Genomic DNA, 57,671 nt, shown 5'->3' with positions numbered 1-57,671 from the left:
CCTCTACAAAGCTGCGCATTGCCGTCAATTTATCCATCACACACTCCCAGTTTTTTCTGATTATCCGGTTTGATTCGAGTTTAGCTGCTTAACTAAGTTGATTAGATAACTATATAGATACAATCTACATCATTTGGCGATATTTATCGCAACCTAGTGAGCTATTAGACTGCAATGGCTGTCGAGAAAACGACTCAATAAATTAGATAATTGGAGAAATATTATGAAAATTGCAGTATTAGGCGCTTCAGGTTGGATTGGTAGTCACATCGCGCAAGAAGCTCAATCTCGTGGGCATGAAGTGGTTGCAGTCGTCAGAGATCCTAGCCGAGTAGAATTGGACAATGTAGAAGTGCGTCAATTTGATCTGCTGAGTGACGACACAAATCTATCCGATGCTTTGTCTGGTGTAGACGCAGTAATCGCATCGATTGGGGGGCGTGCAATGGGTAATCACGACATTGTAAACAACACAGCTAAAAAGCTACTTACTTCATTGCCAAACCTGAACATCCATCGCTTACTTTGGGTAGGAGGAGCAGGTTCGCTTGAGGTCGCCCCTAATGTCGCTCTGGTTACCGTTCCTGATTTTCCTGCTGATTACAAAAACGAAGCTCTTGCACAAGGCGAAGCACTAAAGACTTTCAAACAATCTAGTAGCGAGCTTAACTGGACTTTCATTAGCCCTGCGGCTGAAATATTCCCTGGAGATAAGCTATCGACTTACCGTACTGGTAGTGACCAACTGCTTACAGACGACGCTGGCAATAGCAGGATTTCAGTCATCGATTACGCAATCGCAATGATTGATGAGTTAGAAACCGGTCAGTACCCACGCCAACGCATTGGTGTCGCTTACTAGTCAGCCAATAGATAGAAATAGGCTATAAAAAATAAGTACATAAAAATAGTTACGCAAGAAATAAAAAGTTAAAAGCCGCTTACTGAACAAAGCGGCTTTTTCTATTTGTTTGTCGAGCTCATCGCTATACCAATGGCAGGTGACCGGTTTTAACGAAGATAACCGTTTCTTCTTCTACATATGGGAAGTGCTCGCTCATGTGAGGGCTGCGCATCCAAGTATGTTTGGGGTATTCGCCATGTTCATCTTTAAAAGTGCCAGACAACACAAAGATCTCTTCACCTCCAAAATGACGATGCGGCTGAAAACGCTCGCCCACGGGCCACTTCACTAATGCAACATGTTCGTGCTCAAATTCATGCAATGGCATCACTTGTAAGCCACCAATGCCCGGAAGCCATTCCTTTTCAAGCGTATTAATACGAACTTCAGTTAAGTCCCTTGCATCAAACTGATTGAGCTTAACCAAGATAGTACAGCCACTTTTGCTCGATGGAGAATGCGCACTACCTGGTGGATTACGAATGTAAGTACCCGCTGGGAAATCCCCAGTTTCATCAGAGAAAACGCCGTCTAACACGAAGATCTCTTCTCCTTCCGGATGCGGGTGCTCAGAAAATGAAGATTCAGGATCGTACTTAACTACGCTAGTCGTGTGACCCGATTCTTTATCTTCTCTTTCTAGCGGCTTGCGCCATACCCCTTTGGCTGGGCTCGCGACCCAATCTAACGGTTCGGTTTCTATAACCAATCTCTTTGAAAAATCCATGTTGAACATAGTGGCGACCTTCCTGTTATTATTTTTCTATACGTTCTGTCTACATTTTATTCTAGGAATAACGAAAGAGAGAACCCCGAAGCCTTAGCTCACTGGCATTTGCTCAAAGCGACTTTTCACAAATTCAATGAAGGTTCGAATTCGACTCGGTTGATAACGGTCTCGATGGTAGATCGCTGAAAAGTCCACTTTAGGCACCACCCACTCATCAAACACCTGCTCTAGTTGCCCGTCATTAAGTTCTTGTAAGCAATAGATGGTTGGCACGCGAATAATCCCGTTGCCCGACTTCGCGCCCTGTACTAGTACTCGACCATTTTTACATTGCAGTCTGCCCGTCACATGCACATCGACTGTTTTCTTGGTGTCATCTAGCGCTTGAAAGCTCCACTTGCGCACCGAACCCGTTAAACAATCATGATGGATCAAATCTTTGGGGTGATTAGGCTTTCCTTTACGAGCGAAATACTCAGGGCTCGCGAGTGTTCCCATTTCAATATCTAAGAGCTTTCTTGCGATAAAGCCCGCGTCTTCTAGGCTTCCCATGCGAAAAGCAATATCAAACGCATCTTCAATCAAGTCGACTCGGTTACTACTGAAATCAAGGCTAATGCTGATGTCTGGGTAGAGCTGCATGAACTCATTGACCAGATCCGCGATGATCACTTCACCAAGATAACCACCGACACAATTTACTTTTATGTCGCCACGTACTTCTTCGACATCATCCACAGCAGCAATCAGAGCTTGGTCTATATTATCTAAGGCTTGTTCACATCTCGCGTACAGATCTTGCCCTGCGTGCGTCAGTCTTAAGGTTCGAGTGGTACGGATAAACAACGTCACGCCCATCTGCTTTTCTAGGCTACTCACTTGGCGTGATACGTGGGAGCGCGACACATCAAGCTCCTCCGCTGCTTTGGTAAAGTTACCTAAACGCGCGATAAGCACGAAAGAACGAATATCAGACAGGTTAATTTGATTGAGCATGGTCGCCAGCTTAGTTGTGAGATTTTAAGATGATGAAGTAATAGAGAGTACATGTTTATTGTTGCATCACAGCAACAGTGTTTCAAGTAAAGCGCTATATATCAACAATGCTATTTTCCTTAATATACCTCCATCGCAACGAAGCAAGGCAACAAGCACTTGATTCGAATGCACTTAAACAATACGTCGTAGCCAACCGACGCAATAAAAGTACAGAGGAAATAAAATGAAAAAACTAATCGTAATTACAGGTGCAAGCTCTGGTATTGGTGAAGCAATCGCTCGTCGTCTAAGCGATGAAGGCCACCCTCTGCTACTTTTAGCTCGTCGTGTTGACCGCCTTGAAGCGCTTAACCTACCAAACTCTCTATCTGTGAAAGTAGACGTAACAGACAAAGCATCTTTTGATGCAGCAATCGCACAAGGTGAAGAGAAATTTGGCCCTGTAGATGCGCTTATCAACAACGCTGGTGCAATGCTTCTTGGTCAAATCGATACTCAAGACGCTCAAGAGTGGAAGACAATGTTCGATGTGAACGTAATTGGTCTTCTAAACGGCATGCAATCTGTTCTTGCTCCAATGATGGAACGCAACACAGGTACTATCATCAACATCAGCTCAATCGCGGGTAAGAAAACTTTCCCAAGCCACGCTGCTTACTGTGGTACTAAGTTCGCTGTTCACGCTATTTCTGAAAACGTTCGTGAAGAAGTTGCGGCATCAAATGTTCGCGTTACCACTATCGCACCGGGTGCAGTAGAGACTGAACTTCTGTCTCACACAACATCTCAAGAAATCAAAGATGGTTACGATTCTTGGAAAGAAGACATGGGTGGCGTATTGGCAGCAGACGATATCGCACGCGCGGTATCATTCGCTTACCAACAACCACAGAACGTATGTATCCGTGAGATTGCTTTAGCACCAACTAAGCAACAACCATAGAAACCAATTATCACGCATACATTTGCGAAGTATAAATAGAAAGCGCCACGACTTATTCAGTAGTGGCGCTTTTGTTTGGGTTAAATCGAGTAACAGTAAGCGTGATTAAAATTCAACGCGGTAAACTGACGTGCTGCCACTCACTTCATTGCCAACCGCGATAAAATGGTCACCTGAACGAGTGAAGTACTTGATTGATTCAGGACCTAAATCACCCGCTTGAGGGTTATAAATACCGTTACTGCATTCCCCTTCTTCGTCTACCTGAGTACAGACTGGTTCATCAAAGTTTCGATTATTTACATAAGTGATAAAACGAGATTTAGCAGGCTGGGTCACATCATAAACCATGATGCCACCTTGGCGCTCTAACCCAATAAATGCGTATTGGCGACCATTAATCTTCGCTACTTCAATGGCTTCAGGTTCAGCCCCTTTATCATCACTGCGGTCATCTGCACTCGTGTTGTTATCATTCGTGCTATTAAAGTTCTTTGGATTCGCTTCTAGTGTAATACGAGCAAAATCATCTCCGCTATCAAACACTCGTTTACCAGATTCATCCCATATAGAAAAAGATCGGCTACCGAACGCTTGAACTTTTTCATCAGCGCTGAGTGTGTCTTGCGGTTTAATAACTTTTAATCGACCCAATTGCTTTTTATCTTTCAGAGCTTCAGCTAAAGGGTGGTTCGCATCCACTTTGAGTTTACTCCCTCGCACTTCATCGACATAAGCAATACAAAAGTCTGTTTTAGTCGAGTATTCAGCTGTGTCTTGGTAGTCATCACCATCCCATTCATACTCTTTTTCATCACACTGTTTTTGCGTGACTTCAATGCCATATTCACGACCATCACCTTCATTTGCAGTCATGATATATGTAGCACCATTTACGCTGTAGCTAGTGATACTATCTGGCATATAAAGCCCTTCTAGCATTGGGTAGCTTTGAAAATTGCCAAGCTTTTTATCTTTATTAGAAGCGTCTAATTTCGAGTCTTCCCAAGACTTACCACCAAGACCAAAAATACTATCAATGCTAGCAGTCGCTACATCAATCGCTGCCAAGGCATTATTTTCTTGCAATGCAACATACAACTTTCCATTGTCACCAAACGTCAGATATTCCGGTTCTAAGTCTTGAGCGACTGTGGCAGTTGGCGCTGATACTCTAACCTTATTGGTTAACTCTGAATGACGATATTCGCCAGAGTTAAAGGCTCTAAAATCAATCTGTGACACTTTTGCATCTAAAGGGCTATTTGCGTTTAAAGGACCATTCGACATATCAACCAGAGTCACGCTTCCTTCAGGGTCAATCGAATAATCAGCATTGGGTTCACCTTCATTTGCTGCTGCTAAATAGCGCCCATCTTTAGAAAAGCTCACCATGTCTGGCAGTGCGCCGGCAGCGTAAGTGGTGATTAGATCTAGAGTGTCGGAACGATAAAGCGCAATGATGCCATTTTGTTGTTTATTTAAATTTTCAATGGCTACAGCCACGAGTCCGTTGTTAGCGGAAACACTGTTTGCTGCACCAATCTCAATACCTGAATGTCGCGCTGCTGACTGCAGATCTATTTGCCCTGAGGGCGTTGGTTTAGTCGAGGAATCTAGCTCAAGAACATCAATAATCTTAGCTTGAGCATCTACAACATAAAGTTTGTCGGTGCATGAATCGTAACTCACAATTTCAGCGGCTGAAGTCGCAAATGGTGCTTGAGCGATAGCACGTCCAACAAGGGCGATGCCCGTTAATTCCGCATCACTGACGGTTGGGGCTTGCTTCTCGGCACATTGAATACCAAAAGAATCACTAGCAGAAAAAGAGCTGACCGTTTGGCTGATCTCTGAAGTGGTATTTTGACTACAGCCAAATAATACTGACGTCGCCATTGCTGGGGCCAGCAAAGCAAACTTGTTTAACTTATTATTTCTCTGCTTAAAAGCGTTACGATTCATAAACCCTCCATAATTTGAGGGAGGGATACTAAAGACGAGATATGACAGTAATACTTCTATTATATTAACAAAGCATGACCAATTTGGATCTCGTATGGTTTCCAGACACAAAAAAGCCTGAGCACGAAAGCGATCTCAGGCTATTGTTTTATTCTTTAGAATACTTAAACATTCTTGAAGATAAGTTAGCTAGCGAATGGAATCATTCCACTTAGAATTGATAACCGCCGCCAATCATAAACACCCATGGGTCGATAGTGACATCTGTTGAGTAAGTGGTTCCCCCAGCTTTGTATTTTGCTGTTGTATCTATATCTGCATACCAAACCGATGCATTTAGGAACCAATCATCATTCAACATGTAGTCAGCACCAATGTTCGCCGCCAAACCCCAAGAATCATCCAAAGAAAGGTCACTCAACCCTGCATTCTTACCCGTGCTGTTTAGCTCTTCGTCGAAAAATACCGTGTAGTTAATACCAGCACCGACATAAGGGCGGAAATCGCTGTCTGCATCACCAAAATAGTACTGAAGCATAAATGTTGGCGGCAAGTGTTTAGTATCTGCGATGTCCCCTAAACCACCATGATTTGTTGAAATTGTGTGTGAGAAAGGTGTGGCTGCTAGCACTTCAAAGCTGATGTTATCAGTGATCATATAACCGATAGTTAAACCAAGCTGAGTATCAGAATCTACGCCAAATTTTGAGCCTGATGTATTAAGCACATCACCACTGCTGTCATTCGGAGAAACCATTGCCGCTCCTGCGCGAATAATGATGTCACCTTCTTTATGAGCAAGGACATTCGTTGACATTAGGGCTGTTAAAATAGCTAAACCACATACTGTTTTTTTCATTATTATTTCCTTTTGTAGGGCTTTCTTTTTATTAGTGAATGAAGAATCATTTCTTAATTTTCGTGCAAGGTAACACCACAATAACCCTACTTTTTTGATGGAAATCAATTTGTGAAATCTATTAATCAAACATTTACATTTATATCGATACGATCACTTTATAGGCGATTTTTATTGACAGTTTTGTAATGCGACTTTTATGTGCATCAGTTCCGTATATGGTTATTTTCCACTGTACTTTGACCGGTAAAATCACCAAAAGTAAGCAAGTGCCCGATTGCGTGCCACTATTTGGTGCGATCCTCAAATCTACTACGATCTTATCTTTACTATTCAATAGGTTAGTTTTGGCTTAATGCTTGCTAATTACATAGGTAACCAAATAAAAACATAACGTATAGAGGCTCTGATTATGCAAGATACATTAACTATTGTATTAGCAGGCGGTGTTGGCTCTCGCCTTTCACCACTGACGGACAACCGAGCGAAACCTGCGGTTCCTTTTGGTGGAAAGTATCGAATTATTGACTTCACCTTAGCGAATTGCTTGCACTCTGGGCTTCGTCAAATATTAGTGTTAACTCAATATAAATCGCATTCTCTACAAAAACACTTACGTGACGGGTGGTCGGTGTTAAACCCAGAGTTGGGCGAATTTATTACCAATGTACCGCCACAGATGAGAACGGGAGACAGTTGGTACAGCGGAACTGCCGATGCGATTTATCAAAATTTATACCTGCTCTCTCGTAGCGATGCTAAGCATGTGGTTGTTCTTTCTGGTGACCATATCTACCGTATGGATTACGCCCCAATGCTTGCACAACATAAGCATTCCAAAGCCGACTTAACGGTTGCATGTATGGAAGTGTCTATTGATGAAGCCAAGGAATTTGGCGTAATGGAAATAGACGACGCACAACAAATTCAGAATTTTTCAGAAAAACCCAACTATCCAGCTTGCGTACCAAACAAGCCAACACGCAGCCTTGCGTCTATGGGGATTTATATATTCGATAAAGAGGTATTAATTAGAGCGTTACTTGATGATGTAGAAGACCCAAATTCAAGCCATGATTTTGGTAAAGATGTGATACCAAAACTGGTCGATAACCAAAGAGTCTACGCTTATAAATTTGGTGATGAAGCCGGGCGCGTCACTCAAGATACTTATTGGCGAGATGTCGGTACCATTGATTCTTACTACCAAGCCAATATGGACTTGTTGAAGCCAATTTCTCCCATTGATTTATACCAACCAGATTGGGCAATACGAACCTATGAACCTCAACAGCCACCAGCTCGAACGGTTGCCTCAGTAGAAGGCAACCAAGGAATCTTCATCAATTCAATGATTGCCAATGGTGTGGTAATAGAGGGAGGTTCGGCTCAGAACTCCATCTTTTTCCCAAAAGTTAAAGTCAATAATGCCGCCATTGTGATTGATAGTATTCTATTTGAAGAGGTCGAAATCGGTAAGAATTGTCATATCCAAAACTGCATCATTGATAAGCACGTAAAAGTGCCAGATGGCACCACCATAGGTCTTAATGACAAGGTCGATGCAGAACGATTTCACATTTCAAAAAATGGCGTGATTGTCGTGCCATCCTCTTACGAATTCACATCTTAGTATTTTAATACTATCTAGCAGAGGCAGCGAAAGGCTGCCTGTATTCGTAGGGTTCTTTTCACGCAGATAAATAATCTAGTTGGAGTAATGTTCTATCTTTTGGATCACTACAATAGCAGTGAGTAGCTAGGTTAACGAGATACAAAACTTCATTTAGGAGGAAAACTTAACTGCAGACTGCGGCAACACTGCTAACCTTATTAGAGAGAAAAATAGGATGTGAACAAGCAACCCAATGGATATTGACGCTCTGAACCTTTAAAAAAGTCGATCAGAAATAGTGCCAACAAGCTGCAAAAAACCAACATAGAACGTATTAGGAATAAGAATAGATACAATAAAATTTAGAATGGAGTTTTTTTGCACAGCCTTCGTTTTGTCGAAACATAATATGCGTGCTAGTTACCCTATATTCAAGGGGCTCAATAGAGATTATTTGATAACATGGAAGTCAATCACACATGTGTGAATACCTTCTTGGTCAAATTACCGCATCTTTGCTACGTTTAGGTTACACAGTCATTGGAAAGGTATGATTTATGAAAGTAAACGTTCAAACACATCACGTATCAATTAACGACGACTCACGAAAAGAAATCGAAAGTAAGTTCGATAAAATCGCTAACCACTTTCCACAATTGATCAGTTGCGACATTATTATTACGAAAGAACACAACCAACATCAGGTAGAGGTGTTCACAAACTACGAAGGTGTTCGAGTTTCAGCAAAATCAACTGACGATGTAATGTATCCTGCAATCGCTGCTTCACTAAAAAAACTAGAAGCGGGGCTAAGCAACCGAAAAGGACAATTAAAGTCTGATTTACACGAGAAGCCAACAAGCACAAAACCAGAAATCGCTTCAGATATCATCCAAGAGATGAAACTCGTTTAAACAGTATTGTTACAGATTCTAAGGGCCAGCATTTTGCTGGCCTTTTTCGTTGTTAATCCTTAAATCCTTAAATCCTTAAATCCTTAAATCCTTAAATCCTTAAATCCTTAAATCCTTAAATCCAGAGTAATAATTATCATCAAAAACACACAATGTTAAAAATGCGATTTTATTAAAAAACACCGTCAAAACACACTTGGGTCTTTCTAAATAAGCTTGTAATATCAATGGCTCTTATCAGTTAAATATGGATGTTATGATGAAAAAATTCGCTTTAGTGATCTTTCTTGCGACTCAGCTTATGGCCTGTACAGAAGTGGGCAGTGAAGCTTGGTGTCAGGATATGAAAGATAAACCGAAAGGTGACTGGACCACCAATGAAGCCACTGATTTCGCCAAACACTGTATCTTCTAAACGCAATCTCTTATTTAAGCCACTTGAACTTTGACAAAAAGATCAGGTGGCGGACTTAAAAATAAACATCTCAAAACTCTAATAACTTAACTAACCACCCTCTCAATGACATTAGCGAGCTTAAGTATGAAAGTAAGCATGGAAGAACAGCTTAATGCGCAATGGAAAGACATAAACTGGGTATTCACCGATGTCGATGACACTCTAACCTGGGAAGGATCTTTACCACCAGAGACATTAATTGCGCTTCAGAAACTCCGAGACAACGGAATTAAGGTCGTTGCGGTAACAGGGGCATGTGCAGGCTGGTGTGATCACATCGCACAGCTTTGGCCTGTTGATGCGGTACTTGGGGAAAATGGGGCTTTTTTACTTAAAAAGGAATCAGGTTCACTGAAAATAAGCACTAACCTTCCGCTAACCGATATCAGAGCAAACCAAGCTAAGCTGAAACAACAAATAGAAGCCATCCTTACCCGCTACCCAGAGCTATCACTCACGTTAGATCAAGAATACCGTCTATGTGAAGTGGCGATTGATATTGGGCAGAACTGTGAGCTCGTTGATCAAAAAATAGTGCAAGCAGTACTGAAAGAAATCCATGAATTAGGCGCTCACGCAACCGCCAGTTCTATTCACATTAACGCTTGGTATGGTGACCATTCTAAGAGAAATGCAGTTCATCAGTTTTTGGAAGAGCAAGGCTTTTCAGAAGAAGATATTCACCAGCATACCTGCTATGTGGGTGACTCTATGAATGATCAGCAGATGTTTGAATCTTTACCTCTCACCATTGGTGTAGCAAACATCCAACATTATTGGGACAAGTTAGAGCACCACCCTAGCCTCGTTATGTCTAAACCGGGCGGATATGGTTTTGCTGAGTTCACCGAGAAACTTCTTGTGATTAAAAAGGCTCTTTCTTAATAGACCCGGCACATAAAAAGACCTCGCACTTAAAAGATAAAGTTAGAAGCATAAAAAAACGACCACTAGGTTGACCGAAAGAACCTAGGGTCGTTTAAGCTATAAAGTGTTACTTTAAGCTCTAAACTGTTATGAATTGTATTTATCTCAATGACTAAATGAGCTTGTTACGAATATGGATTACTACGGCTTCGGCAATAATCACTACGGCAAAAATACTCACTAACACCATGGATACTTTCTGCCATTCAAATAGGTTTTGAGCATCATTTAGAATAACGCCAATACCACCCGCACCCACTAGCCCTAACACTGCTGACTCTCGTACATTGATATCCCAACGGAATAAAACAATAGAGTAAAAAGCTGGCATCACTTGAGGCCAATAACCTTTAAGTAAAATACTCATCCAAGAAGCACCAGTCGCTTTCAGCGCTTCAATTGGCCCCATGTTCACTTCAGCAATGGCTTCCGCTAACAGCTTCCCTACAAAGCCGATACTGCGAATGGCAATCGCCATAATGCCTGCAAGAACACCAGGGCCAAACAGTGCAATAAACAAGAGTGCCCACACTAATGAATTCACAGAACGAGAAGACACAAGAAAGAATTGAGCAACCCAATTTAGTGCTTTATTAGGCGTAATATTTGGCGCATTCAGTAACGCTAAAGGAATAGCAAAAACCAAGGTAAACAAAGTACCTAAAGTTGCGATATGCAACGTTTCAATCATCGCTGCATGAATGGACTCTGGATAGAATGCATAATCAAGCGGCACCATGCGTTCAAACATGTCAGCAAACTGAGCTGGGGCGTCATACAAGAACTCTGGAATCACTTCAACAGTCTGCCATGACCACACAATCGCACACACTAAGCTAAGGTAAATCGCAAACCGAGCGATGCGCTCATTAAACGTAAAACGTTGCCATTCTTTATCTATAGAAGCCGTTGTCATTAGAAGACTCTCCTAACAATATTTGAAAGAAATTCACCTACAAGAATCAATGCGATTATGGTCATCAATATAGCCGCAACAAAATCGTAATCAAAACGCTGGAATGCCGAGAAAAGTGTGCCGCCTAAACCGCCAGCACCTACAATGCCGACCATAGTAGAATTACGTAAATTCGAGTCAAGCTGGTAACTTGCAAAACCAATGAAGCGGGTAAATACTTGTGGCATAACAGCATATAGGATCACGCTAGTGAAACTTGCCCCAGTCGCTTTTATCGCTTCCACAGGTTTAAACGATATTTCCTCAATAGCTTCTGCGAACAACTTGGCAATGAAACCAATGGAAGCAAAAACCAAAGTTAAGATCCCAGCCAAAGCGCCAAAGCCTACTGCTTTCACAAACAGGATCGCAATAATCACCGGGTGAAAAGAACGACATAAAGCAATGAAGCCACGTATCGGCGTTGAAACAATTGAAGGCATCATATTTCTAGCAGCAAGCAAGCCTAAAAATAGTGAAATAACAATGCCAAAGAAGCTCGAAATAATCGCAATCTGCAAACTCTCAGCTAACCCGCTCAGCAGTAAACTGGTGCGAGAAAAATCTGGCGGAAACATTCTTGCAAGTAATCGCTCACTTTCGCCAAACCCTATAATAAGTCGGTCAAACGTTAAGCCTAAGGTCGAAAAGCTATAGAAAAGATACGCTACAATCGCAGCCATAATTGCTCGATTCGTCCACGACGTTTTAAAAGGGTTTTTCCTATTTACTGCTTTTCTTGAAGCATGTGTACTTGATGAGTTCTGAACAGCACTACTATCTTGTGTTAATCCAGCCATGATTCACCCCCATAAATGATTTTTAGATCATCTTCTGAGATCCCTTCTGGGCTACCATCGTAGTGAACTTTACCATTACACATTCCAATGATGCGTTTCGCGTAACGTTTCGCTAAGTTCACATCATGAATGTTAACCAGAACTGGAATGTTTTTCTGTTCAGCGAAGGTTTCCATTAACTCCATAATCTCAACCGCTGTTTTAGGGTCAAGTGATGACGTGGGTTCATCAGCCAACAATATATATGGGTCTTGCATGACCGCACGGGCGATACCGACACGTTGTCTTTGTCCGCCAGACAAGCTATCCGCTCGTTGGTTCGCGAAATCTTGTAAACCGACAAATTCGAGTAGCTCAAAGGCTTTATTTAAGTCTTCAGTTGAGTAGTTTCGACGCCATGCATTCCACGCCGACATGTAACCCAAACGCCCGCTTAATACGTTTTCGATGACGGTTAAGCGCTCAACTAAATTGTATTCTTGAAAAACCATGCCGATATGGCGACGCTGCATTCGAAGCGCTTGTCCTTTCAGTTGAGTAAGATCGGCACCATCAAATATGATTTCACCTTGGCTAGGATCGTTAAGACGGTTGATACAGCGTAGAAGCGTACTTTTACCTGTGCCAGATGGTCCGATAATGGCGATAATACCTGGTTCATCAATATCAATATTAATGCCTTTAAGAATCGGCTTACCTGCCACATATTCATGAAACAGGTTATTAATCTTTATTCCTTCATAGCTTGCGACAGCCATACTGCATTTCCTTGTGCAAAATTTAAGATGATCTATGCCCTACCCGTGAGGGCATAGATTTAAAATGCGCTTATCAATTGGATAAACTAAAGAGGTAAATGTGATTATTGTTTGGTTAAGCGTGTAACCTGTAACTAGTGAAAGCTATTCGTTATTGGTGAGTCGTTATCTAGTAACGCTCTCCAATAACAATCACTAGTTAATGAGGCGCTACTGGCTAGCCGCTTGTTTTGCTAACGCCGCTGCTTTTTTCTTCGCACGCTTCGCTGCATCTTTCTCTGCTAGCTTCTTCAAACCAGTTTTTGTGTAAGCCGTACCGGTTGCGTGTGCAATATCACGAATGACATCCCATTCTTCTTGGTATGAAATTGGAGAGAATCGGTCTGCACCTTTGAATGAAGCACTCATTTCCTCAGTAAAGCGGTAACTGAAGAACGCTTCTTCAATCTTCTCAACCAATTCTGGTTTTAGGTTGTAAGCATAACCAAATGCAGAAGTAGGGAAGCGAGGGCTGCGGTAAATAATTTTTAGTTCAGAATCATCAACTCGTCCTGCTGCTACCATGCGATCATAGACATCCGATGCCACGGGTGCTGCATCATAATCCCCATTAAACACGCCTAGAATTGATTGGTCGTGCTTACCTGAGTAAAGTACTTTGTAGTCTTCATCTGGCACTAAGCCTTTCGCAGGGAATAAAGCTCGTGGGGCAAGGTTACCAGAGTTGGAAGAAGCAGAAGTATGCGCAACCTTTTTGCCTTTCAAGTCAGCCATAGTATTAATACCGCTGTCTTTACGAACAATAGTGATTAAGTTATAGCCTTGGAAACCTGATTCATCACCTTTCACAGCGATTGGTACGTAACCCGCTAAGTTAACGGCATAGCCCGTAGGACCTGTAGAGAATCCAGCAACATGAAGTCGGCCTGAACGCATAGCTTCAACTTGAGCTGAGTTAGAGTGAACCGTGTAATAAATAACGCGTTTACCAGTAATCTTGCTCAAGTGAGCTTGGAAATCAGCAAACGCATCTTTGTACAATGCAGGGTCTTCTACTGGTGTATAGGTAAACACAAGCGTACTTGGATCATTCCATTCATCAGGATTCTTTGGTGAATCGGCAACCAAATCTTGGTTTTCATCACAGTATCTATCGTCTAGCACACCACGGCTAGAGCAGTCGCTTGCCATAGCCATTGATGGAAGCAGTAATGAGCTAGCGATTAACAGTCCTTTAACACTGATTTTCATATTCAAACCTTATTTTACTTATTGTTGAAAGTCGAACTCACTATTGCACCCTTCATGCCAAAAAAATAATTATTACTTTTCAACAAGTTAAATTCAGTAACTAAAACGCCACTCTGGTATGAGTCATAAGTGTCCAAAGGTATTTAGTTAGTTTGGGTCACTTTTGTCCCTTACTTTCCCACACTAAAATCTTAAACAAAAAAAGAGCCCGAAGGCTCTTTTCAATATAACTAACCGCTTGTACTTATCAATATTAGTTAATAACGTTGGTTAGTAATATATGTTAAGTGAAATCTTAATTAAGACTTACTATTCATACAGTTATCATAGTAAGTCACGGTCGCAGGCCAATCACTGAATACACCTAATACGCCCACATCTTGCGCGAGCACGTCTAACATTTTCATCATGTCGCCATCATTGTTAATGCCTTGCTTAACCGTTTGGTAGTACCAGCCGCCACCTTGATCAAGTGGACCTGAACGCTCCAAAGTCCAAGCAATAATATCTAGGTCCGCTTCTTTCGCTAACTTCGCATAGTTAGATGCGACCATTTCATTTTTGTCATTCAGATCAACCAGTGCAAATAGTGGTGGAGCAATAATATTCACGCCCGCATCACGCAGCTCTTTCATATTTTTCACTGACGCAACAAAATCCGCTTGATCATATACACGATCATCTAAGTACACGGCTTGTTTACCGAACTGAGGCGTTTTATTTACCCAGTACTTCACGTCATCTAGGTTGAATGATTGTAAGTAAGTCTCTGATGGTTTGAAGCCCGCTTCTTTTAACTCATCAACTAGCTTTTGAGCATACATCTCTTGAGAGAAGCCATTGAACGGCATTTCCACTGAAGCCGACTTCAGTTCAGGAGTAACCTTCACGCCATGTGCTTTAAATAGCTCTGCACTTTCAGCGTGTGTCATTAACGTCCCACTTTGGCTATATAAGTCTGTGCGCCAGCCTGGAGTGCCATTCATGTACTCTTCAACCGTTGTCGCTTTAGGGTTAGCACCATCCATTTTACCTTTCAGAGTTCTAAATTCCGCTAGCGTAAAATCTGATGTTCGGCATTCAACTTGTGCATCTTCCCCAGTTGCAGGGTTTGCTGGTGTAAATGGCGTTGAACATTTCTTTGCAAGCTCAGGGTGAGCCAAAACATCTGTTGTGGTGTGAAGATCACTCTGAGAGTGACGACAAACAAGCTCTTTATCTTTGGTAAACGTCACGTCACATTCAACGACACCCGCTCCCATTTGAATCGCAGCTAGGTACGATTCTTTGGTGTGCTCCGGAAACTGCATAGCAGCTCCACGGTGACCAATTGAAAAATCGCTGCGATGAAAAGGTCCCTCACTACAACTCAGTAGCTTGGTTTTTAAAGGGCTCTCATCCATATTGTTGACTAAAAAGAGGGGACGAGGACCTAAGTTTGCTGACTCTTGAGCTGCCCATGCAGTCATTGAGCTTAGCCCTAGAACTAGGGCAATAGACCCCTTCAGTATTTGCTTCATGTTTGTATCTCCTTGCAAAAGCAATTTTTCTTTTACTTTCCATTATTAGACCAAATCGATATTGAACTACCGCGATACAGGTTTGCGGTAATACCAAAATTGGACTCCTGTGAACTTGCGCCACAACCATCAATTGCACGCATTGTGCCAAATACTAAAATTCTTTTATTACAATCACTTGAAGTATTAGTTAATTTATAAGGCAAATAAATGGGTCATTAATGTCTTTATGAAATTTCTATGGTTTGTGCTTCTCTTTTATCCATACTTAACCCTCTTAACTCTTAGCCATTAGCCATTAGCCATTAGCCATTAGCCATTAGCCATTAGCCATTAGCCATTAGCCATTAGCCATGATAAGAGAGCACTAAGCTTTGAAGCTGTCTTTATCTAATTGGTGTTTTTTCATTTTTCGATAAAGCGTTTTTCGGGGTAAATTCAATTTACTCGACACTTCATTTATATTGCCACCCGCTTCTATGAGGGCTTCAGTTAATACGTTCCTTTCGTATTGCTCCATCTGCTTTTCAAAAGCGAAATCTTCCCCTGTAGACTCACAAATTGGCGATTGAAGATCAAACCCATCCCCAACAATACCTAAGACGAACCTATCTGCCACATTACGTAATTCACGCACGTTGCCAGGCCATTCGTGCCGACAAAGCTGTTGTATTTGCTCAGGGTAAATTGTGGAAGGTCGCGTTCTGTACTTTTGGCTGGCTTGGATGACAAAATGTCTAAACAGCACCTGAATATCTTCTTTACGCTGGCGAAGGGCGGGTAGATTTAAGCTCGCAATATTTAATCGATAGAAAAGGTCAGCCCTAAACTCACCCGTTTCACTTAGGCTTGCTAAATCAGCTTTACTGGCCGCTACAACTACAATATCTACTGGGATTAACTCATTCCCTCCGACTCGTTCAATCATGCGCTCTTGAATGACTCGAAGTAGCTTGATTTGAACAGTAATCGGCATACTTTCGATTTCATCAAGAAATAGAGTGCCACCATTCGCTTGTTCAATTTTACCAATTCGCTTTTTGTTCGCACTGGTGAAAGACCCAGCTTCATGCCCAAACAATTCACTTTCAATGATGCTTTCTGTCATACCACCGCAGTTTATTGCCACAAAAGGCTTAGCTTTTCGCCTGCTGAATTGATGAAGCGCACTGGCTATCACCTCTTTACCAGTACCCGTTTCGCCATTGATGATGGTATCCACACCGGTATGAGCCAAAGCCAGAACTTGCTTACGTATTGTGTCCATCGCTTTAGATTGCCCGATCACCACAGACTCAATAGGCAAAATATCGCCTTCATCACCTTGAGACGCTTTAGGACGGCTTTGCTCGCTTTGAGCCAAGGCAAGATCGAGTTTTTCAATAAGTTCGTCGGTATTCAATGGCTTTTCCAGAAAATCGAACGCGCCCAATTTCATGGCTTCAATTGCCATTGGTATATCACCATGACCACTCATAAGAAGTACGGGCACATTTGGTGCTCTATGCTGAATGGAACTCAATAACGTTAATCCGTCTACCTTTGGCATTCTCACATCACAAAGCACGACAGATTGGCTGTTCGAATTGAGTGATTTCAGCCCCACATTAGGGTCAGTAAAAGAGCTAACGCAGAACCCTTCAAGCTCTAACATTTCACTCATGGCTTCAACTACGTCCACTTCGTCGTCAATGAGAACAATATGCTTTTCAAAGACGGTGTTTTTTTCAAATGTCATGAGTCTGTGCCTTTTTGAAGTGTGACAATAAATTCGGAGCCTTGGTGTTCAACCGATTTAACATGAATTGAACCACCAAAATCTTTGATTATGTTGTATGCGATAGACAAACCCAGCCCAAGCCCCTTTCCTGATGATTTACGAGAATAGAAAGGATCAAAAAGGTGAGGTAAATCTTCTTGTGGAATACCCAACCCATTATCTTTGACTATAATTTTCACCGACGTTCGTGTTTCTTCGGTTGAGATAATGATGCTAGGGGCGTCTCGTTTCTCAACGGCATCTAAAGCATTACTGATCAGATTAACCAGCACTTGCTCAAGCCGGATACTGTTGGCTTTCACCCAAAAAGATCCAGTGTTGTCATACACAACGGGGACATTATTCTGGCGAGTTTCGAAAAGCTCAATAGCATCACCAATCACCTGTTCAAGCTCGACGTTTTGAATCTTCCCATCGCTTTTTCTTGAAAAAGCTTTTAAGTGACGAGTAATCGCAGACACCTTTTCCAGCAACCCTTCAATTTTTTGTAGATTCAGAACAACCTTATCTTCACGGCCTTTATCCAACCAAAGTTGAGCACTGCGAACGTGGCTATTAACGGCTGTGAGGGGCTGATTTATCTCATGGGTGATCCCTACACTCAATTGCCCTAAAGCCGCTAACTTACCCGCTTGTACTAACTCATCTTGCGTAATTCGCAGCTTAGCTTCTGCTATCGTCCGTTCTTCCACTTCAGCTTCTAACTTGCGATTAGTTTGTTTCACCGCTTTCGCCGTCATTTGAAATACCTTTAAGTACTTCGCCATTTGGGTAACTTCATCTTTACCCCTGATGGATACTTCAGTGTCTAAATGCCCCGTTGAGATAGCGAACATATTGTCTTTTAACTGTAAGAGTCGCTCTAAAATGCTTTTACGAACGTAAAACCACGAAATAGCGGCGGCAGCCAAAATACTGAATAAAGAAAGAAATAAAGAAAGCTGCTGGTTAGATTGAAGGGAAAGCTGAGCTTCATTAATTGACTGATCAATATTGCGGTTAACGGTACTGGTGTTACGTTCAATTTGCACCGTCAATTGATTAAGATACTCGCGGCTATTTTGCAAAAAGTATTGTTCTTGGTAGCGATAATCCAAAGCTTTGTTCTTAAGTTCATATAAACTGCTCGAACTGGAAGCTAAGTTGTATATAACAGTAAGTTGATGATCAAGCTCCGGAAAGTCGCTTCTCAGATCACCATTCACCCATAATGCCCACCACTCTTCACCAACCTGCTCAAGGCGGTAACTCGTGTAATCGAGTTCATTAAAGCTTGAGTCGTTATACAGCTTTTCAACCAAACCTAATTGGTAATAGAGAAGCGATTTTAGCTGAGTATATTGAATCTCTTCTTTACGGGCGTCTGGCAAATTATCCAGCGAGTCGCTTGCCTGTTGCAGCAAAGGATAAAAGCCTTCGAGTAAGTTACGTAACTCTTTATTTAACAATTCCAGTTCAATTTCACTTTGGTAAAGTAAACTCAAACTGTGGTCAACTTGGGCGATAAGATCTTTAAAATAGGCATGATAGTCAGGAAAGTTAACCATAATGCCATCCATGACTTCAATTGCGGTCTCAATATCTTGCATGGCTTGCTTACGTTCAATATTGGACTCTGCACCTCCAAGCTGAGAAGAGGTCGAAATGATCACTCTCACCATGTCATTTAATCGAGCAGCTTGTTCCAAAGCGGGGATCTCGCTTTCTTTCAACTCGACTAAACGCTGATTCAAATCTTTAAACGTAAATGATGAAACGACAGACAAAAAAATGGTAGTCAAAGAAAGCATTGCCAAAGCCAGTACTAAACGGTGCCCAATGCCTTTCCAGCCAAGCCACTTCCGATGAGGGCTATTGATAATAAATGGCGATTGAAAACGCGGCATGCCTTTAAAAACAACACTGGACGGGTCGGATTGACTGCTCACTTACGCCACCTTACTAAACGTCTGACTGCCTATGAAAATAAAACTTACCACATGATAAAAGCTGTTAACTATAGCTATTAAGCATTAAAAAACCGGTAAAATTAACATTTGATATAAGACACTATAACAATTGATTTATAAAGTGCTCTTCCCCGTTTTTGAGATAACAGAGAGTGACGCCACCGACAGAACCTTTATTGGTATCAATAACTATAAATTTTTATTTCATTTATTTTCAGGGACATATTGCACGATTGGTGATGAAAGTTTGTAGTCAATCATGCTTTGTATAAGAAAGTTAGAACATATCGTGACTAAGATCTCTCAGCCTATCCTCTACTCCCGAGCCCTCATTTTTATGGAGGATTTATAGAACATTGGGATGATGAATAATAAGATCGAATCACAATAATAAGGACCATAACGTGAAACTTTCTTTATCCAATACTGCTCTGGCAATTTCAGCGATCCTACTCGCGGGTTGTCAGTCTTCACCTGAATCTGTTCAAGCACCAACCGTCGCTGCATATCAATGCCAAGCTGACAATAATACTGCTGTTAATGATCTTAGAATCTATCAAGTAATGGTAGAAAGTTTCGTAGATGGCGATAACTCGATTGGTCATGGGACGGGTTACGGCACCAGCCATCATAATGGCGACATTCAAGGCATTATTGATTCACTGGATTACATTGAATCATTAGGCATGAACGGCATTTGGCTGACTCCTATATTCAATTCAGAGCCAATTGCAGGACAAGATCACTGGGCCGACCGATTAGATGCAACAGGGTACTTTGCTACTGATTTTTTCAATATTGACCCTAGATTTGGCACATTAGAAGACGCTAAAAAATTAGTGGAAGAAGCGCATGCTCGTGGTTTATATGTATTCTTCGACGGTGTATTTGGTCATCATAAGAAAAACGTAGTTCCCTCCCCAACAGGTAAGCTTCCTCACGGCGAAGATAACCCAGTTTCTTACCCAGAAAGCTTAGCTTTCTATCAAGAAGTGGCTGAATATTGGATTAAAGAATTAAAAATTGATGGGTGGCGTTTAGACCAAGCTTACCAAGTACCAAAAGAAGCATGGACTCAGATTCGTGAAACCGTGGATACTGCTTCATCTCAAGTTGAATATGTTAATAACAAAGGCGAAACGGTTAACCCATTAGGATACATGGTCGCGGAAATCTGGGCGGGTGAAAACCGCATTATAGAGACTGGCTATGGCAGCAATGAAGCTCCTGCATTGTGTTCTGCATTCGATTTCCCTATGCGCTATCGCCTAACAGAAACTTTTGCTGTAAATGAAGCAGGGGTTGGCGGGAAAGATGGAGAATGGTTAGCAGAAGGTATGTCTTTACATTCATTGTACCCAGACCATGCTAAACCAAACCTAATGATAGGTAACCATGACTTGGTGCGTTTTGGTGACTTAATGCAACGTGGTGATATTGCATCTCCACAAGATAAAGAATACTGGCAACGTTACAAAGCGGCTTTCTCTTTCCAAGCGGCTTATACAGGACCGATTACGACTTATTACGGCGATGAAATTGGCGATCAGTTAGAAGGCTTTGCAAGTAAGGTTTGGACTGATGACTGCGCGGTTGACGGCTTATGTGATGACCACGTTGCCCGTACCAGCGCTAAAATTGAAAACATTACGGCTCAGCTAAACGCTAATGAGCAAGATCTAAAACAATACGTTACGGATTTGATGGAGCTGAGAAAAAACCATCCAGCATTATCGCAAGGTAAACGTACCAACCTTATTGCTAGTGACGTCGCTTATGTTGACCACAAAGCCTTTGAAGGCAAAGCCATTGTTTACGCGGTGAATGTGACAGATCAAGCTCAAACCATCGCGCTATCGCAAGAAAAATCGGCTTCTTTAGATGACTTGAACGACCTTCAGTCTAACCAAGCTCTTGCTGCTAATAATGGGGAATATGCCATTGCCCTTGAACCTTTTGAAGCTCGCTTCTTAGAAGTGACTAAACCGAGTGACAAAGCGCCTATTGGAGTGGTTATCGCAACCGGAGGCGAAGTGGGGAGCGGTTTCATGGCTCAATGTGATAACCCAACCGTTGAAGGTACAGGTCCCATCACTAGTCAGCTTTATGTCGTAGGTAACTTCGCAGATTCTGGTTGGAAGCATGTAGCAAAACGCGGATTAAAATATAAGGGCGATAACACCTATCAAGTTGTCACTACTGAAAAACCAGGTAGCTATCGCATGCAATATGCATCTAAATCGTGGTCTCCACAATTTACGGCAGATGGTCTAAACCTTAAGTTGGGGCAAATGAATCCACTAACCAAAGGTGGTTATGGTCAAGATACAGCAATTACGATCCGCAATGGTGGTAAGTATGTATGGAGCTTGCAGTTCGATGACTCAGGTAAACCATTACAAATTATGGCTTCAAAGTGTGCGGAATAATCACTGCTTAAATAGATAAATAGGCCGAAAAAAGCCCCAGACGATACACTCGCTGGGGCTTTTTAATGAATAAAATAAACAGCTCGATTACGACTTCACAAACAAGTGATTGCGATTATCACGGCTACTACGAATAAGCTCATCACTCTCATCCATATCTTCTGATTTCGCCAAGCGGTCATAAAGCAACACATTCACCGTTGCAGCAAGGTTCATGCAGCCTACAGTAGGAACATAAACCACATGGTCAGCACGGTCTGCAACATCTTGAGTGATTGACCCATCTTCAGGACCAAATATGTATATGGCTTTCTCAGGGTGCTTAAAACGAGGTAAAGGTACTGCGCCTTCCGCTAATTCTACACATACGATCTGGGTGTCGGGGTCTAAATCATCAAGAAATGACTCAGCAAAAGTAAGAGGAATCGTTCGTGCCGCACTCTTCGTATCAGTATGAAACTTAGCAGCTTTAGCATAACGCTGACCCGTGTATTTAACTTCATCAACTTGGTAGCAGCCAGCCGCGCGCATTACCGCACCCACGTTGGTTGGGCTTTTAGGGTTGGTTAGCCCTACGGTTACATGGCTTTTTTTCATCGTTCATCTCACTTCGCAAAGCTTCGGCACAAGAGCGTGCAGGAAAGCGCCGCATTCTAGCAAAGCCCCCACTCACTCGCCAAGTCCAGTAAGCCTGTTTAGTGGAATTTATAAGCGAGGGTCAACTTTAGATTTGAAGATTCAATCTGTTGTTTGGGGTAATTCATTGGTTGGCTGATAGTTACTTGTTGGTTGATAGTGACTTAATAGTGAATTACTTAATTGATAACTGCTCAGAGAGATAGTCCACCAGCAGGCGAACTTTAGGAGATAAGTTTCTATTGTGAGGATAAAGCGCCCAGATCCCTTCTTTGTCGTCTCGAAAGTCAGAAAGAACCTCAACCAATTGACCAGATTCCAGCTCTTCACTCACGTAATAATCCGGGAGTTGAACTAAACCGACGCTCTGTTTGGCTGCATCTAACAAGGCTAATCCGCTATTACACTTAATACGACCATTCACTCGAACGCTTCGGGATTGCTTATTTTCTTTAAAGCGCCAATGCTCGAAGCTTCCCAGCAAACACTGATGGTTAGCAAGCTCAGACAAAGTATGAGGCTCGCCATATCGCTCAATATATTCAGGACTAGCACAAATGAACAGCTGCCTTTGAGAGAGCTTCTTAGCAATCAAGCTGGAATCTTCCAAGCGGCCTAAACGAATTGCGACATCAACGCCAGAGTCAATCAGATCCAGCTTTTGATTGGTCAACATCAATTCCAATTCCACCTGCGGATACAGCTTTAAAAATCGGTGTAAAATGGGGGCAAGTTCTCGTTCGCCATAAGTCACAGGCGCAGTCACTTTCAATAAACCTTTCGGCGTCGATTGCATTTGGGTAACAGCAAGCTCAGCAATTTCTAGACCTTCCACTAACTGCTTACATTGCTGAAAGTACAGTTGCCCCGCTTCTGTCAGGGATACTTTTCTTGTGGTTCGGTTTAAAAGCTTAACAGCCAAACGTTCTTCAAGGTTGGCGACACGTCGGCTTATTTGAGCAACCGATGTTGCAAGCTTTTGCGCGGCGCCAGTAAAGCTTTCACGTTCTGCCACTGCAACAAATTCACTGACCCCTTCCCAATTTGCCATCTATACTGCCTATATGATTTTAAGAACCTGTCATACAGTGTATTTGAGTTATAAAAAGGAGTCACGCTCGCCGTTTTTCATTCTTCCCCACAGTTATGCCGATTACTTAGCTAAGAGCGCTACGATTACTTAACAAGAGACAGATCAGAAGCTTGGTCTTGATGTCTAATCAATATTTTTGGCTTTCTAGTGACTAAGTACACAGCCAACGCTGCAAGAGCAAAGCCTAACCCGCCAAGCGCATCAAAAGACTCACCAAACATTAACCAGGCTTGAATTGCTGTAACAGGTGGCACAAGATAAAAAACAGATGCAACAGAAGATGCAGCCCCGTGCTCCACCATATACAAAAGCAGCAATACAGCAAAACAAGACAACACCACCACTAACCATAACAGTGTTAATAAAAACTCAATACTCCAGTCTACTTTCCCCGTTTCGAATTGCATCGATACTGGTGCAAACAACATCCCTGCCGCTAGGTATTGAATCATTGCGGAACCCACAATATCCGTCCCTTGGCAAAATCGTTTCTGGTAAAGCGTACCAAATGTAATACCAAATAATGCAAGCATACAGGTACCAAAAGCGAATAAGCGATGCTCGTCGTTTTGCCACTCAATATCGCCAATCAAAACCAAGCATATGCCTAAGAATCCAAACCCTAATCCTAGCCATTGAGAAAGCCTGAACTTCTGTTGTGAAAAACCCACCATCACAAGAGCCGTGATGATTGGCTGTAAACCAACTAGCAAAGAACTGAGCCCAGCCGGCATACCAGAACCAATCGCTAGATAGCTCCCGCCAAGATAAAAACCATGGATAAGCACGCCAACGATAAACGCATGAATGAAGGCTTTTCCTTTAGGTATGTTTCGCTTCAATAGCCAGACTAGTGCACCAAAAAGCAAGACATTTCCTACCATACGAATCGATAGCAAAGTCGCCGGTTCTGCGTATTCCAAACCTAACCTTGCTCCAATAAATCCTGACGCCCAAAGCCAAACAAATACAAATGGAATCAATTTTAACAACATAATCAGGCCTCAGGTCGTTGATGGAATATGCAGCTACTTTAATTGGGTACAAGAAACTTAAAAGATACAGATTTAATCAATTTTTTGGGTACAGATTTGAGACTTAAATAGAGAGGCGCGGTAAAGTAATTCACACGATACGTTGCAAATAACTTCTGCAGTGCAACAAGCGTTTTAGCTTTGGTTTTAGATACGGCGATGGCAATGGCAATGGCAATGGCAATGGCAATGGCATGTTAGGGAATGAGTAGATACGAAAAAATAGGAAAGGCATGAATTCGAAGAGTAAGTACCATCAAGTTGAAAATCATTTATTACTTTCTATCGAGAAAGGGGTTTTCATGCCTGAAGATAAGCTCCCATCGATCAGGATTTTAAGCCAGCAGCTCAACGTAAGTAAAAATACCGTTATTCGAGCCTACCAAGAGCTCGAAGCGATAGGGATCATTTATTCGGTTGCCAAATCTGGGTATCGGGTGAAACCAAATTTAACTCAGCAACAATCCATTCCTGTAGAACCTAGTAAAGTTGATTTACTGTCTCTCTCTAAGTCGGTACTCAGCTACCCTGAAGGGAAGCCGATTTTGCCAACCGGATCTGCCCACCCAAATACTAATTCGAATGCCATTAAAAGCTTATACGCTGAAGTCGGCAGGCATAGCCGAATGCAGAGCCAAATACCAAGCCATTACCAACTGCCTCCAGGCAACGATCTGCTGATTCAACAGCTACTGCGGATCAGTCAAAGTATGGGAATTAATGCCGCTAAAAGTGACTTGGCGATTACTCATGGAGCACAGCAGGGTATCAGCCTTGCATTGCGAGCACTTACTCAGCCCGGAGACATAGTAGCGATTGAATCCCCATGTTATTTCGGCAGCTTATTATTACTTGAATCGTTAGGCTTACAAGTATTAGAAATACCCAGTAATGACCATTATGGAGTTGATGTAGAAGAACTTAAAAAATCGATACAAAAGTGGCCGGTGAAAGCCATTATTGTCACACCTAACTTCACGAACCCTTCAGGCGCAAGAATGCCTCTAGAGCATAGGAAAAAATTGCTCAGTTACAGTGAAGATATCCCTATTATTGAAGATGATGTGTTTGGCGGGTTAAGCGCAGACAGCGGGCTTCCCGCTTTAAAAGCACTGGATAAAACAGGTAGAGTCATTTATGTCAGCTCCCTATCTAAAACTCTAGACTCAAGGCTAAGAATTGGTTGGATCATTTCAGAGCGCTATCAAAAACAGATCGAGAAACATTTGATCTGTGAAAGTATGGGAAGCTTAAATTTAATGCAGTCAGCCGTAGGCGAGTTTTTAACGACAGGGAAGTATCGTAGCCATTTAACCAAAATGCGCCGCGTGTATCAGCACAATCAAAAGCGTTTTGCCCATTATTTGGTGCAATCATTGAACCAGTTTTCAAACTTAGAAAACCGTTTTAATTTAACTCGCCCTCAAGGCTCGTACCTCGTTTGGTTAACTTTGCCTTTTGAAGTCGACAGCTCTCTTCTTTATCGGGAATGCCAAGAGCAAAAAATCATCATTCTACCGGGAACCGTATTCGGCACAAAAGAGCAGTATAAAAATTGCGTTCGAATGAGTGTGGCAAATTTTGAAGACACAAAAGACTGGCGAATCGGTATAGAAAAATTCGCGAGCCTTGTCAGTAAGCATGTAGCAGAGAGAAACCGTTAGCTAACCCAAATCTAAAAACCAAAACCAAAACCAAAACCAAAACCAAAACCAAAACCAAAAAAGCTTAGTTTCAAAATCTAGAAATTCGCATAATGCTGGCTTCTAAACTTCAAAATCTAAGCTTTTTAATTAGCAAGCTTAAAACGATAAGTTAACATTAAGCTTTTAGTTGGAAGGTTCTAATCTAATGTAAGCTAACCAAACCTAATAACTGCATACCAAAAAAACACATACCAAAATAGTTACACTTCAAATTGAGACACTAATGAATCAAGTGACTCACATTGCTCAGCTAATGCCATACATGCGTTTTCTGCACTGCTGGCCATTTCAACCATATGCATTGTACTTTCCGCAATTCTTTGGACATTTTGGTTCACATCTTCAGATACATTAGATTGCTGAGAAGCGGCAGTCGCAATTTGTGTGTTCATCTCATTCATAAGACCGATAGAGCTTCGAATTTCACTCAAAGAAGACGCCGCAGTTTCCGCTTGCTCGATGGTTTTTTCACTGCTCTGCTTGCTCTCATTCATCACACCGACCGCTTGTTTGGCCCCCGCTTCTAAACGTTCGATCATTGACTCGATTTCACCAGTACTCTCTTGCGTTTTACTTGCCAAAGCACGAACTTCATCCGCTACTACAGCAAAGCCACGCCCTTGCTCTCCAGCTCGTGCAGCTTCAATCGCAGCGTTCAACGCCAATAAGTTGGTTTGTTCAGCGATACCTTTAATAACGCCCAAAATGGAAGCGATATTTTTAACATCACTATCCAATTCATGCACAACACTGCTTGCGTGATCTATATCTGTTGCAAGTTGCTCAATTGAAGTCACTGTAGACCCAAGAGTATTGTTGGCGGATTCTACTTCGCTATTGGCACTATTACTGGCAGTAGCTGCATCATTTGCATTGTTGCTTACCGTTTCACTGGTGACCTGCATCTCATGAACAGCAGCCGCTACTACTTCACTTTCTTGCTGTTGATTTGCAGAGAACTCCGCCACACTTTGGGTTAATGATTTGATGTTTTCCATCTCAGCACGCACCGCATTGGAAGCAAAAATAACTTGTTCAACCGTGATGTGAATCTTGCTGACGAACTCATTAAAAGCCCCACTTAAACGACCAATTTCATCTGTCCCTTCCACTGTCATTCTCTGTGATAAGTCACCGTCTCCTGAAGCAATCTCATTCATCGCTTTTTCAACATTCTGGATCGGTTTAATGATGAAACGATTTGAAGACCACATCGCAAACACTGCTGCAAAGAATGCTACGCCAATACCAATCTCTAGAGTCAATTTACTCGACTGTATCGAATCATCCGCTTGTTTACGCAAAGCAATTTGTTTCGTTTCAATCAGTCCTCGAATTGAAATTAGCTGCTCACGAATTGTAGTGAATTCTTTATCAATGGCATGAGATTGCGATTCGTTATATGCGTGTGCATTCTGCGGGTTATTAAACATAGGTTCGTGTAGTGACACCCAGTTACGCATTGATTTTACAAGCCGTGTTAATTCACCTCGTGAAGAAGAGTTAAGCACACCTGCATCATAAAGTTGTTGGACACTTTCAAACCTTGGCACGATTTTGTAGGCGTTATCTTTAAATTCGTGTTGCTGGTACGCAATAGCAGCGTCATCGTCAGCAAGCAGTAAGCCTTGGGCCGCTGCAATCACTTGGTAAATATCTCGGTAACCATCTTCGATATTTTCAAGGACTGGCTGCACTACATTATTCAGTTCATGGTTTATTGCGGCCTGTTCATTCGACTTAACAACGTTAAGCACTGTTACCATAAAAAACAGAACAACAATAACGATCAGAGGAATCGCGATTTTACTCTTAATGGAAATATTGTTGATATTCATAAAGGCTCTACAACCATATAAGTGAGGGATAAGAAATAAGTTGCAATAATATACCGTACAAGGCGTATTTATAGCTAGGTGTTTGAGAAGTAACTCTCAAATTTAGACTGCAGTATAAGCCTAGCAGTAAAAACCTTTCGGGGTACTTTTCTCTCAACATTTCAATAGGTGTGCAATTTTCAATCAATTGATTTAATTATAGTCAATATCAGTTAAGCTAATGCAGTAAAACTGGTGAACTCACTTAAATAGCCTCATAATGTACGGCTCAAAAATAAGTAGGTAAAAGCATGAAAATTTGTGGTGTTGAAATTAAAGGCAATGATGCAATCATCTGTCTCCTTTCGCTTTCTGACGGTGTATTTAACATTCCAGACTGCCGAGTTTCGAAGGTTTCTATTGGTGATGCAAACGACACACAGAAAATGAAAGACTTTCAATTTTCTTTTGCAAAACTTATGGAAGATTACCAAGTAGACAAGGTTGTTATTCGCCAACGTCAAACTAAAGGCAAATTTGCTGGCGGTGGTTTTGGTTTCAAACTTGAAGCGGCGATTCAACTGATTAACGACCTTGATGTCGTGGTAGTTGCTCCAACTCAAATTAAAGAAAACCTTAAGCGTCATCCATTAATGATGAAGTTTAAAGAAACAGGTCTTAAGCAATACCAAGAAGCTCCGTTCACAACGGCTTATGCTTGCTTAATGGACAAAAGTGCTTAATCGTCTTATTTTACAATTCTAGTGAGCCTTCATTAGAATTGTAAAAATCGAGCAGCAATAAAAAATGGCGGTTATTTAGCGTTCTTTTTAATTAAGAACATTAAATAACCGCCATTTTTACATCTGAATAATGCCTAAACTTAATGAGTGTTCACATTGAAGTTAACCGCTAAAGCTAAAATTGATATAAAGATTTAATCGTCTCTCTTAGCCAAATAATCACCGGATTATAAGCGTTTCTTTTGTGCCATAACATAGTGAAAGGAATGAGTAATTTATCTTTGTATTCATCATTAAGTGGAATGGGCAGACACACTAAATTTGGGTGCAATTGCTCAGTGTATTTCGAACAATACTGAGGTGCAGTGGTCATCATATGATGATGAGGTTGCGCTGCCATAAACAGTGACTGCTCAAAGCTCGCCATCGTCAATGCAATGTTTCTCTTCAGCTCAAGATCAATCAAAACTTCATCTAACGCCCACGTTTCACTTTTCTCCCACACGATGTTGATATGTGGGTAGCTTAAGAACGTGTCCATATTCCATTCTTGCTGTAAAGCGGGGTGATCTTTTCGCAGATAGACAACTGGCATATCATGAAATAGCACTTCAAAGTCAATAAAGTAAGGCAAAGCACTCAGCGATTCTTTCGACCTTGGGTGTGTTTCTCTTCCTGAAAAGCCGATATCTGATTCACCACGCACTAAAGCATCAATCGAGTCATAATCCCAACTACGCGTTTTAACTTTGGCATTGGGGTACCTTTGATAGGTTTCTTTCAGTAGATCATTCAACATGATCAAAAACAGGGGCGATTCGACCTCCAAGCTCAAGGTAATGTCGCTGGGCGTTTCATCCCCTCTTTTTGTCAAAATTTGGCTGCCGATTTGCAACCAATCTTGTAGATCATGCGCCATGCTCATTGCCAAAGGAGTCGGAGCTAACCCTTGAGGTGTTTTGACAAATAACGGGTCTTCAAACCAATCTCGCAATTTGGTGAGTGATTTACTGACAGTGGAAGGTGTAACATTCAGCTTCTTAGCCGTTTTAGAAACACTTTGCTCTTGCAGTAGCAATTGCAAAGTGAACAGTAAATTCAAATCAAGACGCGCGAGTGATTTCTTCATAGTCATTTTGAGTGCAAGATGGACGTACCCATAATATTAAAGCCAAGCCAATAACGCCACCACCAGCAAGAATAAACGCCAGCATTCCCAATGCGCTCACTCCGATCACACCCATAAACCAGATATAAAATGCAGAAGTGCATACTTGTGCGACGCCCAAAATAGAACTCGCAACACCGGCTCGTTTCGAATAAGGACTCAATGCTTGACTCATTGTGACGCCAAAACCTAAAGAAAAACCAGCAGATACGAGCCCAAAACCGATGAAGGTGACAGCATTATCAATTTGATAACTAAAGGATAAACTGACAAGGCTTGCAGCCGTCACCAGTAATAATTGAGCCGCCGCCATCAGCGTTCGTTGCTTAAAAATAGACAATGCAAATGGTGCAGAAAAAGACACCAACATACTGACGAACGCCGTGCCTGCCATCACCGCAGAATAGCCAGCTCGGTCTAAACCTAATTCGCTCATCAATAGCATGGGAGATACATTCACGTAGGTTAAAATTGCAGTTACTGCCAAAGATGTCATGACCACGCGGCTAACAAAGAAAGTGGTCTTAAACGATTCCACTTTCCAAGCATCATCAACTGTCTGATCATCATTCGCGCTATCTTTCGAACTGTTTTGTGGCGGCATCCCCTTAACCAAAGAAGTATTTGTTGAAGGAATCTTTTTTGAAAAGGTCTCTTTTAAAACAAACAGAGATAGCGCCGTCACCACTACGCCCATTCCAGTCATAGTGACAAACAAGCTCTGCCATGGGTATTGCGTCATGATCAAATGCCCAAGAACAGGCGCAAGTACAGGAACAATACAAGTGATACCATTCAGCATCGACAAGACTTTCGCGCGCTTTTTATCGTCTAAAACATCCCGAAGGATCGCAAAAGCCACAACATAGCAGGAGCCCGCCCCAATGCCTTGTACAAATCGAGCGATCAAGAAAAACTCAGCATTCTCAGCACTCCCCCCTGTGAAAGAAGCGATAGAAAAGATGACTGCACCAGCGATGGCAACTGGCTTTCTGCCAATCGTATCTGCTAATTTTCCAGCAAACAGCATAGTAGCAGCCATACCGGCGAGATAAATGGAAAAGGCGATATGGAGCTGAGCTTCTGAGGCGTGTAAATCAGCCGCTATTTGCGGTAAACCTACCAGATATAAGTCAATTGCGGTTGGATAAAGCAGCACTAACGCAAAGCTGCAAAAAAGAAAACGTAACATAAAACCTCAGAGAAGAATCCTAAACACAATAGGAAAGAATGATCTGTGAGGATGTTACGTCTTCAACAAGATTGTGACGATTGGCTTATGCGACAACAGGTATGTCCGATTACGACATACCGCTTTTTGTTAGTCAGGTGAGAGACTTAAACACTAAACAATTCGACACCAGGTATTTAGTCAGTTGCTAACGGCTTTAGATCTGAAAATGAAGCTTCCAGTTTAATACCAAATTGAGTTCGAAGTGTTTCTAGATAAGACTCATTTTCTTCTAACACCGTTTCTTCCGTGATGCCATTCACTACCTTTTTCATCGTGTTATTAAAAATAGTCATAATGCCATTCTCAATTGGAAATGCAGCAATACGAGAAGTCACAAACAAAGATTTAGGGTGATTTGACACATAAAAATTACCATATGATTTATCCGCGTCATACACGTTGGTCATATCAAGACTGTACAAGTTTTGCCAAATAAAGCCTTCATTGTCGTCAGGTAATTTCACTTGAAGCATGTAGCCAAATTGCTCAGTTTCTATAAAACGAAACGTTTGAATATCAGTAGAAAGCTCTTTGTCTGTGACTAAAGGCAAAGGAGAACGAGGTGTGTGAGAACCAAAGCCCGCATCAACAATCCATAACTGCCCATCTAGGTTAACGACACTGACTTGGTGGCTTCTTCCGGTAGGCTCACCAGCTAAATGTACTCTTCCCAATAATGCTCTCGTGTCAAAGCCGGTCGCTTTCAAAGTTTTCAAAAGAAGACCATTTAGTTCAAAACAATAACCACCGCGCTCTTTATAAATCAGTTTGTTGATGAGGTCTTCATCACTCAGTGAAATATTTTTCCCTAAGGCAATATCGAAATTCTCGAATGGGATTCTTCGGTGTTGAGCGTTGTGTAAAGCCTTCAGCCCTTCTTCGGTTAAAGCTGGTTTGGAAGTAAGCCCTACTTTTGTTAGATAGCTATCAAAGTCACGGTTATTCATTGTATCCCTCCAGAAATTTTCGATAAGTGATTAGTTCTTTCGTGAACCATACCAATGTCGGCATCATAAAACTTCAAGTTAACTTGAGATCAAGAAATATTTCTAAAAGTGAGAGTTTATTAGATTCAGTTCATTAAAGTAGGGATACATTTTGGCTCGCGGCTATATTTGGACATAAAAAGACCCCAATAATTGGTCTCCAACTATTGGGGTCAGTTCATATATGTTTTTTCAATCAATGAGCTAGATAGCCTTAATTAACAGTTAAACTTTCCATCCAACTCTCCACCGCTAAATTAGTGAAGTCAGAGCGAAGAAATAATTGATCTCTACTTCTTAGCTTTCCAACTAGATAGTCCAGCTTTTCAGGTCGTAAAACCATTCCATTACTGCCACAAGAATATGTATCATTCTCGGCTTCACTCGCTCCATAAAAGTTACAAGATAAACCATCAAATGTTGATACACGTAATGAAAATGAGTTTGGCTCATGGTGAAAAATGACACTTACCTCGATTTTATTCTCACCGTAAGAGTCGACACGTGACAGCTTTAACTCATTGGTGAAGTGCTGCGGGTTTGGGCTGTAATCATATGTAAATGTCAGTGATTCATCGGCATCATAGGCTGAACTAATATGACGCTGAAATTCAATCGATTTCTTTGAGTGCTCACCAGAGATCACTTCCCAACTCACTAGCATCCTAGAGAAAGACTTCGGCACAAACGGCTGATGTTTCAAATCATCACTGGAAAGGTATAATTCTTCACTACAATAATATTCCGAAATATACTGATATATATTCGTCGGTTCACTTAATTTCCAATTACAGAATACTGGCAAATCTTCAATTGGCGCCTCTACAATGGGGAATTCCTCTATCGGTGCTTCGACGATTGGAAACTCTTCAATAGGTGCCTCAACAATAGGGAATTCCTCTATCGGCGCTTCAACGATTGGAAACTCTTCAATAGGTGCCTCAACAATAGGGAATTCTTCAATTGGCGCTTCGACGATTGGAAACTCTTCTACGGGTACAATTGGCAAGATACCAACCACGTCAGAATCTACAGCAAACAAAGTAGCCCAATCGGTTGTCATCATAGTTTTTGATGAATTAGTGTGCATATTGATAATTGAAGTTGCATCATAAACATAATCACTACCATTTTTAAGGCAATTTAAGAGTGACGGGCTCTCTATCGATGGCTCACAAACTACCGTTGTAGACGCACCACCCATTGTCATTCTAGTGAAAAGTAATGTGTCTATCGAAGTACCAAAAGCATTAAAGTTGAGAACCAAGTTATTCGTGTACGGTTGACCATGGTCGACGACTTCCGCTTCATAAGAATATATGTTTTCGTCCTCTCCATATTCAATATTCACCTCGTGGTTATCATTATGATCGTACTCTCCAGCAACAATTTGAGATGCCACGTAGCCAGAAGATTCAAGCGTATTTAGAAAGTGAGCTGAGGTTACATCTAACGCTGCCATCGAATCAAAGTCATGCTCTCCAATGCTGTCAGGATTAGATGGCTCATATTTCTTCAATGTTTTGCCATCTACGATGGTCGTCTCAACTAACGTCCACGATGAATCCACAGGCGAACCTGAGCCTCCTGAAGAACCTCCGCAACCAGCAATGAGAGCAGAGAGTAAAGTAACTTCAAATAACTTTTTCATAAATCAACCACCGAACAAATTGGAACTGCATTCTATATAAATACAGAGTACCATTCAATAAAACACAATGGCTTTATAAATACTTTTTTAATCGAGCTGTGCACATCATGATTAGGCTTTAGTAAATGCTAGCCCTTACAAAAAACTCCCTGCCCACATTTAATGCGTCAGGGAGTTTCGTGTACTTATCTATCTAACCGAAGCTGTTTCTTTGATAGGGCAATCGCCCCAAAAAAACTTATTTGCTCCATGCAAACTGTTCAAATACTTTATCTACTGGAGTTTTCGCTACGTGGCTTACATAGTTACCGATCACTTCATTGCGACAGACCAAGAATCACTTCTAGTACTTGTTACTGACCGTAACCACTAAAAAAACGATTCCATTTCAATATCTTGTACCCACTCGGTTACGCACCATTCTTTAGCATAAAGCCAGGTAATGCTTTCGATTACGGATGTGACTTAGGAAAAGGCTATTTGTTTAGTAAACCCATTGAAGAGCGAGAAGAGAATTAATGTGAAAAAAAAAGGTAAGCACTAAAGAAGAGAGTGCTTACCTAATTTGTTAATCAAGAATAATATGAGGCAAGTAACGCGACATATCTTGTGTCACTAACGAACGGTCTTCTCGAATTGAAATGCCAGCGGGTTCATCATTGATCAACCAACTGCCCACCAATGTGTAGTTATCACCAAACTTTGGTAAAGGGTGGAAAGCTTGAATGATATGCCCCTCCTCCCCATACGGTCCTTCAGTATCTAACACCAATTTATTATCCCGTACTACCTGTATATTGGCACCTTCACGAGAAAAAAGCGGCTTAATCACATGGTCTTTTAGCTCTGCATTTTTTAGGCTTTGTAGCTTAGGATCATCAGAAAAATAAGAAGCCAGTAAGTTAGGGTGGTTAGGGAATTTCTGCCATAACAGAGGAAGCAACGCTTTATTCGACAAGATCGATTTCCACATCGGTTCTAGCCAGTTCACTTTCGCTGTATGCAGGTGCTTAGCGTACTCTTCTTGAAACATAAATTCCCAAGGGTACAACTTAAACATCCAACGAATAAGGTTGTCTTCTGAATCAGTAAATTCACCGTCTTGAGTTAACCCTATATCTTCAATATGAACAAACTTAGTGTCGAGCCCGGCTTCAATGGCGCAATCTTGCATGTACTGCACGGTCCCGCGATCTTCTTCAGTGTCTTTACAACACGAAAAATGTAATGTTTGTCCCGGTTGCAACCTAGATAGCTCTTGGAATCGCGCCATCATTAGCTCTTGCAGCAAGTTAAACTGGTCTGAGTCGCGTCTTAATTTCCCAGACTTCACTTGGTCTTCTAGCCAAAACCATTGCCAGAATCCAGTTTCAAACAGAGAAGTCGGGGTATCTGCATTGTTCTCATAGAACTTAGCAGGACCATTACCGTCATAAGCTAAATCAATACGTGAATAGAGAGAAGGTTCTTTACGCATCCATGAATTTTGGACTTCTTGCCACATGGCTTCAGGGATTTGAAAGCGCTTTAACCAGAACTCATCTTTAACCACCATGTCGACCACCTCAAGACACATTTCATGGATCTCTTGAGTCGGCTGTTCAAGGTCTTGCTCGATCTGTTTAAGCGTAAACTGATAATAAGCAGTTTCATCCCAATAAGGTTCTTCATACATGCTATGGAAGCCAAAGCCGTATTCCGCGGCTAAGTGCTTCCAATTTTTGCGGGGGGTCGAGCTCAGTCGAAGCATTATCCGCCCCAACTCTTACTAGAGCTCTTAGAACTGCTCCAACTTGATTTAGCAGAGACTGTTGAACCGAAACCGCCGCGAGAAATGGTTCTTTTCGCCGTTGCTTTCGGTTTTAAATCCTCCCGACTGACCGAGATTTTGCCACGCTTATACGTTTTGCCGTAGTTACGTCCATCAGAAGAAATCCAATCACCGTAAAACACGCTATTTCGGTAGGTAGAAGTGAACATTGGCTGTGAATAATGACGTCTGTCATCTATCAGACGGCTGAACATAAAGCCAGCCATTGCAGGCATAAACCAATTGTTCTGCGGCGCAGCAACACAACCACTGAAACCAAACTCACTCGCGCAGTCATTCATTGACTTAAACTTAGGTGCGGTGCGATCAGCTTCTATTAACGCTTCTTGATAAGCGGTTTGACACTCCGCAGTATAGCTAGGGTGATCGCTAATACATTCATCGATAGTACCGTAGATATTGGTTTGTACTGAATCATCACTGCAACCAGAAATCATCGCGGTGGTTACGGCAACTGAAATCGGCGCTAGGCTAAATTTACGCCAGTTTTTACGCATCTCTGGCAGAATTACATTTTGGCTACGTTTCATTACGCCTCCTAGTAAGTCATACAAGCAGCGTTTAGCAAACCAATCGCAATCGACATTGAGCCCATCACAATACCTGCAGGGATCTCATTATCTTTAATACGATCAACCAATTTAGGCATGAAACCAAAACGAACGATAGCAAAAGCAAGCAGCTGTGCAATTAACGCAACAACACCCCAAACTGCAAAGTCGATAAGGTTAACTGAATTAGTTGCCGCACCCGCAATGGCTAAGCTGTAACCGATGAATGCACCAGATAAAGTCAAACCTGCTGCCACGTTTTTATCATCTTTAACGAGCTTCCACTCGTCATAAGGTGTGCAGCGAATATAGACGAACTTGAATAGTAATAAGAAAAAAATCGACAGCGCAAAATAAAGTGCGAATGCACCTAAGCCTGCCAGTGAGTTCAATAGTTGAGACATGAGCCTTCCTTGATGGCGAAAATAAAAATTAAATTTAGCTGATTAATGTAAAGTCGGTGGGTGTTAAGTTGATGCCTGTACTCGTCACGACACTTCGGTCATGCTGATTGTTAACAATCGTTTCCTCACCGCTGACCAAAAGCGACTCAAAAAGATCATCAGAAACTTGTCGTTCATACACCATCACAAATTGATCGGTCGTGGTCATATTTCCAGACTGATCCCACGTGGTTTCTGTCATAGGAACAGGGCGAGTGTTTTCCCAGACTTTAGTGAAGACTTGTTCTTCTAATGTTTTCTCCGCCGTCACGATCTCGTTATCAAGTACAGCTTGCCAGCGGGCTTGAGTATCAATGGGTTTAGATTCATAGAAGTACCATAGCTTCACTTCTTCAACACCAGATTCATCAGTGCCGTGTTGAAGTATTTGCAAAAAACCTTCATCGTCTGTGTAGTAACGCAGCAAACGGCTTTGACTATCGAGCTTAACTTCACCAACCGCTTTGATTATCTGAGTTCGAGCAGCCCCTTCAATGGTTAGATCGGGTTCTATAATTTTGAGCTTAAGATCGTCAAGCTCAAAAGCGCCGCCTAAGCGAAGGCCAAGTACTTCCGGTGCTTGTGGGCGTTGAGGTTTCTCTTCTTTTTGTTTCTTAAACCAACCAAACATCGCTTTCTCCAAAGTCGTGAGTCAGTAATATGAGTGTATGGTCAAAGAGATTGAGCGCAATATAAAGCCACCACGCATGAAATAAACGTCGTGGCGGCATTGCACTCAATAATAGTTGACGATTACTTACCTAGAATGCGCGCAAGTTCATCTTCTGCTGAACTGCTGCCTGCGCCACTGATTCCAGCCTCTGCCAGCTTCTTGTCTAAGCTGCTACCAGATTGTTCTTCTTGAAGTTCCGCAGATGCTTCAAATTGAGCTTGTCTTTCATCTTGACGACGTTTAATACGATCAAGAGATTCAACCGCCGTATGCATTTTGGCATTCGCACCAACATTCGTCGCCGATACTGCCGCTTGAGCTTTTTGAACGGCTTCGTTAGCTTTAACAACGTCGACTTGCTGCTCAAGTTGACGCAGTTTATCTTTGGCTTGGGCTATGTTGACACGCATCGACTGATCCGACTGCGTGAACTGCTGTAAGTAAGTTTCTTCGGCTTGCTGTTCATTACGCAATGACGCAACTTTAGTTGCACATTCTAATGCTAACTCTTGCTGCCCCTTTTCCATCGCTGAACGAGCATGACCTTCATATTCAGCGATTCCAGCATCAAAGCTTGTGACTTTTTTCTGAGAAAGCTTACGCTTCGCGATGATTTTAACCAAAGCTTCATCTGAACGGCGAAGTTCCTCTTTCGCTTCACGAATCTCTTGATCAAGAATACGTAATGCTTGATTGTCTGCTGCCGCTTCTGCTGCTTCGTTAGCGCCACCTTTGATTGCGGTAACTAATTTTTTCCATACGCTCATAGCGGGCTCCTTATAGGTATTCTTGATATAGGTCGATGAAAGCTTCTACGTTTCTAAACAAAGTCGCGACTTCAATAACAATGCTCTCTTGCTTCGATTGCGAAGACAACGAACCAAACGCGGTATAATAGCTATTGCCATTCACATCATTAATGCCAATGGTCGATAGTGGGAACATTTTATGCGTACGCAGAATGGTTTCATTCAACACAGGAATATCTTTTACATCCGCTTGAGCGAACAGTAAAACTTCAACCAAAATTTGCTCACCAGAAACGGCTAAGAAAGCGTTGATTCCATCTTCATTTTTGATAACTAACGATTGTTCAGCTTCCTCTACGCTCCAACCTTGATGTTCACTTAAGAACGCTTGTAATTCACTTAATGTCCAATTCATCGTTATTTAGCCTTTTGACGTTAATACCTAACACAATACTGCTGCACGATTTTATCAATACGCCATCCATTTAATCATTTGTACCCATTGAGTATTGGTACTAATAGATCGTTCGAATCAAGGCATAAGTTAAATCGTGCGGCACCAAAGTAACCATTCTTTCTAGGTCATGCCCCCAATATTCAGGCAGCAGAGTAAGCCCTAATGATTATCTTAATATACAAAATACCACTTGATAGTTACAGATTTTATAAATGCAAGCAATTGAAAATATTGAAAGTATTGACAAGAGCAGCAACTGAGTCACATACCCTAATAATATTTCCAATTAAATTCAAATCCCCATAAGCGCATACCTAAGACAGGCACTCGTTCATAATTTAAACAGCGTAATACACCACATGCAAAAATAGAGTTACAAATGTCTCAACCAGCAAAAGAAAAACCGTTAAAAGTTTAACGTTTTTTGTTGATGTCATGATTTGAGGTAAAGCTGTGCTGGTTAAAGTTTCTATACGGTCGGAAGGCAATAAAATAATGGAGGTAATGAAATGACTGCGATTCAAAAACGATTTCCTAAGAGCCCTATTTCTCACTTTGGTTTCGTATTTTCATTTTGACTTACACTTTAATTATTACACATACGTAATAATGATTTTCCATTTGGTGGGATTATCAAACCAATACAAAACTCTATACTAGCCCCAACAAAACGAGAGAGCGGAAACAAACAAGCTCAACTACGCTTAAAACACAAAACTGGGTTACTCAGTTTAAACCGTTGCTTTAAGCCGAATGAAGCTTCCGCTTCACTGACTAATAAAGGAAAACTCCAATGGCACTTGAAATCAAACCAGGTCAAACATCTATTAAATCTAAAGCTATGGTTGCTTGGGCAGCCGGTGAAGCACTTAAAATGGAAGAAGTTGATGTTCAACTTCCAAAAGCTGGTGAAGTTCTTGTTCGCATCGTCGCGACTGGCGTATGTCACACTGACGCATTCACATTATCAGGTGACGATCCAGAAGGTATCTTCCCATCAATCCTTGGTCACGAAGGTGGCGGCATTGTTGAAATGATAGGCGAAGGCGTAACCAGTGTTGAAGTTGGCGACCATGTTATCCCACTTTACACTGCGGAATGTGGCGAATGTAAATTCTGTAAGTCTGGCAAAACAAACCTTTGCCAAGCAGTACGTGAGACTCAAGGTAAAGGCTTAATGCCAGATGGAACGAGCCGTTTCTCTATCAATGGCGAAACGATTTTCCATTACATGGGTTGCTCAACGTTCTCTGAGTACACAGTACTTCCAGAAATCTCGTTAGCAAAAGTATCTAAAGACGCACCACTTGAAGAAGTTTGTCTTCTAGGCTGTGGTGTAACAACGGGCATGGGCGCGGTATTAAACACGGCTAAAGTAGAAAAAGGCGACAACGTTGCTGTATTCGGTCTTGGTGGTATCGGTCTGTCTGCAATCATTGGTGCTCGCATGGCTGGTGCAGACCGCATCATCGGTGTTGATATCAACGAGAGTAAATTCGAGCTAGCAAAACAGCTTGGCGCAACTGACTGCATCAACCCAACGAAATTCGATAAGCCAATTCAAGAAGTGATTGTTGATATGACAGACGGCGGCGTTGAATACTCTTTCGAGTGTATTGGTAACGTAAACGTTATGCGTCAAGCACTTGAGTGCTGCCACAAAGGTTGGGGCGAATCTGTAATCATCGGTGTTGCTGGTGCTGGTCAAGAGATCGCAACTCGTCCATTCCAACTAGTGACTGGTCGTGTATGGCGTGGTTCTGCATTCGGTGGTGTTAAAGGCCGCTCTGAGCTTCCAGAAATCGTAAACCGTTACATGGCTGGTGAGTTTGGCTTACAAGAGTTCATTACTCACACTATGGGTCTGCAAGACGTAAATGAAGCGTTCGACCTAATGCACAAAGGTGAGTCTATCCGTACTGTTCTACACATGGATAAATAACCTAAGTAAGGATAAATAGCTTAAACATCAGCAAGTGACTTAAATACAGATAAATCACTTAAACATGAATAAGTAACTTAACTTCGCTTTACCTAATAGCCGTTCTTCTCTAAGAGCGGCTATTCCAATATCAAAGGCTTAATCATCATGTCTATCGAAAATATCAGCCAAGCAAAAGTTGCCGACGGTTGGCACAAACAATACAGCCACCACTCTGCCACTCTTAACTGCAATATGCGTTTTGCTATCTTTTTACCGCCGAATGCAAGCAAAGAAAACCCAGTTCCCGTTTTATACTGGTTATCTGGCTTAACCTGCACAGACGAAAATTTCATGCAAAAAGCCAATGCTTTCAAAGCAGCTGCCGAGCAAGGCATTGCGATAGTTGCACCTGACACTAGCCCTCGCGGTGAAAATGTGCCAAATGATGAAAGTTACGATATGGGTCAAGGCGCGGGCTTTTACCTAAACGCAACTCAAGCACCTTGGAATGATCACTACCACATGTATGACTACATCGTGACAGAACTTCCAGCGCTAATTGAAGCTTACTTTCCAGTAACGGCAATCAAGTCGATTTCAGGACACAGCATGGGCGGGCATGGTGCACTGACCATTGGTATCAAAAATTCGGATAGCTATCGTTCTATTTCAGCATTCAGCCCGATCAGTAACCCAATGCAATGCCCTTGGGGGCAAAAAGCGTTCAGCCAGTACCTAGGCAGTGACATTGAGTCTTGGAAGCAGTATGACGCTTCAGAATTGATGAAAGAACATAGCATTGAACTTCCAATTTTGGTTGACCAAGGTGAAGCGGATAACTTCTTAGTAGAGCAGCTAAAACCTGAGCAATTGATAGAAGCAGCCAAAGTGAACAATACAGATTTAGAACTGCGCATGCAGCCCGGTTATGATCATAGCTATTTCTTTATCTCTACCTTCATCAGTGACCACATTGAGTTCCACGCCGCCTACTTAAACAAGTAAGCTTGGAATAAAAACCTGTTACCATAGCAACCTTATTTTTATTGATGTTACTGTCACCCTATTAGTAATGGTTGCTATACAGCAAGGTTTGCAATGAATACAAAACTCGCACTAAAAACGGCAAAAGTTCTTTTCTTTATTGTCGTCTTACTCAGTGGTTTATTTACCGCTTGGCTTTTTATCCCTACGCCTTCCATTTTAGATAAACAAGTACTCGACGTACCTTTAACCAAGCCATTTAAACTGGTTTCTTACCGAAATAACCCGAACGATGCCAGCATGCCATTCACTTACCATTACTACGTGGTTTCTGACGTAAGTGATATTGAAGATATGGAACCTTTCCTCATCACCACAGATAAGTTTGCCAAACTGGGCGAATTCGATGAGAACACATTTTCTCTCAGTGTGAACGGGAAAATAGAGCAGTACACGAATGATCTTTGGATTGAAAAATCCGATGGAAAACTGCAACACTGGTATGTAAGTATCAATGCTCGATACATTAGGTAACCCTTACGCACACCTCTGCCAATATATTCACACGCACAATGCCAATCAATAATTTTATAAATAGACCGTAACTTTGACTTGGCTCATTTGGAAATGATTCTCATTAATATAAGGTGAGTTATCATTTCCTAAAGTGAATTAACTATGTTTGGAATATTGCTATTACTGCACGTATTGGGCGCCACCATTTGGACTGGCGGGCATATCGTACTTTCAGTTGTCGTATTACCCCGAGTATTAAAAGAACGATCGCCTGAAGAGTTACTCAAGTTTGAATCTGTCTATGAAAAAATTGGGATGCCTGCCCTCGTAACACAGATCGTTACAGGCATAATGCTTGCCTTCCATATGTTGCCTGACATTAACCAATGGACTGATTTCTCAAACCCTATCACTCACGTACTTTGGCTTAAATTTTCTCTTTTGTTCATCACTTTTTGCTTTGCCTTAAGCGCGAGATTTAGAGTCATACCCAACTTATCACCTGACACTCTCAAAACCATGGCTTGGCATATTGTCCCTGTCACCATTTTATCTATCTGCTTTGTCATTGTTGGTGTTTCGTTTCGAACTGGCTGGTTCTACTAATCCAATTGGAAGTGCTAAAAATTCAAATGAGGGTTCTCCTAACTTCGCTATAGAAGATGAACTAGGCTTATGTAAGAATGCGGGCTTCACATAATTTTGAGAAAGAAGTCACCACATGAATTTCCAAGCTGCCATTTTCGATATGGATGGATTACTCCTCGACACTGAACGGGTTTGTATGCGTATTTTTGAAGAAGCATGCCGAGCCCAAGGTGTACCATTCCTAAAAGACGTGTATCTCAATATTATTGGCTGTAATGCAAAAACGATTGAGCAATTATTCCGTAAGGGCTACGGCAAAGATCTCGATTATCCAGCACTCAATAACGAGTGGCGCACTCGATACAGCAACATAGTAAAACACCAAGCTATTCCCGTGAAAGAAGGAGTGATCGAACTCCTGGAATGGCTCAAATCAAAAAACATTCCTATCGCAGTCGCAACTTCCACACAACTTGACCTTGCAGAGGTAAAACTCAAATTAGCAGGGCTAGATTCCTACTTCACATCATTAAGTACAGGCTGCGAAGTTACTCATGGTAAACCTCATCCTGAAATCTACTTGCTCGCAGCAGAACGTCTTGGCGTAGCTCCAGAAAAATGTCTCGCATTTGAAGATTCAAACAACGGTACTCGCGCAGCTGTCGCAGCCAATATGATGACCTTTCAAGTACCTGACCTTGTAGAGCCATGCGATGAAGTCAAAGCTTTAGGTCATACGATACTGCCTTCGTTAACGGATACTTTAAAGCATTTAAAAAACGCCTAAGCCTCATAAATAGAAGATAAGGAAAGCCAGTGGAATTCATTCTCGATAAATTTAACGGCATCATTATTGATGTGGCAAGTGTGCCAAATGACACCAAAATTTTTGAGCAAGAGCTGACCGAGATCTTACAGTTTTCGTCAGAAAACCGAAAAGGAATCACTTGGCTTAGCTTACCGATCTCTCAATCCCAATTGATTCCTGTAGCGACTCAAGCTGGGTTTGTTTTTCACAATTGCCTTGAAGCTGAAATCACACTGGTTCATAAATCCGATTCAGTCTCTTTTGTACCTTTCATCCCCACTCACACTCTTGGGGCTGGCGCATTAATTACCAATGATGATCATGAACTTCTCGTTATCAAAGAACATGGGATGACAGGTTATAAGCTACCAGGTGGGCACATTGAATTAGCAGAAAATATTGAAGAATCCATCATTAGAGAAACACTAGAAGAAACGGGCGTGAAAGCCACATTTCAGTCCGTAGTAGGCATGACAACAAAGCACCCCTACCAATTTGGTAAGTCGAACTTGTACTTCATTTGTCACCTAACGGCAGATTCTCAAGACATCGACATTCAAGATACTCATGAAATAGCTGAAGCTAAGTGGATTTCAGTGGATGAGTTCATTGAAGACGAGAAGAACTTCCCATTTAACCGCCAAATGGTCCGCGCATTAGTGGGTAAGAAAGGCTTAGAGAAAGTTAAAGTAGAAGGGAATCACGGGCTTCATAAGAAGCAAGAAATCTTCTTTTCTCATAACGAGTTATAAAGCTCATCGCACTTTTTTCTATAATCATTTTTTCTGAAAAAAAACGCCACTTCATACGAATGTGGCGCTTTTGATTAGTTAAACCAACTGTGTTGTTATTCCATCTTTATTCAATAGCCAAGTTCTGTAGATCAGTTCAATGGCTTAAGCTTGTTGACTAGGTCAGTTTTGTTGAGCAATTATTCGCTACTCGATTAGAAAAAGCCAAGTGGGTTAGTGTCGTAACTGATCAATAAGTTTTTAGTGTTTTGGTAGTGATCTAGCATCATCTTATGAGTTTCACGTCCAATGCCCGATTTCTTGTACCCGCCGAATGCTGCATGCGCAGGGTAAGCGTGGTAGCAGTTCACCCAAATACGTCCTGCTTCAATTTTACGCCCCATTCGATACGCTAGGTTTGCATCACGAGTCCACACCCCTGCACCCAAGCCATACTCGGTATCATTGGCAATCGCCAATGCTTCAGCTTCATCTTTAAAGGTAGTTACGGCAATAACAGGACCAAAAATTTCTTCTTGGAACACTCGCATCTTATTGTTGCCTTCCAACATCGTTGGTTGAATATAATAGCCGTTACCCAAATCATCTGGTTGTTGAGCAATTTCACCGCCAGTCAGTACTTTTGCCCCTTCTTGACGACCAATTTCCAGATAACTTAGGATCTTATCAAACTGCTCTTTTGAAGCTTGAGCGCCCACTTGCGTGTCGGTATCCAGTGGGTTGCCTTGTTTAATGGTTTGCGCTCTTTCAACCACCTTCGCAATAAACTTATCGTAAACCGATTCATGAATCAGCACGCGTGATGGACAAGTACACACTTCTCCTTGGTTAAAGAATGCCAGCAGCATGCCTTCAACACATTTATCTAGGTACTCATCTTCATGGTTGAAAATATCAGGGAAATAGATATTCGGAGACTTACCGCCCAATTCAACCGTTGATGGAATCAAGCTTTCAGCGGCACATTTCAGTATATGGTGACCCACTTCAGTTGAGCCTGTGAAAGCCAATTTAGCAATGCGATCACTGGTTGCTAACGCTTGACCAGCTTCGCTACCAAAGCCATTCACGACATTGATAACACCAGCAGGAAGAAGGTCTGAAATTTTTTCCATTAATACCAAAATAGAGGTGGGAGTCTGCTCTGCTGGTTTTAAAACAATACAACAACCAGCCGCTAACGCAGGCGCAAGTTTCCAAGCCGCCATTAAGATTGGGAAGTTCCAAGGGATGATCTGCCCGACCACACCAATTGGTTCAGGGAAATGATAACTTGCGGTGTTTGAATCCAGCTCTGCTGCGCTGCCTTCTTGCGCTCTAATACAACCCGCAAAGTAACGGAAATGATCAACGACTAAAGGAATATCAGCAGCCAAAGTTTCACGTACAGGTTTGCCATTTTCCCAAGTTTCAGCAACCGCAATTTCTTCTAAGTTTGCTTCAATTCGATCGGCTATTTTCAGTAAAATATTTGAGCGTTCAGTAACACTTGTGCTTGCCCAACTAGCTCTCGCCGCATGCGCTGCATCTAACGCTAAAGAAATATCGGCTTCCGTAGATCGTGCCACTTGGCAATAAGGTTCACCATTGACGGGTGAAATATTGTCAAAGTATTCGCCACTTACAGGCTTCACCCACTCACCGCCGATAAAGTTATCGTATTGAGCTTTAAAGTTCACCACTGCATTTTCACTACCCGGCTGCGCATAAATCATAGTTAGATCCTTCCACTTTCAATTCTGTTTGAGTTATTGATTTCTATTCCGTTTTTTAAACGTAATGTGTTTAAAACATGGTTGTTCCGTGTTTTTCTCACACCAGTAACAACGCAAATCACACGCCAATACTTCAAAACTTGTTGTTAATAAAATGTAAAACTATGATTACCAAACAATAACAACCTGAAGTGTATTAACTTTGAACTGTGGTAGAGGAAGTGTCTCAGTGTTCAAGTGTCCCACTTTGGAACACCCTAACTGTCACAGCTTGGAACGGTCATGCAACTTCAACAATCCAAAACCTCATTGAAGCACACATCCACTTCTGACTGGCTCTCATCCTCTTGGGGGCGCAGCAGTGAAGCAGGTCTAAAACAAAGGCGTCTCCCAGAAGATATTCGCTTACCTCAATCTCTTCTAAAAGAGCGAAGATACGGCTCGGCTAACCTTATCCAAATCGTCAAGCAAGTCGCACTACCCTTGTTTAATCAAATGTTTGCGCGTAGTGATAGTCGTTTAATTTTGACCGATGTTGAAGGCGTAATATTGGCAAGTTGGGGACAGGAAAAATTTAAGGAGAAGCTGACTACAATCGCATTAAGTTCTGGTGCTTGCTGGCAAGAACAACTTAAAGGGACCAATGCAATCGGCACAGCCATCGTTGAGGCTAAGCCTGTATCCATTATTGGAGACCAGCATTTTATCCACCAGCATCGGTTCATAAGTTGCTCCGCTTGCCCCATTTTTGATCATCAAGGGCAAATGATCGGTATCTTGGATATCACCAGTGAACAGCAGCAACACAACTCAACGGTTCAACTGCTCGTACAGAACATGATTCAACTTATCGAAAATCAGTTACTCAGCCATATCCCACAAGGCACTATTCGCATTGATTTAGCGTATGAAAAATCACTGCTGCACAGTGGCTGGCAAGGGATTGTAATTGCTGATAAAACGGGGCAAATACTTGCGCACAATCAAGTCGCTTCCCAGTTGTTAGAACAAACATCCGTGGTCGGTGAGTCTATTGAATCACTATTCGAAAAGCCGTTCTCTGAATCTTCCTTTGTGTTTGAAAAGCAGCAACTGCAAGCCCCACCTAAACGGACTCGCGCTTTAACTATGTCTTGCGATTTACACCACGGTGATCACCATATTGAACACGTTTGGCAACAAGCGAATAAGGTTATCGACAAAGACATTAGCTTATTAATTCTTGGGGAAACGGGCGTAGGTAAAGGCGAATTCGTCAAGGCTTTACACAAGCAAAGCCAGCGAAAATCGGCACCATTAGTGGCGGTGAATTGTGGGGCGTTACCAAAAGATTTAATCGAATCAGAATTATTTGGCTATGCGCCCGGAGCCTTTACAGGCGCAAGCCATAAAGGCTACCAAGGGAAGATAAGGCAAGCGGACAAAGGCATTTTGTTTTTAGACGAAATCGCCGACATGCCATTAGAAGCACAATGTCGGTTATTGCATGTCTTACAAGACAAGTCCGTTGTACCGGTTGGATCAAACCAAAGTATCAATGTGGATTGCCAAATCATTGCCGCCACCCACAAAAACCTAGAGCAACTAGTTGAAAGTGGAGAGTTTAGACAAGATCTCTACTACCGATTGAATGGACTGGCATTCCACTTACCAAGCTTAAAAGAAAGAGACGATAAGCCAGCGCTCATTAAAACGATCCATCAAAAATACGCAGAGCACAACCAAACTATTTGCCCTAGCCTAATGGAACGTCTTTGTACGTATTCCTGGCCAGGAAATATTCGGGAGTTAGACAACTTATTAAAAGTGACAGCTTTGCTGTCTTCTGGTGAGCCTCAATTGACTTTAGAGCATGTCCCAAATCATTTAGCTCAACATTTGAAAACAGCATGCACGTCTGAAGCCGCTTATCATGTAAGTTCACCACAGCATCACGCATTGCAACTTAAGACTCATCCAACAAATGGCTTTATGTCAGAAGGAACAAATTTAAAAGCCGCGGTTGAAGATACCTTGGTTCAAACCTATCAAGCTAACCAAGGTAATATCAGTAAGACTTCACGCATACTGGGTGTCAGCCGAAATACCATTTACCGGAAGCTTAAAACGCTTGGAATTCTTTAGCCTTCAATGAAGCCTACGAGACTGTGCTGCTATTACGGATTCGTAGTTCATGTGGCAATTGATGGTGTGCCTCAATGGGTTGGTTGTTGATTTGTTTCATTAAAACTTCAACTGCGAGGCGTGCCATGTCACTGATAGGAAAATGAACAGAGGAAACCTTAGGGTAATACATTTCACACCTGTCGATGCTATCAAAACTGATGAGTGCAACTTGCTCAGGAATCTTAATACCTTGTTCATGGAAAAACTGAACTGCTCCTGATGTCATGTCTTCACTGCATGAAAAAATGGCCGTCATATTAGGGTTTGCCTCATACAGCCTCTTCGCGGCATGGTACCCACTGGCTTGACGATAATCACCAGCATCTTCAAGATCTTCAGAAATTAGCAAACCATCTTGCTTCAACGCTTCACGGTACCCTTGGGTTCTTAATTGGCTCGATAATCGATTCGGTGAACCTGCAATACAACCTATGATTTTATGCCCCTGTTCAATCAGATGTTCAACGGCTGCTTTTGCTGCCTCAACATGATCAAATGTGACACAACGTGATTCTAAACCCTCGACTAAACGGTCAACGAGTACAAATGGAGTTGGTTTTTTCGCAAGCTCTCTAAGCTCGTCATCACTTAAATGACGACTATTCAGAACATAACCATCACATCGCAAATCATTAAACCTTTGGATTGCTTCTCGCTCGCCAGCTTCCGTTTGGTGGCCTTGCGCCGTGATTAAAAACTTCTTATTTAAATCAAGTTCTGCTTGTACTTGATCCATCATCTCTCCGAAGAATCCACCCGTGTAATAGGTGACCAACAAGCCAATCATGTTGGAAGATGATGTTGCTAATGAACGTGCAATTGCGCTGGGGCGATAATCAAGTTCTGCCATTGCCGCTTCTACTTTACGAACCGTATCCGCTCTAAATTTCCCTTCGCCGTTAATGATCCTAGAAACGGTGGAACGGTTTACGCCTGCAAGTTCTGCAACGTCTTTAATCCTTGCCATGTAAAGTTCTGTACCTTAATAAACGGCGCCTTTCATTCTTTTACCTAGAATGTATCACCGTTGATAAATTGAAATAGAATGCACTGAAATGGAGTAGCAACCTGCCTGTATTATTTGTCTTTTGACTAAAAGGGGGCAATAGCTGGCAGGCTGCTAAAATCTTAATATTTGATGTGGATGCTGTTATTCATTCAATATTGAATAATCCGTCACCGTTACTTGTGCTTCATGGAGCGCTTCTTTGAGTTGCTCACTTGTTAGAATGTTCAGCTCTACCTCTCGTTGATGGTAATAGCTGCTCTGCGCTTTAAGTGATTCATCAAGGTGAGCAGGGTGACACATAAATTCCAGCACATCAGTGTTCGTTTGAAGCCGTTTGATCTCTTTTACAATTGTATCCACGCCTACAGAATCACCATAAAACACATCGCTAAAACAGTAGCTCTTTAAAGATATATCACCAGAGATTTGTCTTTGACCTCTAACCGGTACTCTATGCAATTTTGCCACTTCCAATACGACAGGGAGTACTTGAGGGTGAGTGTGAACATGGTGATGGCTATCGATATGGCTCAGAGTCGCGCCCGTTTTTTTGAACTGCTCAACTTGTAAACTCAGCTCATCAAACAACTCATTTTCATTGAACTGAGTTCTCGGCCAAAAGCGGTCTTGTGTAAGGAACTGACCATGATTGTCTGTGAGGCTACTTAGAGATGATAAAGCAGATCCCGCTGTTAGCCTAAAATGCAAACCAAGCTTCAGATAAGGTGCGGTCGTCAGTAAATCAATACCATGGTTTTGAGCTTCCATCCCTACCATTAATGTTGTGGAACGAACCACGCCCTGATTGGAGGAGTAAATAATGCCGGTGTTGACTCCTTGGCTCAGCCCATAATCATCCGCATTGAATATAACGTACATCTTAAATCCTTTATAAGTGACCGTTTATCACAACTTCAACTCATCAATATCGGCGTGATCCATGCTCACACCGATATTAAGCCTGCCAATAATAGCTTTTTACTAATAAAATTTTTAAGTATTTTAGCCTTGCTTGTATTACGTTTTCTCATATTAATCAAAGCTAACTAGGCAAATGTCATCTTACTACTATGGCTAGATTAAGTCGGTACATCTTGCGCGACTTTTTTGCTATAAAACTGCGGTAAGTAGTCATAATTCACCTTCAATATCTCATCTAAAATATTCTTCGCTTTATTGATATCTTGAACCAATGGATTACACGTTAAAGCCATCAGCCCTTTATCATAATCGCCATGAACCGCAGCTTCGACCGCCAATTGTTCATACGCTTTTACTTGAGTAATGAGCCCAGTAATAGCAGGAGAGAATGAACCAAATGCCAAAGGTTTTGCTCCCCAACTTCCTATCACCGCACTACACTCAATAACGGCATCATTTGGTAACGCAGGGATAGCACCGTTATTGCGTACATTAACAACATTAATCGTATTCAAATTGTTATACAGTGCATCCACTAGATTGAGTGAAGCATCGGAATAATACGCACCACCGCGTTCTTCCAATAGCTTGGGTTTTTCATCCAGCTGAACATCTTTATACAACTCAAACAGCTCAGCTTCTGTTTTCATCACTTGTTCAGCTCGGGTACCTTCACTTTCTGCCGCTTGCTTCTCTTCTGCTAACATTGCATCGGTTTGATAGAAGTAACGGTGGTAAGGGCACGGGATGGCACCTAGCGACTGTAAAAAATCCGGATTCCACGGTTCTTCAAAGATGTTTTTCATACTGAAGTTAGCACCGTCCCCTACTTTTTCAAGCACGGTTGACGTTATATCTTTGCCTTCTAACCAGACTTTATGAGCCCACAACAAATGATTTAAGCCGGCGCATTCAAGAGAAAGTTGCTCTGGTTTGCACGCCATCATTTCAGCGATCATCATCTGCATTGAGACAGGGACATTGCACAGCCCTATCGTTTTTACTGAGCTGTATTTAAGAATCGCTTCAGTGACCAAGCCTGCAGGGTTTGTGAAGTTCAGCATCCATGCATCTGGAGCCAGTTCTTCAATATCTTTGCAAATATCCAGGATGACAGGGATGGTTCGCAATGCTTTAGCAAAACCACCTGCGCCCGTAGTTTCCTGGCCGATCACACCGTACTTTAATGGGATTTTTTCATCATTCGCCCGAGCATAAAGCCCCCCGACTCGGAATTGAGTCATGATAAAATCAGCCCCTTCAATCGCTTCTCTTCGATTCAGAGTGGCTTTTACCTCAATATTCAAGCCTGAACGCTCAATCATGCGTTTAGCTAAAGCTTCAATAATGTAGAGCTTGTCTCGGCCAGCAGTCACATCAACCAAATGCACTTCATTAATCGGCAGTTGCTGATGACGGTTAATAATACCTTCTATCAATTCTGGGGTATAACTACTGCCACCACCAATAATCACAACTTTAAGATGCTGCTTTTTACTTGTTGTTTGTGTCATATTTTCACCTATACATCAGCAGTCTGAAGTTTAGAAACCAAAGCATCATGCTCTCGTTGCTGGCTATCTAATTTAAGATGAACTTCCAACATTTCTGTTGCGAGTTCTTGGACAACAATCGTCGTCATTAGATGATCTTGCGCATGAACCATCACTAACGTCATAGGGACTTTCCCTTCACCCTGATCCAATTCAATCAGCTTAGTTTGCGTAAGGTGCGCTTTATTGATGCACTCTCGAGAACGCTTAATATTTTCTCTCGCGACGTCAAATTCACCTTTTCGAGCTTGTTGTAATGCTTCAAAACATAAGCTCCGAGCTTCACCAGCATTGACGATGATTTCCATTACAACTTGTTCTTGATCGATTTCTACAGAGGTATTCTGGTTTTCTTGAACACTCATGGTTAACTCCAAAATAATATCGAGTAAGGCTGAACTTAATCTCTGCCTTGCAATGTAATTCTTTGATAGTAAACCGTTAACTTAAACGTTGAGACGAGTGCTAGAGACAAAGTTCGACTTAGCTGTCACCCCATCACTCGCTCATTTAAATTAAGCGGTAACGCCAGCGCCTGCCGCTGATTCGGCTTCTTTTTTCGCTTGTTCAGCTTCGCCTTCTTGCTTAAGTAATTGCTTTTCGAACATTTTGAAAAAGGGCAAGTAGATGAACAGATCCATCACTAATAAAACACCCACTAATATTACGGGGGAAATGGTCCACCCAGAGCCCCACGATGCACCTAAAAAGGCAGGAGCAGTCCAAGCTGTTTGCGATACGCCCATGCCGACAAAGCCCATGTGCACGGCTGTGTAAGCAACAATGGCGTTTAAGACAGGAGCAAAAACGAAAGGTATAAACAAGGTTGGGTTCAAGACCAGCGGGCTACCGAAAATAACCGGCTCGTTGATTTGAAACATTCCAGGAACAAAGCTCATGCGTCCTAAACTGCGTAAGTGCACTGAACGGCTGAAAATCATCAAGAGCACTAACGCTAACGTTGCACCCGAGCCACCGATGAAAATATAGAAATCCCAAAACGGTTGAGTGAACACATTAGGAATTGTCTCACCCGCTAAATACGCTTCTTGGTTAGCACTAATGTTTGTTAGGAAAATTGGCGAAAGCAGACCAACGACAATTGCTGCGCCATGAATTCCCGCAAACCAAAGTAGCTGACACAATAACAAGGCACCAATGATGGCTGGTAAAGTGTTGGATGCGCTAACTAATGGACGAAATGCTTCAAGAACTAGGTCTGGAATAAGCATATTAAACTCAGCTTGAAGATATAAGCTTAAAGGGAAAACCGTTAGGTAAATAAACACAATAGGGATCAGCACTTCAAACGATCGAGCAATAGCTGGCGGCACCTGCTCGGGAAGTTTTATGGTGATGTTGTACTTCTGAAGGATTCGATTCAGCTCGACCGCAAAGAAGGCACTGATAACGGCGGTAAATATGCCCGTACCAGACAAATGCCCCATTGAAAGTGCACCTTCAGAAGCTGGCGAGGCGACTAAAAGGAAGGTCATCAAAGCTAAAGCACCATTGGTAATGCCATCCATACTATAAGCACGAGCTAAGTTATAGCCAATACCTATGGAAACAAACACCGCCATAATCCCCATCGTCATATTGAAGGGCATCATAATATTGTCGAAATTAGCGCTCGCAAAATCGAGCCAAGCGCGGCCGAAGCTGTTCGTCGTGTCTTCCGAGAATGGAGGGAAAGCAAAGACTAAAGCGAAACTTCCCACAATAATAAATGGCATCGCGACAATAAAACCGTCACGCATTGCTCTCACATGTTTTTGATTACCAACTTTAATAGCAATGGGTGCTATTTTATTTTCAACAAAGTTAATAACCATATTATAAAACGACATAGCTAAAGTCCTTTTTTAAATATACTTATTCCTACCCACATATTTATGCAGGTATAAATGAAATTTTATTATTTCTTAAAATAGTTGCTTTTAATTAACTCGGAATAAGGTCTAAGGCTTGTGTTAACGCTTCATCACCTTTCATCATTCCATAAGTCATTGCAGGTATGGCTTCTACTTTTTTGTTATAGCGGTCAGCCACTTTTTGGAGTTCATCCTTTTGGAATCGAACTTGGGGACCCAGTAAACATACATCGTACTCCTGGATTAAGTCATTAAATGCACTCACAGACACTGCTTCTATATGGCATTCAACATTTCGAGAAGCCGCGGCTTCTTGCATTTTTTTTACTAACATACTCGTAGACATACCGGCACTACAGCACAATAAAATCTTTTTCATCTTGCTCTCCAATCTAAAAATAATCGTAATCAAAGTGTTGTATGAATCTTAAACGATCAATTTATAAACTAAAAGCGCAACCGGTTGCGTTATGCGTGATTAAGATCTCAATAACCATAAGAAATGTGTATTTAATCGATGCCTATGTAGAATGGAAAATTAAGTGATAATATTATTAAAATAAGCATAACGTTGTTACGTAACCACTTACTAACTTTAAATAACCCTATATTTAAAAAATAAAAAAGAGTAATACATAATGAATTACTCTTTTTATTTTCCGTTAAAATGTATTTTAAAATGGAATCATATTGTTATTACGGGCTTGATATGAATAAATCAATCTTACCTCACACATTTTGATCCTTAATAATAAGTACTTCCTACCTCACTACAGAATCTTGATGAAGGCTTTTTCTCCGTCGGCACCTGTGTCATACGAAAAGCCTACAGCTTCCAGATAACGGCGGTGATCATCATTGGCAGCCATCGCTTGTAGTGAAGTAATTCCCCGTGCTTTCATCACTTCAGGGTGAGCTTCGTAGTAATAATGCCCTAACTTGAAGTCACGGAACTCAGGGGTGACGAAATCTAGCAAAATGTTCATGCAGCCACCTTCATCGGTTTCGCCCACTAACACGCCGGCAATACTGTTATTCCTTAACATGTAAAATGAAGTATTCGCGGTTTTAAGTTGCTCTATAGGAATTTGTTTTTCTATGTCGGTTTGATTACTTTCCACAAAGTGAGAGAAGTATTCAGAATCTACAGAAGTAGCAACTAACTTGAACGTTTCATTTGCCTTTCGGAGTTGATAAAGATAGTGCACATTGATCCCTGCAATGCCTAAATTCATCAACATTGTTGGCCATGAATCTATAAAGTAAGCAAACGCTGCAAACAGTAAACAGCCAATAAAGTTAATGACTCTGAGTTTCACAATGGATGTCATTGTCAAAGACACTAAAACAACCAGTGATGCTAAGTAGCCAAACCATTCAACCCAATCAAACGTCATAACCTATCCCTTTGTTTTATATTGCTAAATGAACGCTATCTCACTAAACATAGCACATCCCCAATCATTGGTTAAAAATACAGCAGACGGACATCACAATTTGATTTTAATAAATCTGCCCCAATACTAATCTCCAGAAGTCCATAGCTTGGAGCAGTCATGCCACTAGAAAAGTTTGATTCAATTTACGAACGCGCAGCACACCGTAAAGGTGGGGAAGAATTACTCGAACAATTAATCTACAAGCCACTAAGCGCTGACGAAATAGCGAAAATTACTGACGACCGCTGGTTGGCAGCTTTCACTGAGAAGGTTTTCCAGTGCGGGATATCTTGGGATGTAGTACGCAAAAAATGGCCGAATTTCGAGGAGGTCTTTTTCAATTTCGACATAGAAAAAATGCTCATGCTTCCTAACGAAATGTGGGAGTCGAAATCCCAAGATCCGCGCATCATTCGCCACCTTACGAAAGTCATGACTATTCCAGCTAATGCCATGATGATCAATGCAGCGAAACGTGAAGCTAATTCATTTTCGGAAATGGTCGCTTACTGGCCAGACGAAAATATTACAGAGCTATGGGCATATTTGAAGAAAAACGGTAAACGATTAGGTGGAAATACCGGGGCATATACTCTACGCCAAATGGGTAAAGATACTTTTATTCTCAGTTCAGATGTGGAGTCTCATTTACGTAATACAGGGATTATCGATAGTGGTCGAGATACCAAAAGAGCTCACCAAGCTGCAAATAAAGCATTTAATGAGTGGCAACAGCAATCTGGGCGAAGCTTAAGTGAAATAAGCCAGATCATTGCTTATAGCTGCGGTGATAACCGAGTTTAAGCTGATTTACGATAAGTACCATTCAGGTTGAGTAATGTTCGCTTTCTATAAACCGAACGTTACTCAAAATATCATTATCTCATTTCATTCTTGTCACCGAAGGGGGGCCACTCCCAACATTCGTGATTAGCGAATAGCGCGAACCTTCGTTGTTGCTAGCCATAGTGCAGCTATCACTTGCAGTGAAAAACAAAGTACAAACGCAGTATGTACGCCATAAGCCGCCACTAAATAACCAGAACCCGCTAAGCCAAATGGCATCAAGAGCTTAAACAGTGATCCTGTGATCCCGGCTACTCGCCCTAAATGCTGTTCTTCAAAGGCTTCTTGTCGATAACTCCAAATACAAATGCTGCTATAAATACCGACTGCACTGACCCATAAGAAGGAGATCATTAATACCCATTGCCCGTTTCTGAAATGCACATTACTCAAATATCCATTAAGAAATAAATCATCCGCAAAAAGTAAACTATGCAAAACAGGCAGTAAAAAACCCAGCGCTTCTAATGCAATAGAGACAATTAATAACGCGCCAAGCCCTACTCGCCTTCTTACTTTATCAGCAGTGAATGAACCAACTAACCCACCAATACCAGAAGCTGCAATCAAGTAGCCAACTTCTATATGGCTTAATTCAAGCTCAGATTTAGAGAAGTATATCGCTTGAATCCAAAAAACTGCGCCTGTGGTGTTGATCACCATAACCACCAACGTGATGTGCCACATATTTTTATTAGCGTACAAGACACGCCAGCCCTCTTTTAATGCCACGAAAACAGAGGAGTGCTGAATGGGCTTCGTCGCTTCAAATTTCAATTTATTTAACTGAAAGAAAGCCAATAAATACAACAATGCGACCAGCAGAAACACATTATGCAGAGCTGAAAGCAGAAGTAGCCCACCAGATAACACAGGACCAACCGTCTCAAGTAGATTGTAGAGAGCACTCATTCTTGCGGTCGCAGTATTCTGTAATTGGTGAGGCAATACATTTTTAATCATCCCCATTCGAGCATTATGGTAGCCATAGTTAAATGCCATCATCAAAAATGCGCATGGAAATAAAACATACAGTGGGTCAGCCAACCAGCGAACTGCCAGATACGACATAACTAACACCGCCATTTGCCCAATCAACATACATTGGGACCAGTTCTTCTTATTGAACCTATCTACCCATACCCCAATAAACAGTGCGAGTAACAAGTTAGGCAGAAACTCGACAGCTCGCATCCACCCCATCATCTGAGAAGATTGGGTGAGTTCATACACTAATAAAGGCAAAGCTAAGTCATATATTTTCGATCCGAATGCCACAAAAAAGGCGGTTGAGAACAAAATGACAAAGCGTGAGCTTTTCCATATTGAAGGGGGCAAAGCAACACGGTTATCAGCTTCCATTTTCTTTCCTTTTAAAAGTAACCCGATGCCTCTATTATCAAGATTAAAAGATGAAGAAAAATAGAAAGATAAAAATGGAATTTCACCTTTATGTATTATTGGAAAGCCTTAGCCTTTTTTAGAACTCAATTGACCTTGAACCACTCCATACACATGCCGTTAGATAACCTTTCGAAATCCTTAGGGTGTACTAGACGCAATGCACAGCTATTGATCAAAAAATTAGTTGAAGAAGGGTGGATTGATTGGAAACCCGGAGTTGGTCGTGGAAATTTACCTAAGGTCACATTAATTAAATGTGTAAACGAGGCAATAGAAAAGCATGTTGACAGTTTGCTTGCCGAAAACAAAGTAGACCAAGCTTTAGAGTTTGTTGAAGAGGACAAACGCGACCTTTGCTTACTTAGCTACATAAGCCGCTACCAGACCTCGCCAGGCACATTAGATATTCTACAAATCCCTTTCTATCGCGGTACTCACTGCCTCGATTCAATTGAGATATCCCGAAGAACAGAAAGCCATATTGCCAATTACTTATACAGTAACCTCATTCGCTACAATCCTTCCTCCATGACTTTTGACGGTGACCTTGCGATTCAATGGCACAGGGAAGGAAACTGCTGGTTCTTTACCTTACGTAAAGGTATTTTTTTTCACGATGGCTCCTCTATTTTCGCGCAAGATATC

Annotated in this window: 53 protein-coding genes and 1 pseudogene (2 of these 54 cut by a window edge); 18 read left to right on the top strand and 36 right to left on the bottom strand. The window is 41.8% G+C overall.

The features are described from left to right. Positions 1-37, bottom strand: the start of a protein-coding gene (locus L4C37_RS15940; RefSeq protein ID WP_429769146.1) for a LysR family transcriptional regulator. Its footprint begins 860 nt before the window's first position; only the first 37 of its 897 coding nucleotides appear in the window; its start codon is at positions 35-37; its stop codon lies beyond the left edge, outside the window. Positions 38-223: 186 nt separating this feature from the next. Between L4C37_RS15940 and L4C37_RS15935 the strand changes: the two genes are divergently transcribed. Next, positions 224-862, top strand: coding sequence for an NAD(P)-dependent oxidoreductase (locus L4C37_RS15935; protein WP_429769145.1), 639 nt, complete (start codon positions 224-226; stop codon positions 860-862). Positions 863-986: 124 nt separating this feature from the next. Here L4C37_RS15935 and L4C37_RS15930 read toward each other — a convergent pair whose 3' ends face one another. Both L4C37_RS15930 and L4C37_RS15925 read right to left on the bottom strand, forming a co-directional pair. After that, the gene (locus L4C37_RS15930; protein WP_273296217.1) at positions 987-1,640 is read right to left on the bottom strand and encodes a cupin domain-containing protein; all 654 of its coding nucleotides are present in this window, start codon (positions 1,638-1,640) and stop codon (positions 987-989) included. Between the two features lie 84 nt (positions 1,641-1,724). Beyond that, positions 1,725-2,630, bottom strand: a complete 906-nt coding sequence (locus L4C37_RS15925; protein WP_372264507.1) for a LysR family transcriptional regulator — start codon at positions 2,628-2,630, stop codon at positions 1,725-1,727. Positions 2,631-2,856: 226 nt separating this feature from the next. Between L4C37_RS15925 and L4C37_RS15920 the strand changes: the two genes are divergently transcribed. After that, positions 2,857-3,576 carry an SDR family oxidoreductase gene (locus tag L4C37_RS15920; protein WP_004733012.1) on the top strand — a complete coding sequence of 240 codons (720 nt, stop codon included), beginning with the start codon at positions 2,857-2,859 and terminating at the stop codon, positions 3,574-3,576. A 105-nt stretch (positions 3,577-3,681) separates the two neighbouring features. Here the strand turns inward: L4C37_RS15920 and L4C37_RS15915 are convergent, their stop codons facing one another. Next, a complete protein-coding gene (locus L4C37_RS15915; protein ID WP_429769159.1) occupies positions 3,682-5,475 on the bottom strand; it encodes a choice-of-anchor I family protein in 1,794 nt (597 codons plus the stop codon). 277 nt (positions 5,476-5,752) lie between these two features. Next, on the bottom strand, positions 5,753-6,400 hold the full coding sequence (gene ompW, locus L4C37_RS15910; RefSeq protein ID WP_429769144.1) for an outer membrane protein OmpW: 648 nt from the start codon (positions 6,398-6,400) through the stop codon (positions 5,753-5,755). A gap of 412 nt (positions 6,401-6,812) precedes the next feature. Here ompW and glgC point away from each other — a divergent pair, with 412 nt between their 5' ends. The 4 genes from glgC (at position 6,813) to L4C37_RS15890 (ending at position 10,271) form a co-directional block, all read left to right on the top strand. After that, the gene (gene glgC / locus L4C37_RS15905; protein WP_273296222.1) at positions 6,813-8,033 is read left to right on the top strand and encodes a glucose-1-phosphate adenylyltransferase; all 1,221 of its coding nucleotides are present in this window, start codon (positions 6,813-6,815) and stop codon (positions 8,031-8,033) included. A gap of 539 nt (positions 8,034-8,572) precedes the next feature. Then, a complete protein-coding gene (hpf, locus tag L4C37_RS15900) occupies positions 8,573-8,929 on the top strand; it encodes a ribosome hibernation-promoting factor, HPF/YfiA family (protein WP_137371635.1) in 357 nt (118 codons plus the stop codon). 259 nt (positions 8,930-9,188) lie between these two features. Continuing rightward, a complete protein-coding gene (locus L4C37_RS15895; RefSeq protein ID WP_372267245.1) occupies positions 9,189-9,344 on the top strand; it encodes a DUF3012 domain-containing protein in 156 nt (51 codons plus the stop codon). Positions 9,345-9,482: 138 nt separating this feature from the next. Further along, entirely contained in the window at positions 9,483-10,271 is a 789-nt protein-coding gene (locus L4C37_RS15890) for an HAD-IIB family hydrolase (RefSeq protein WP_429769158.1), read from the top strand. A gap of 154 nt (positions 10,272-10,425) precedes the next feature. Here the strand turns inward: L4C37_RS15890 and phnE (L4C37_RS15885) are convergent, their stop codons facing one another. The 7 genes from phnE (L4C37_RS15885) to L4C37_RS15855 form a co-directional block, all read right to left on the bottom strand. After that, the gene (gene phnE, locus L4C37_RS15885; protein ID WP_137371636.1) at positions 10,426-11,229 is read right to left on the bottom strand and encodes a phosphonate ABC transporter, permease protein PhnE; all 804 of its coding nucleotides are present in this window, start codon (positions 11,227-11,229) and stop codon (positions 10,426-10,428) included. Further along, complete coding sequence (gene phnE / locus L4C37_RS15880) at positions 11,229-12,068, bottom strand: phosphonate ABC transporter, permease protein PhnE (RefSeq protein ID WP_429769143.1); 840 nt, start codon at positions 12,066-12,068, stop codon at positions 11,229-11,231. The genes phnE (L4C37_RS15885) and phnE (L4C37_RS15880) overlap by 1 nt, the downstream gene beginning before the upstream one ends. Further along, positions 12,056-12,826: a phosphonate ABC transporter ATP-binding protein gene (gene phnC, locus L4C37_RS15875; RefSeq protein WP_137371638.1), complete on the bottom strand. Its 771-nt coding sequence runs from the start codon at positions 12,824-12,826 to the stop codon at positions 12,056-12,058. Before phnC ends, phnE (L4C37_RS15880) begins: the two co-directional genes overlap by 13 nt. A 210-nt stretch (positions 12,827-13,036) precedes the next feature. After that, positions 13,037-14,077 carry a phosphate/phosphite/phosphonate ABC transporter substrate-binding protein gene (phnD, locus tag L4C37_RS15870; protein WP_137371639.1) on the bottom strand — a complete coding sequence of 347 codons (1,041 nt, stop codon included), beginning with the start codon at positions 14,075-14,077 and terminating at the stop codon, positions 13,037-13,039. 299 nt (positions 14,078-14,376) lie between these two features. Next, positions 14,377-15,597, bottom strand: coding sequence for a glycerophosphodiester phosphodiesterase family protein (locus L4C37_RS15865; RefSeq protein WP_429769142.1), 1,221 nt, complete (start codon positions 15,595-15,597; stop codon positions 14,377-14,379). Positions 15,598-15,964: 367 nt separating this feature from the next. Beyond that, positions 15,965-17,335: a sigma-54-dependent transcriptional regulator gene (locus L4C37_RS15860; RefSeq protein ID WP_372267250.1), complete on the bottom strand. Its 1,371-nt coding sequence runs from the start codon at positions 17,333-17,335 to the stop codon at positions 15,965-15,967. Then, positions 17,332-19,263 (bottom strand): ATP-binding protein, encoded by a 1,932-nt coding sequence (locus tag L4C37_RS15855; RefSeq protein WP_429769157.1) that lies wholly within the window; start codon positions 19,261-19,263, stop codon positions 17,332-17,334. Before L4C37_RS15855 ends, L4C37_RS15860 begins: the two co-directional genes overlap by 4 nt. 467 nt (positions 19,264-19,730) lie before the next feature. Here L4C37_RS15855 and L4C37_RS15850 point away from each other — a divergent pair, with 467 nt between their 5' ends. Further along, on the top strand, positions 19,731-21,755 hold the full coding sequence (locus tag L4C37_RS15850; protein ID WP_429769141.1) for an alpha-amylase family glycosyl hydrolase: 2,025 nt from the start codon (positions 19,731-19,733) through the stop codon (positions 21,753-21,755). Between the two features lie 87 nt (positions 21,756-21,842). On the opposite strand, the gene L4C37_RS15845 is transcribed toward L4C37_RS15850, so the two are convergent. The 3 genes from L4C37_RS15845 to L4C37_RS15835 all read right to left on the bottom strand — a co-directional run bounded on the left by L4C37_RS15845 (position 21,843) and on the right by L4C37_RS15835 (position 24,479). Next, the gene (locus tag L4C37_RS15845) at positions 21,843-22,352 is read right to left on the bottom strand and encodes an RNA methyltransferase (RefSeq protein WP_429769140.1); all 510 of its coding nucleotides are present in this window, start codon (positions 22,350-22,352) and stop codon (positions 21,843-21,845) included. 214 nt (positions 22,353-22,566) lie between these two features. Further along, positions 22,567-23,442, bottom strand: a complete 876-nt coding sequence (locus tag L4C37_RS15840; RefSeq protein ID WP_137371644.1) for a LysR family transcriptional regulator — start codon at positions 23,440-23,442, stop codon at positions 22,567-22,569. A gap of 125 nt (positions 23,443-23,567) precedes the next feature. Beyond that, a complete protein-coding gene (locus L4C37_RS15835; RefSeq protein ID WP_429769139.1) occupies positions 23,568-24,479 on the bottom strand; it encodes a DMT family transporter in 912 nt (303 codons plus the stop codon). Positions 24,480-24,751: 272 nt separating this feature from the next. On the opposite strand from L4C37_RS15835, the gene L4C37_RS15830 reads away from it, so the two are divergent. Beyond that, positions 24,752-26,182, top strand: a complete 1,431-nt coding sequence (locus L4C37_RS15830; RefSeq protein ID WP_429769138.1) for an aminotransferase-like domain-containing protein — start codon at positions 24,752-24,754, stop codon at positions 26,180-26,182. Between the two features lie 242 nt (positions 26,183-26,424). Here L4C37_RS15830 and L4C37_RS15825 read toward each other — a convergent pair whose 3' ends face one another. Continuing rightward, positions 26,425-28,062, bottom strand: a complete 1,638-nt coding sequence (locus L4C37_RS15825; RefSeq protein WP_372267257.1) for a methyl-accepting chemotaxis protein — start codon at positions 28,060-28,062, stop codon at positions 26,425-26,427. Between the two features lie 290 nt (positions 28,063-28,352). Here L4C37_RS15825 and L4C37_RS15820 point away from each other — a divergent pair, with 290 nt between their 5' ends. After that, on the top strand, positions 28,353-28,784 hold the full coding sequence (locus tag L4C37_RS15820) for a DUF3010 family protein (RefSeq protein ID WP_137371648.1): 432 nt from the start codon (positions 28,353-28,355) through the stop codon (positions 28,782-28,784). Between the two features lie 175 nt (positions 28,785-28,959). Here L4C37_RS15820 and yidZ read toward each other — a convergent pair whose 3' ends face one another. The 11 genes and pseudogenes from yidZ to L4C37_RS15765 form a co-directional block, all read right to left on the bottom strand. After that, positions 28,960-29,913, bottom strand: coding sequence for an HTH-type transcriptional regulator YidZ (gene yidZ, locus L4C37_RS15815; RefSeq protein WP_137372244.1), 954 nt, complete (start codon positions 29,911-29,913; stop codon positions 28,960-28,962). After that, on the bottom strand, positions 29,888-31,144 hold the full coding sequence (locus L4C37_RS15810) for an MFS transporter (RefSeq protein ID WP_429769137.1): 1,257 nt from the start codon (positions 31,142-31,144) through the stop codon (positions 29,888-29,890). Before L4C37_RS15810 ends, yidZ begins: the two co-directional genes overlap by 26 nt. A 176-nt stretch (positions 31,145-31,320) precedes the next feature. Continuing rightward, positions 31,321-32,133, bottom strand: coding sequence for an arylamine N-acetyltransferase family protein (locus tag L4C37_RS15805; protein WP_429769136.1), 813 nt, complete (start codon positions 32,131-32,133; stop codon positions 31,321-31,323). A 253-nt stretch (positions 32,134-32,386) separates the two neighbouring features. Next, a complete protein-coding gene (locus tag L4C37_RS15800; protein ID WP_429769135.1) occupies positions 32,387-33,823 on the bottom strand; it encodes a hypothetical protein in 1,437 nt (478 codons plus the stop codon). A gap of 238 nt (positions 33,824-34,061) precedes the next feature. Then, positions 34,062-34,200 (bottom strand): annotated as a pseudogene (locus L4C37_RS15795) (carboxymuconolactone decarboxylase family protein); the annotation flags it as partial. 191 nt (positions 34,201-34,391) lie between these two features. Next, on the bottom strand, positions 34,392-35,573 hold the full coding sequence (locus tag L4C37_RS15790) for a glutathionylspermidine synthase family protein (protein WP_137371651.1): 1,182 nt from the start codon (positions 35,571-35,573) through the stop codon (positions 34,392-34,394). Continuing rightward, positions 35,573-36,184 carry a DUF1190 domain-containing protein gene (locus L4C37_RS15785; protein WP_137371652.1) on the bottom strand — a complete coding sequence of 204 codons (612 nt, stop codon included), beginning with the start codon at positions 36,182-36,184 and terminating at the stop codon, positions 35,573-35,575. The genes L4C37_RS15790 and L4C37_RS15785 overlap by 1 nt, the downstream gene beginning before the upstream one ends. A gap of 8 nt (positions 36,185-36,192) precedes the next feature. Continuing rightward, a complete protein-coding gene (locus L4C37_RS15780; protein ID WP_137371653.1) occupies positions 36,193-36,609 on the bottom strand; it encodes a DUF350 domain-containing protein in 417 nt (138 codons plus the stop codon). A gap of 34 nt (positions 36,610-36,643) precedes the next feature. Further along, positions 36,644-37,279, bottom strand: a complete 636-nt coding sequence (locus tag L4C37_RS15775) for a YjfK family protein (protein ID WP_137371654.1) — start codon at positions 37,277-37,279, stop codon at positions 36,644-36,646. 122 nt (positions 37,280-37,401) lie between these two features. After that, on the bottom strand, positions 37,402-38,088 hold the full coding sequence (locus tag L4C37_RS15770) for a PspA/IM30 family protein (protein WP_137371655.1): 687 nt from the start codon (positions 38,086-38,088) through the stop codon (positions 37,402-37,404). Positions 38,089-38,098: 10 nt separating this feature from the next. Next, positions 38,099-38,485 (bottom strand): DUF2170 family protein, encoded by a 387-nt coding sequence (locus tag L4C37_RS15765; RefSeq protein ID WP_137371656.1) that lies wholly within the window; start codon positions 38,483-38,485, stop codon positions 38,099-38,101. Positions 38,486-39,320: 835 nt separating this feature from the next. Here L4C37_RS15765 and L4C37_RS15760 point away from each other — a divergent pair. The 6 genes from L4C37_RS15760 (at position 39,321) to L4C37_RS15735 (ending at position 44,099) form a co-directional block, all read left to right on the top strand. Then, entirely contained in the window at positions 39,321-40,469 is a 1,149-nt protein-coding gene (locus tag L4C37_RS15760; RefSeq protein ID WP_137371657.1) for an S-(hydroxymethyl)glutathione dehydrogenase/class III alcohol dehydrogenase, read from the top strand. Between the two features lie 147 nt (positions 40,470-40,616). Then, entirely contained in the window at positions 40,617-41,456 is an 840-nt protein-coding gene (gene fghA, locus L4C37_RS15755) for an S-formylglutathione hydrolase (RefSeq protein WP_273293488.1), read from the top strand. Between the two features lie 93 nt (positions 41,457-41,549). Continuing rightward, entirely contained in the window at positions 41,550-41,969 is a 420-nt protein-coding gene (locus tag L4C37_RS15750) for a hypothetical protein (RefSeq protein ID WP_372265608.1), read from the top strand. Between the two features lie 144 nt (positions 41,970-42,113). Next, positions 42,114-42,557: a CopD family protein gene (locus tag L4C37_RS15745; protein ID WP_429769134.1), complete on the top strand. Its 444-nt coding sequence runs from the start codon at positions 42,114-42,116 to the stop codon at positions 42,555-42,557. A gap of 115 nt (positions 42,558-42,672) precedes the next feature. Further along, on the top strand, positions 42,673-43,326 hold the full coding sequence (locus tag L4C37_RS15740) for an HAD family hydrolase (protein WP_429769133.1): 654 nt from the start codon (positions 42,673-42,675) through the stop codon (positions 43,324-43,326). Positions 43,327-43,355: 29 nt separating this feature from the next. Continuing rightward, complete coding sequence (locus L4C37_RS15735; RefSeq protein ID WP_429769132.1) at positions 43,356-44,099, top strand: NUDIX hydrolase; 744 nt, start codon at positions 43,356-43,358, stop codon at positions 44,097-44,099. A 194-nt stretch (positions 44,100-44,293) separates the two neighbouring features. Here the strand turns inward: L4C37_RS15735 and exaC are convergent, their stop codons facing one another. After that, positions 44,294-45,814 carry an acetaldehyde dehydrogenase ExaC gene (gene exaC / locus L4C37_RS15730; RefSeq protein WP_429769131.1) on the bottom strand — a complete coding sequence of 507 codons (1,521 nt, stop codon included), beginning with the start codon at positions 45,812-45,814 and terminating at the stop codon, positions 44,294-44,296. 282 nt (positions 45,815-46,096) lie between these two features. Here exaC and L4C37_RS15725 point away from each other — a divergent pair, with 282 nt between their 5' ends. Continuing rightward, positions 46,097-47,938, top strand: a complete 1,842-nt coding sequence (locus L4C37_RS15725; RefSeq protein ID WP_429769130.1) for a sigma-54-dependent Fis family transcriptional regulator — start codon at positions 46,097-46,099, stop codon at positions 47,936-47,938. A gap of 13 nt (positions 47,939-47,951) precedes the next feature. On the opposite strand, the gene L4C37_RS15720 is transcribed toward L4C37_RS15725, so the two are convergent. The 7 genes from L4C37_RS15720 to L4C37_RS15690 all read right to left on the bottom strand — a co-directional run bounded on the left by L4C37_RS15720 (position 47,952) and on the right by L4C37_RS15690 (position 54,734). Beyond that, on the bottom strand, positions 47,952-48,947 hold the full coding sequence (locus L4C37_RS15720; RefSeq protein ID WP_429769129.1) for a LacI family DNA-binding transcriptional regulator: 996 nt from the start codon (positions 48,945-48,947) through the stop codon (positions 47,952-47,954). Between the two features lie 183 nt (positions 48,948-49,130). Beyond that, positions 49,131-49,868, bottom strand: a complete 738-nt coding sequence (chbG, locus tag L4C37_RS15715; protein ID WP_429769128.1) for a chitin disaccharide deacetylase — start codon at positions 49,866-49,868, stop codon at positions 49,131-49,133. A gap of 200 nt (positions 49,869-50,068) precedes the next feature. Continuing rightward, complete coding sequence (locus L4C37_RS15710; protein WP_273293496.1) at positions 50,069-51,424, bottom strand: 6-phospho-beta-glucosidase; 1,356 nt, start codon at positions 51,422-51,424, stop codon at positions 50,069-50,071. A gap of 8 nt (positions 51,425-51,432) precedes the next feature. Continuing rightward, positions 51,433-51,792 (bottom strand): PTS lactose/cellobiose transporter subunit IIA, encoded by a 360-nt coding sequence (locus L4C37_RS15705; protein WP_137372245.1) that lies wholly within the window; start codon positions 51,790-51,792, stop codon positions 51,433-51,435. Between the two features lie 186 nt (positions 51,793-51,978). Then, complete coding sequence (locus L4C37_RS15700) at positions 51,979-53,313, bottom strand: PTS sugar transporter subunit IIC (protein ID WP_137371668.1); 1,335 nt, start codon at positions 53,311-53,313, stop codon at positions 51,979-51,981. A 94-nt stretch (positions 53,314-53,407) separates the two neighbouring features. Beyond that, entirely contained in the window at positions 53,408-53,716 is a 309-nt protein-coding gene (locus tag L4C37_RS15695) for a PTS sugar transporter subunit IIB (protein ID WP_273293497.1), read from the bottom strand. Positions 53,717-54,107: 391 nt separating this feature from the next. Continuing rightward, on the bottom strand, positions 54,108-54,734 hold the full coding sequence (locus L4C37_RS15690; RefSeq protein WP_137371670.1) for a YgjV family protein: 627 nt from the start codon (positions 54,732-54,734) through the stop codon (positions 54,108-54,110). Between the two features lie 159 nt (positions 54,735-54,893). Here L4C37_RS15690 and L4C37_RS15685 point away from each other — a divergent pair, with 159 nt between their 5' ends. Then, a complete protein-coding gene (locus L4C37_RS15685; RefSeq protein ID WP_429769127.1) occupies positions 54,894-55,580 on the top strand; it encodes a DNA-3-methyladenine glycosylase I in 687 nt (228 codons plus the stop codon). Positions 55,581-55,706: 126 nt separating this feature from the next. On the opposite strand, the gene L4C37_RS15680 is transcribed toward L4C37_RS15685, so the two are convergent. Beyond that, positions 55,707-56,984, bottom strand: coding sequence for an MFS transporter (locus tag L4C37_RS15680; protein ID WP_429769126.1), 1,278 nt, complete (start codon positions 56,982-56,984; stop codon positions 55,707-55,709). A gap of 90 nt (positions 56,985-57,074) precedes the next feature. Here L4C37_RS15680 and L4C37_RS15675 point away from each other — a divergent pair, with 90 nt between their 5' ends. Next, on the top strand, positions 57,075-57,671 hold the start of the coding sequence (locus L4C37_RS15675) for an ABC transporter substrate-binding protein (protein WP_429769125.1). Its footprint extends 1,197 nt past the window's final position; 597 of the gene's 1,794 nt are visible here — the first part of the coding sequence; its start codon is at positions 57,075-57,077; the stop codon falls past the right edge of the window.

Source organism: Vibrio kagoshimensis, assembly GCF_050337535.1.
Classification (GTDB): Bacteria; Pseudomonadota; Gammaproteobacteria; order Enterobacterales; family Vibrionaceae; genus Vibrio; species Vibrio gallaecicus.
The sequence above is the reverse complement of the archived record's forward strand: the minus strand, read 5'-3'. Positions and strand labels throughout refer to the sequence as shown.

What these genes read in the sequence shown, in the direction of transcription:
- L4C37_RS15935 (WP_429769145.1), top strand. Translation starts at nt 224, where the DNA reads ATGAAAATTGCAGTATTAGGCGCTTCAGGTTGGATTGGTAGTCACATC.
- L4C37_RS15930 (WP_273296217.1), bottom strand. Translation starts at nt 1,640, where the DNA reads ATGTTCAACATGGATTTTTCAAAGAGATTGGTTATAGAAACCGAACCG.
- L4C37_RS15925 (WP_372264507.1), bottom strand. Translation starts at nt 2,630, where the DNA reads ATGCTCAATCAAATTAACCTGTCTGATATTCGTTCTTTCGTGCTTATC.
- L4C37_RS15920 (WP_004733012.1), top strand. Translation starts at nt 2,857, where the DNA reads ATGAAAAAACTAATCGTAATTACAGGTGCAAGCTCTGGTATTGGTGAA.
- L4C37_RS15915 (WP_429769159.1), bottom strand. Translation starts at nt 5,475, where the DNA reads ATGGCGACGTCAGTATTATTTGGCTGTAGTCAAAATACCACTTCAGAG.
- ompW (WP_429769144.1), bottom strand. Translation starts at nt 6,400, where the DNA reads ATGAAAAAAACAGTATGTGGTTTAGCTATTTTAACAGCCCTAATGTCA.
- glgC (WP_273296222.1), top strand. Translation starts at nt 6,813, where the DNA reads ATGCAAGATACATTAACTATTGTATTAGCAGGCGGTGTTGGCTCTCGC.
- hpf (WP_137371635.1), top strand. Translation starts at nt 8,573, where the DNA reads ATGAAAGTAAACGTTCAAACACATCACGTATCAATTAACGACGACTCA.
- L4C37_RS15895 (WP_372267245.1), top strand. Translation starts at nt 9,189, where the DNA reads ATGAAAAAATTCGCTTTAGTGATCTTTCTTGCGACTCAGCTTATGGCC.
- L4C37_RS15890 (WP_429769158.1), top strand. Translation starts at nt 9,483, where the DNA reads ATGGAAGAACAGCTTAATGCGCAATGGAAAGACATAAACTGGGTATTC.
- phnE (WP_137371636.1), bottom strand. Translation starts at nt 11,229, where the DNA reads ATGACAACGGCTTCTATAGATAAAGAATGGCAACGTTTTACGTTTAAT.
- phnE (WP_429769143.1), bottom strand. Translation starts at nt 12,068, where the DNA reads ATGGCTGGATTAACACAAGATAGTAGTGCTGTTCAGAACTCATCAAGT.
- phnC (WP_137371638.1), bottom strand. Translation starts at nt 12,826, where the DNA reads ATGGCTGTCGCAAGCTATGAAGGAATAAAGATTAATAACCTGTTTCAT.
- phnD (WP_137371639.1), bottom strand. Translation starts at nt 14,077, where the DNA reads ATGAAAATCAGTGTTAAAGGACTGTTAATCGCTAGCTCATTACTGCTT.
- L4C37_RS15865 (WP_429769142.1), bottom strand. Translation starts at nt 15,597, where the DNA reads ATGAAGCAAATACTGAAGGGGTCTATTGCCCTAGTTCTAGGGCTAAGC.
- L4C37_RS15860 (WP_372267250.1), bottom strand. Translation starts at nt 17,335, where the DNA reads ATGACATTTGAAAAAAACACCGTCTTTGAAAAGCATATTGTTCTCATT.
- L4C37_RS15855 (WP_429769157.1), bottom strand. Translation starts at nt 19,263, where the DNA reads ATGCCGCGTTTTCAATCGCCATTTATTATCAATAGCCCTCATCGGAAG.
- L4C37_RS15845 (WP_429769140.1), bottom strand. Translation starts at nt 22,352, where the DNA reads ATGAAAAAAAGCCATGTAACCGTAGGGCTAACCAACCCTAAAAGCCCA.
- L4C37_RS15840 (WP_137371644.1), bottom strand. Translation starts at nt 23,442, where the DNA reads ATGGCAAATTGGGAAGGGGTCAGTGAATTTGTTGCAGTGGCAGAACGT.
- L4C37_RS15835 (WP_429769139.1), bottom strand. Translation starts at nt 24,479, where the DNA reads ATGTTGTTAAAATTGATTCCATTTGTATTTGTTTGGCTTTGGGCGTCA.
- L4C37_RS15830 (WP_429769138.1), top strand. Translation starts at nt 24,752, where the DNA reads ATGAATTCGAAGAGTAAGTACCATCAAGTTGAAAATCATTTATTACTT.
- L4C37_RS15825 (WP_372267257.1), bottom strand. Translation starts at nt 28,062, where the DNA reads ATGAATATCAACAATATTTCCATTAAGAGTAAAATCGCGATTCCTCTG.
- L4C37_RS15820 (WP_137371648.1), top strand. Translation starts at nt 28,353, where the DNA reads ATGAAAATTTGTGGTGTTGAAATTAAAGGCAATGATGCAATCATCTGT.
- yidZ (WP_137372244.1), bottom strand. Translation starts at nt 29,913, where the DNA reads ATGAAGAAATCACTCGCGCGTCTTGATTTGAATTTACTGTTCACTTTG.
- L4C37_RS15810 (WP_429769137.1), bottom strand. Translation starts at nt 31,144, where the DNA reads ATGTTACGTTTTCTTTTTTGCAGCTTTGCGTTAGTGCTGCTTTATCCA.
- L4C37_RS15805 (WP_429769136.1), bottom strand. Translation starts at nt 32,133, where the DNA reads ATGAATAACCGTGACTTTGATAGCTATCTAACAAAAGTAGGGCTTACT.
- L4C37_RS15800 (WP_429769135.1), bottom strand. Translation starts at nt 33,823, where the DNA reads ATGAAAAAGTTATTTGAAGTTACTTTACTCTCTGCTCTCATTGCTGGT.
- L4C37_RS15790 (WP_137371651.1), bottom strand. Translation starts at nt 35,573, where the DNA reads ATGCTTCGACTGAGCTCGACCCCCCGCAAAAATTGGAAGCACTTAGCC.
- L4C37_RS15785 (WP_137371652.1), bottom strand. Translation starts at nt 36,184, where the DNA reads ATGAAACGTAGCCAAAATGTAATTCTGCCAGAGATGCGTAAAAACTGG.
- L4C37_RS15780 (WP_137371653.1), bottom strand. Translation starts at nt 36,609, where the DNA reads ATGTCTCAACTATTGAACTCACTGGCAGGCTTAGGTGCATTCGCACTT.
- L4C37_RS15775 (WP_137371654.1), bottom strand. Translation starts at nt 37,279, where the DNA reads ATGTTTGGTTGGTTTAAGAAACAAAAAGAAGAGAAACCTCAACGCCCA.
- L4C37_RS15770 (WP_137371655.1), bottom strand. Translation starts at nt 38,088, where the DNA reads ATGAGCGTATGGAAAAAATTAGTTACCGCAATCAAAGGTGGCGCTAAC.
- L4C37_RS15765 (WP_137371656.1), bottom strand. Translation starts at nt 38,485, where the DNA reads ATGAATTGGACATTAAGTGAATTACAAGCGTTCTTAAGTGAACATCAA.
- L4C37_RS15760 (WP_137371657.1), top strand. Translation starts at nt 39,321, where the DNA reads ATGGCACTTGAAATCAAACCAGGTCAAACATCTATTAAATCTAAAGCT.
- fghA (WP_273293488.1), top strand. Translation starts at nt 40,617, where the DNA reads ATGTCTATCGAAAATATCAGCCAAGCAAAAGTTGCCGACGGTTGGCAC.
- L4C37_RS15750 (WP_372265608.1), top strand. Translation starts at nt 41,550, where the DNA reads ATGAATACAAAACTCGCACTAAAAACGGCAAAAGTTCTTTTCTTTATT.
- L4C37_RS15745 (WP_429769134.1), top strand. Translation starts at nt 42,114, where the DNA reads ATGTTTGGAATATTGCTATTACTGCACGTATTGGGCGCCACCATTTGG.
- L4C37_RS15740 (WP_429769133.1), top strand. Translation starts at nt 42,673, where the DNA reads ATGAATTTCCAAGCTGCCATTTTCGATATGGATGGATTACTCCTCGAC.
- exaC (WP_429769131.1), bottom strand. Translation starts at nt 45,814, where the DNA reads ATGATTTATGCGCAGCCGGGTAGTGAAAATGCAGTGGTGAACTTTAAA.
- L4C37_RS15725 (WP_429769130.1), top strand. Translation starts at nt 46,097, where the DNA reads ATGCAACTTCAACAATCCAAAACCTCATTGAAGCACACATCCACTTCT.
- L4C37_RS15720 (WP_429769129.1), bottom strand. Translation starts at nt 48,947, where the DNA reads ATGGCAAGGATTAAAGACGTTGCAGAACTTGCAGGCGTAAACCGTTCC.
- chbG (WP_429769128.1), bottom strand. Translation starts at nt 49,868, where the DNA reads ATGTACGTTATATTCAATGCGGATGATTATGGGCTGAGCCAAGGAGTC.
- L4C37_RS15710 (WP_273293496.1), bottom strand. Translation starts at nt 51,424, where the DNA reads ATGACACAAACAACAAGTAAAAAGCAGCATCTTAAAGTTGTGATTATT.
- L4C37_RS15700 (WP_137371668.1), bottom strand. Translation starts at nt 53,313, where the DNA reads ATGTCGTTTTATAATATGGTTATTAACTTTGTTGAAAATAAAATAGCA.
- L4C37_RS15695 (WP_273293497.1), bottom strand. Translation starts at nt 53,716, where the DNA reads ATGAAAAAGATTTTATTGTGCTGTAGTGCCGGTATGTCTACGAGTATG.
- L4C37_RS15690 (WP_137371670.1), bottom strand. Translation starts at nt 54,734, where the DNA reads ATGACGTTTGATTGGGTTGAATGGTTTGGCTACTTAGCATCACTGGTT.
- L4C37_RS15685 (WP_429769127.1), top strand. Translation starts at nt 54,894, where the DNA reads ATGCCACTAGAAAAGTTTGATTCAATTTACGAACGCGCAGCACACCGT.
- L4C37_RS15680 (WP_429769126.1), bottom strand. Translation starts at nt 56,984, where the DNA reads ATGGAAGCTGATAACCGTGTTGCTTTGCCCCCTTCAATATGGAAAAGC.